The organism is Neptuniibacter sp. UBA6509 (genome assembly GCA_002435145.1).
Classification (GTDB): domain Bacteria; phylum Pseudomonadota; class Gammaproteobacteria; order Pseudomonadales; family Balneatricaceae; genus Neptuniibacter.
This window is the reverse complement of the sequence record DJLT01000120.1, coordinates 1-57,671: the sequence shown is the minus strand read 5'-3', so window position 1 is coordinate 57,671 and position 57,671 is coordinate 1. Positions and strand designations below refer to the sequence as shown.

Sequence of the window (57,671 nt, the reverse complement as noted above, 5' to 3'; positions counted from 1 at the left end):
GATGTAACATATGGGTATGTGCCGTGATCAATATCAAGCAATGACCCTTGCGCACCTTCAAACATAATATTCTCACCTGATTTTCTCAGGTCATGCAACATCGCCGTCACATCAGCAACCATAGGCGCCAACTGCTCACCCATCGCTAAAGCTTCATCAAGCACTGTTTTATAATCAACAGGCTCAACTTTATAATAATTCTCTAACTGGAAGTTATGGTAAGCAACCACCTCTTCCAATTTAGCAGCGAAACGCTCTTTATCTAGAAGATCAGCCAAACGCAAACCGCGACGCGCCACTTTATCTTCATAAGCAGGACCAATACCGCGACCCGTTGTACCAATTTTTGCATTACCACGAGCAAGCTCACGCGCCTGATCCAACGCAACATGATATGGCAAAATAAGAGGACAAGAAGGACTCAAACGTAAGCGTTCACGAACAGGAACACCCGCTTCCTCCAATCCTTTAATCTCTTTCAACAACGCCTCAGGTGATAGCACTACGCCATTACCAATCATACACACGACATTTTCGCGTAATATACCCGATGGAATCAGGTGCAAAACAGTCTTTTCACCATCAATAACCAACGTATGACCAGCGTTATGCCCACCTTGAAAGCGCGCTACTGCTGAAGCTTGGTCTGTCAGCAGATCAACGATCTTGCCTTTACCTTCATCACCCCATTGGGTACCCAGAACAACTACGTTTTTGCCCATTGCTGCCTACTTGAGATTACTTAATAAATTTATTACAAGTTACAGGTCGGAAACGACCCATTCACCATTACACCGCACCAATTGAGCGGTGCACTTTTCTGCCGGCTCAACACCGGATAACGCATAAACCACGCTAACACCATCCGAGCGCAGCTGCTTAACCTTAGTCAAAAGCGCTGCATCATCCTCCGATGGAGCTAAAACTTTACCCACACTGGCAGTGTTTTCAGAAGAAAGCCCTACCAATATGTTTAAATCTGCACTAAAACCAGTCGCAGGACGCGCGCGCCCAAAATCGCGACCTATTTCATCATAACGACCACCCTTGGCTATTGCTTGACCAAATGATGGCGTGTAAGCCGCAAATACCACTCCGGTATGGTAGTTATATCCACGCAACTCACTCAGATCGAAATACTGATCCAATTCAGGAAATCTTAAGGCAATTGAATTAGTTAACGTCTGCAAATAATCAATCGCATCCATCACCTGCTGAGGAGCCTCGGCAAACAAAGCACGGGCCCTATCCAGAACTTCCACTCCGCCATTAAGACGAGGTAATTCACGAAGGCACTGACCAATAGCAGCATCAACATCCAAGCTAGAAATAAATAACTCTAACTCAGGCAAAGCCTTACGACTTAAAATATCTAAATACTGATCTTTCTGCTCAACAGTTAATTCTGCAACCTGCATCAAACCGGTGAAAACACCCACATGCCCAAGATCAATACTAAACTCTTGATCAACACCTACCGCCTGCATGGTTTCAACCATCAAGGAGATGACTTCCACATCACTTTCAACGCCAGAATGACCAAATAACTCAGCACCAACCTGCAAAGGGTTACGTGAAGCTAAAGGCTGAGCTGGCAATGCATGCACAACAGGGCCCGCATAACATAAACGCGTTACACCCTCTTCTCGAAGACGATGCGCATCAATACGAGCAACCTGCGGCGTAATATCAGCACGAATACCAATCATATGCCCACTTAATTGATCAGTAGCTTTGACCGTATTCAACTCCAAATCACTACCAACGCCCGTAAGCAGGGATTCAAGATGCTCAAACAACGGAGGCATTACTAACTCGTAACCCCAGCGATCATACAGATCCAGTAGACGCCTACGTAAAATTTCAACGCGACGGGCTTGCGAAGGAAGAAGCTCTTGTACACCTTCCGGTAGCAGCCAACGATCTGCCAATGCCATGTTGTACTCCGTATCTATCAAAAAATAACACCGAAAACACATTCGGTACTACAAAAACTATTAATGTACCGTATACAAAAACACGAGCCCTAACAGCATACTGCAAAGACCCATAACGCGTAACGAACGGTCACTTATAAGTGCCAACTGCTGAACCAAACTACGCCAGCGTTGCGGATAAAGAAATGGAATAATCCCCTCCAAAATCAGCATCAGGCAAAAACCAACCATCAACCCATTTAGCAGTTCCGAGGACATAACCTCTCCCATCTTTCTCAATCACTTCGCACAAAAAAGCCGGGCTTTAACCCGGCTGCTATATTCTAACACGGAATCAGGAGAATACTCTCCCCTGATCCGTTTTTTTGTACATTTTTACGACAATAATATTACTTTGCTGCCGGCTGTCCCATGTACTTGAAGAAATCACTATCTGGTTTCAAAACAAGTACATCACCATTCTTACCAAAGGACTCACGATAAGCCTGCAAACTACGGTAGAAAGAGTAAAATTCTGGGTTACCAGAATACGCTTGTGCATAGTTATTAGCAGCAATCGCATCACCTTCACCACGTAGCTCTTCCGACTCACGATAAGCGTTTGCAGCAATAACTGTCTTCTGGCGATCCGCATCTGCACGAATACCTTCAGCTAGTTCTTTACCGCGAGAACGAATATCGCGTGCCTCAAGCTCACGCTCAGAACGCATACGACCATAAACAGATTCAGATACCTCTTGCGGAAGATCTATACGCTTAACACGTACATCTACCACTTCAACACCTAATTCTTGAATCGCAATTGCACTCAAGCTATTTGTCAGCTCACGCATTAACTCTTCACGCTCACCGGAAACAACCTCAGTTACAGTACGCTCACCAAACTGGTTACGTAAGCCTGTATCAACACGGTCCGACAGTAGCTGCGCAGCTTTGAATTCATCACCCGATGTCGCCGTATAGAATTTCTGCACATCAGAAACACGCCATTTAACAAAAGAGTCAACGGTAAGTCGTTTCTTTTCCGATGTCAGATAAGACTGCGGACGCGCATCCAAAGTCAGGATACGAGAATCAAACTTACGCACTTTATTCACAAAAGGAATTTTGAAGTGCAAGCCTGGAGCAACGTCCGCTTCTGCAACCTCACCAAACTTAAGCAAAACAGCTCGCTCAGTTTCTTTAACAATATAAAGTGAACTTTGACCGATCAACACAAGAACGGCAATAACGATCAACGCTACCATAGATTTAGATTGCATTATCGACCCCCACTACGCGTATTCTGTCTTTGACGAAGCTGATCAACTACTTGATCTGTCACTTCTCTCAAACTTTGACTATCCAAACGAACCGGACCGTTTACATCACCTGTAACGGGGCGATTCTGCATTAGCTTATCAAGCGGAAGGTACATCATATTATTACCGCCTTCGACATCAACTAACACTTTAGGGTTTTCAGAAAGAACCTGCTCCATAGTGTCTAAATATAGACGCTCACGCGTAACCTCAGGAGCCTTTTCATACTCTGTTAACAATGCTGTAAAACGTTTCGCATCACCTTCAGACTGAGCAATAACCTGCTCTTTGTATGCACTAGCTTCTTCCAATACACGCTGAGCCTGACCACGCGCTTCAGGAATCACACCGTTAGAATAAGATTCAGCTTCGTTTTTAACTCGCTGCTCATCCTCACGCGCCTTGATTACATCATCAAACGCATCCTGAACCTGGTTAGGCGCCTTAGTCTCTTTAATGTTCACTTTAGAGATCTGCAAGCCCGTACTGTAATTGGTCATATAGCTCTGCAAGCGCGTCTGAACTTGATCAGATAATGCTTCACGACCTTGAGTCAGAATATCATGCATGTTTGTCGCACCAACCACATGGCGTAGTGCCGACTCAGCTGCATGAGACAAACTTGCTTCAGGATCACGAACTGTTAGAACAAAATCTTTCGTATCGGAAATAACGTACTGAACCGTCATATTCACATCTACGATATTCTCATCTTTAGTCAGCATTAATGCACTATGATCACGGGTACGAACTCGCGTCACATTGACAGGAACGACCACATCAATAAGCGGCGGGTTCCACTGCAAACCCGGACCTACAGTTTCACTGTATTTACCTAAGCGTAGAACAACACCACGCTCCTGCTGATCGACGGTATAGATTCCCATACCCGCCCAGACAACTGCAGCAATAAGAATGACTATCCAAAAGAACCCGGCACCCGAAGAGGCACCCGAACCACCATCATCACCGCCAGAACCACCAGCGCGCTTACCAGAACCTCCAAATATACCATTCAGCTTATCCTGCAGTTTGCGCAGCGCCTCATCTAAATCAGGAGGCCCCTGATCGCCGCCATTATTTCCCCCGCGGTTATTATTACCACCCCAAGGATCCTTATTGTCACCATTACCACCAGGCTCATTCCAAGCCATACGCTACTCCGTATCAAACAACTAAATTAGGTAAATTAAAACACAGCATTTAAAAAACATTTACTCGTCTGTTATTACACTTATGCTCATTAAACACGATTTATTTAATAACAAAGCAAAACAACAAGCGAGCTCAATAAGGGCATACCTCTCTCGGAAAACAACGTTCCTGAGACATTCCTAATCGACTTAAAATCTGCAACATATCTTTTTTCTGTATACGCACTTCCAGAATAATAGATCCTTGCTCATCTATTTTCTCTGAAACTACAGCACCATTTTCATACAAACGCGCTCTAAACTGCCCTTCAGCAGGTAATAATGCCACATCATCATGAAAAACATCATCTGCGAGCAGCTCATTAACTGCCTGAAAGAGAAGCTCATGGCCTTCACCCGTAACGGCTGATAGCCATACTCTTACAGGCTTTCCATCCTCATCACGATCAATACGCGCTTTACGCCCATCAATCAGGTCTATCTTATTGTAGACCTCAAGCACAGGAACGTCTTCCGCTCCGATTTCACTTAAGACATGCTCAACCTCAGCAATATGATCATGACGATCATCATCATGACCATCAATTACATGCAATAGCAGTGTCGCTTCAATTGTTTCCTGCAAAGTTGCTCGAAAGGCTTCTACCAACTTATGCGGCAAATGACGAATAAAACCAACAGTATCAGCGAGAATTGCCGGACCTACATCTTCCACCTCAACACGACGCAAGGTCGGATCAAGCGTTGCGAACAACTGATCAGCAGCATAAACCTCAGACGTTGTTAAATAATTAAACAACGTTGATTTACCCGCATTGGTATAACCCACCAATGAAAGCGTTGGCACTTCAGCACGCATCCTAGACCTACGCCCTTGATCACGCTGCTTACGCACTTTTTCCAAACGCTTATTGATAGATTTCATGCGCGCACGCAATAAACGTCTATCCGTCTCTAACTGTGTTTCACCTGGACCACGCAGACCGATACCACCTTTCTGCCTTTCAAGATGGGTCCAACCACGCACTAAACGTGTGGACATATGATCTAGCTGCGCCAACTCAACCTGCAATTTACCCTCATGGGTTCGTGCACGCTGGGCAAAAATATCAAGTATCAATCCTGTACGATCCAGAACCCTACTTTGAATTTCGAGCTCAATATTACGCTCTTGCGCTGGACTCAATGCATGATTAAAAATCACCACTTGTGCATTATGGTGATCCACCAGCATTTTGAGCTCATCAATCTTACCTTGACCAATAAAGAATTTAGGATTGGGGTGCGCAAGTGACCCAGTAAGAAAAACAACTGGATCAGCTCCCGCAGACAACGCTAACTCTTCAAGCTCTTTTGGACTTTCTTGATCGGCCTCAACAGCCAGATTCATGTGTACTAGAATGGCCCTTTCGCCACTCTTCGGTCGTTCAAAGAACAATTACTTTTAGTCCTCAGCTTTTGCTTCATCAGCAGGAGGCAGTTTTACAGGGCGCGCAGGCACAACTGTAGAAATTGCATGTTTATATACCATCTGACTTACGGTATTTTTCAACAAGATCACAAATTGATCGAAAGACTCGATCTGACCCTGTAACTTAATTCCATTAACCAAAAATATAGACACTGGAATACGCTCTTTACGTAGCGCATTCAGATAAGGGTCTTGTAACGATTGCCCTTTTGACATTTGCAAACTCCTTCCCGAGTAATATTTTATATTTTGTCGTTATAATATGTCTGGCGGCGTGTATTTCGCCTCACTACAGCTACAAAACACCCTACAATGCAGCTTTTTTGCAGTCCAGCATGACATTATATAATGCCACAATCGATTAATTTCAAGGCATTAGATAATAGTTTTGGGTCATGAGTGTCCATCCAGGTAAGATTTTCCCACCCTCGAAGCCACGTAACCTGCCTTTTTGCGAGCTGACGCGTGGCTACAATCCCCTTAAATCTCATCGTTTCATAATCCCAAGTTTCTGAGAAATACTCCCATACTTGGCGATAACCGACACAGCGTACAGAGGGCATTTGCAGCGTTAAATCCCCCCGATCCCATAATTGACGAACCTCATCAACAAAACCTTGTTCCAGCATAATATCAAACCGCATTTCTATGCGTTCATGCAATTCGGAACGTTCTTTTGGCATCACTGCCATTGGAATAATAGGAAAATCTGGCTTTTGTGCTTCTTGCTCCGCCCACAATTCAGTCATGGTTCGCCCAGAGACTTCAAAAACCTCAAGCGCACGCTGCAATCTTTGTGAATCGTTTGGATTTAAACGTTCAGCTGATACAGGGTCCACCTCTTGCAAACGCTGATGTATAGCAGGCCAACCTTGCGCCTCTGCCGAAGCAAGAATACGCTCGCGGACAGCCGGGTCTGCTTTTGGTAAAGATGCCAACCCATTTTTTAGAGCATGGAAATACATCATCGTTCCACCAGTTAATAGTGGAATTTTCCCCGCAGCACGAATCTCCTCAATTTGAGCCAATGCATCACGCCTGAATTCTGCCGCCGAATAAGCTTGATCAGGATCGCATAGATCAATCAAACGATGTGGATAACGTAGCAATGTTTCAGCATCAGGCTTAGCGGTTCCGATATCCATACCACGATAGATCATGGCTGAATCCACACTGACTATCTCACATGGCAAATTATCATACAGCTGCATAGCGAGATCAGTTTTACCTGATGCGGTTGGCCCCATTAGAAAGACTACTGGTAAATTACTCAAAATACCCTCTACTGACCACGCATAAATAATTTATCAAGATCTGTCATTGTCATCTGGCTCCATGTTGGCCGCCCATGATTACATTGCCCACTTCGCTCAGTACTCTCCATATCACGCAGTAATGCGTTCATCTCAGGTAGCGTAAGCTGACGATTAGCCCGCACGGCACCGTGACATGCCATCGTACCCAATAACTCATTGATGTGTTGTTCGATACGCTTACTTTCTCCATAAACCAACATATCAGCCAAAACATCACGAATAAGCTGCTCAACATTACCTTTAGCTAAAGAGACTGGTACTTGGCGCACAACAAGCGTTTCCTCGCCCATTCTTGCTAGCTCAAACCCTAATCTCTTGAATGTACTCGCATGCTCTTCCGAGCAATCCGCTTCACGCTCACTGACAGCCAAACTGAGAGGCACCAACAATGGCTGGGAGCGAACAACATCCTCTTCAAATGACTGTTTCATCCGCTCGTAAACGATTCGTTCATGCGCAGCATGCATATCAACCACAATCAGCCCCTGCTCATTCTCAGCCAATATATAAACACCATGTAACTGAGCAATCGCATAGCCCATCGGAGGACAATGTTCACTACTCTCAGCAGGCAATGCAGATGACTCTTCAGATGGGTGCAAAGCAGCATAACCACTTATCTGCTCAGCAACCTGATTCACGGGCGGATTGTTAGATGAATAAGGTTGACTATACCCTCCGCTATAAGATGGAGAGGCCCCCGAAGACTGACGAAGCGGCATTCTACTTTGCTCGAAAGTCTGAGCTGGCGAAGACATAGGAGGCTGAAGTGCGCTTCCCATTGTTTCGACTGTTGTAGGTTCATCACCCGCAGTTATTTGATCTTGCGGGCGCATATCAGCAATCAAACGATGCAGCGATCTAAAGAGAAAATCATGCACTAAACGACTTTCACGAAAACGGACCTCGTGCTTAGTTGGATGCACGTTGACATCAACCAGCGCTGGATCTAGCTCCAAATAGAGTACATAAGCAGGAAAGCGCCCATGATAAAGCACATCAGAATAAGCCTGACGAACCGCATGAGTAACCACTTTATCTTTAATCATCCGGCCATTTACAAAGAAATACTGCAAATCCGCCTGACTTCTTGAAAACGTTGGCAAACCGACCCAGCCCCACATACGTAAGCCTGATGCTTCCGCTGCAACATCCACCTTCAAAGCATTGTCAATAAACGCGGAGCCACAGATACTCGCAACACGACGCTCCTGCTCTAGCTCGCTATCCGCTTGACGGAGCTGATGTATAACCTTTGCGTTATGACGCAGCTGAAAAGCCACATCAAAACGACTTAACGCCAATCGTTTCACCACTTCATCAAGATGACGAAATTCAGTTTTTTCTGTTTTAAGAAACTTTCGTCGCGCAGGGGTGTTAAAAAATAGATCCTTAACCTCGACAGTTGTTCCCTCTGGATGGGCTGCAGGCTCCAGTATAGCGTCCATGTCGCGTCCTTCAGTCTGGACTTGCCAAGCATTGTCCTGATCTCTCTGTCTGGAAGTTAAAGACAAGCGAGAGACCGAACTGATACTCGCTAACGCCTCCCCTCGAAATCCCAAACTACCTACAGCCTCAAGATCTTCAAGCGCTCTAATTTTAGAAGTGGCATGGCGACTCAGCGCTAATGACAGATCGTCCTTATCAATCCCAGAACCATTATCACGAATCCGCATGAGTTTAACGCCACCCTGCTCGACCTCAACATCAATTTTATTCGCCCCTGCATCTAAACTATTTTCAAGGATCTCCTTAATAACAGATGCGGGCCTTTCAACAACCTCACCCGCCGCAATCTGGTTCGCCAATCGCGGTGATAGCAAGTGTATACGTGACATTATAAATCCTTAACTCGCGGGAATTTGCAAAACTTGACCAATGGTTATCCGATCACCTTGCAGACGATTAACCTTTCTTAAAGAGGTTAACGAAACACCATTTTTAGACGCTATAACGGAAAGAGTATCACCACGTACAACTTTGTAGCTACGATTATTCTTCGCTTTACGCTGAGCCACGTAAGTTAACGCAGGAGGCTTGCGCTCAAAGTGTTGAGTCACCCCTTTATAGACTGCATCAGCCATCTTTTTCTGATAACTACGTGTTTTTAATTTTGCAGCCTCACCGGGATTAGAGATAAAACCGGTCTCTACGAGAATCGAAGGGATATCTGGCGACTTTAAAACAACAAACCCGGCCTGCTCCACATGGCTTTTATGCATACGCGCAAAGCGTTTAATATTGCCATGAATACCTTTAGCAATAGATCGGCTATCTTCACGGCTTGCCGTCATCGACATATCCAGCAACACACTGGCTAAAACATTGTCCTTATCATCCAGACTTACACTGCCCACACCACCAATGAGGTCAGCACTATTCTCTTTGCGAGCCAACCAGCGTCCCATCTCACTACTGGCTCCGCGAGAAGAGAGCACCCAAACCGAAGCGCCTCGAGCACGGTGATCCTTAAAGGCATCCGCATGAATAGAAACAAACAGATCGGCATTATGCTTACGCGCTGCACTCGTACGCCCACGTAAACTGACGTAATAATCGCCGGTACGGGTTAACTTACCTTTATAGCCCGGAGTCTGATCTAGGCGGCGCTTTAGCTCTTTAGCAATAGCAAGCACTACATCTTTTTCACGAACCCGACCACTACCTATGGCACCCGGATCATCACCCCCATGCCCCGCATCTATAGCAACAATAATATCTCGCCCTGCAACAGCCTTTGGCTTAGACGTTTTTTTAGCCTTAGCTAAAGATTCTTTTTCATAAAGATCCAGTACTAAACGGTGGCCATATTTTTGATTCGGTTTTAATTCAAAACTTTTAGGCCTAACCGCATGTTTTAAATCCAAAACAAGACGTAACGTTTTACCATTTTTACCTGAGCGCACCCTTTCCACAGGGCTTTTGCCTAAATCCAACAAACTCAAATCAGCATTTAACTTGGCATTTTCAACATCCATAACGATACGTTCAGGATTATTTAACGTAAAAACCTTATGCGCCGAAGGACCTGAAAGGTCAAAAACCAAACGAGCATGATCAGGCGCGATCCACATACGTACTTTATTAACATCTGCTGCCTGTAATAATGAGCAGCTAGAGAATAAAACTACGCAAAACAACCAACGCACTACCTGTTGTAACTTCGCTATTCGCATAAAGCTTTAAAACACCTCTTCACAAATTAAATACTTAAAGCCTCAATCGAGACCCTAACATTCAACTGCTGAACTCACTATTCAGACTTAGTAGCTTATCGGCCATTTTCTGACCTAATTCAGTCTGAGCCACCCAACTTAGTTTTCGACCATAACCCTGCAACTCTATTTGCAGAAGCATATCAGCAACAGGAAGCATCCCCCTGCCCTTATCTGGCCATTCAACTAAACAAAGGGCATCCGCATCGAAATAATCGCGAATCCCTAAATACTCTAACTCTTCAGGATCAGACAACCGATACAGATCGAAATGATAAATACATTTACCTTCAACCTCATAAGGCTCCACCAGCGTATAGGTTGGACTCTTAACCGAACCTTGATGACCACAGCCTCGAAGGATGCCACGACTTAACGTTGTTTTACCCATCCCCAAGTCACCCAGTAGAAAAATAACGCCGCGTCCTTGTACCGCTTGGGCAATTTTATGCCCAAAACGCACCATCGAATCCTCATCAGGTAAAACAACTTGGTAATCTTTACTCATATTTACTATTTATCACTTTCGAAAGAGTTGAAAAAAGATCTGATGCACGCATCCCTATCTCGCCTTGAGTACATGCAACACGATCTGCCGCATTAGCATGGACGTAAACGCCAATACAGGCAGCATCTTCAGGCGTCGCCCCTTGAGCTAAAAAGGCTCCACAAATACCCGATAAAACATCCCCCATACCGCCAACAGCCATGCCAGGATTGCCAGCATGACATAAATGCGTCAAACCACCCGAAGAAATTAACGACCCTGCCCCTTTCAACACGACAGTGCCTCCACAAACCGCCTGTAACCGTTTTAAAGCGCCAAAACGATCAAATTCAAGCTCTGCTACCGTCTCACTTAAAATACGAGCGGCTTCCCCCGGGTGCGGAGTCAAAAGCCATTTTTCACGCTGCTTCTCATCAAATTCAGAAAACAGATCGTCTTTTACAAGAATATTCAATGCATCTGCATCTAAAACTATCGGCTTTTCAGCCACTAAAGCAGCCCACACCATCTGTTCCGACCACGCATTTTGCCCAAGCCCCGGCCCCAATACAATCACATCAGCGTTATTTAACAGAGGCTGTAACTGTTTAACAGAATCTACCGCTTTGACCATAACCTCTGGGCAACGACATAATGCGGCTGAAACATGCTCACTACGTGTAGCAAGAGAGACCAAACCCGCCCCACTTCTCATAGCAGCTTCCGCTGCCAGCAGGGCTGCACCTCCCATACCATGATCACCACCAATAACGAGTACGTGCCCAAACAACCCCTTGTGAGATCGCCGTGACCTCACTGGTAAAACCCTTTTCAGATCTGCATCGGTTATCTGCAGACATTCAATGGGACATGTCTCATACACCTGACCAGGCACTTTCAAATCATCGAATAACAACTGACCACATAGATCAACAGCGTCCCCTGTTAATAATCCACGCTTCAAACCTATAAAACTAACGGTGATATCGGCTTTAATGGCAACCCCCAAAACACGCCCCGTATCGGCACAAAGTCCTGAAGGTATATCAACAGAAAATACGACTGTTTCAGCGCGATTAACTTGCACTATCGCCTCTTCAAATAATCCGCGCACATCGCCTGATAACCCTGTCCCTAATAACGCATCAACGATGAGCTCTCCACGAAAAAGGATGCCCTCTTCGTATAATTGATACTCAATATCCAATACCTGCAACTGCTGCCAGGCCTCTAAAGCTTCGCCCTTTAAACTCCCTTCAAAGTTTGAATCGCCGATACAGACTAATTGGACGTCTAACCCCTTTTGTATAGCTAAAGCGGCAATCACAAAACCATCACCGCCATTATTGCCTGCCCCACAAAGCACAGTTATCGATTTCACTTTAGGATAACGTTCCAGCATTTCGGCAAAAACTGCGTGCCCTGCGCGTTGCATCAAGCGAATACCTGGAATTCCAAATTGATTAATTGCAGTACTATCTAACGCACGAGTTTGCTCAGCTGTGTATAATGAGGCAGGAAGAACGGCTCGATTAACGGACATTAGTTTGGCCCACTTTTAGCAGTGTAATTTGTATCATTATGAGGAATCTTCCCCCAAAAGGGCAAGCCTGATTATATGCCAAACCTTTCACCTCAAGCTTTGTCACAACTAGCCATCAACATAAAAAAATGGGCGCTAGAATTAGGCTTCCAGCAGTGCGGCATTACAGATTGCGATTTAAGTATAGAAAAAGAGCATTACGAACAGTGGATCCAAGCGGGCTACCACGGTGAGATGAACTACCTCAACAACCACTTAGATAAGCGTTTTTCCGCTGGAAGCCTACTACCTGGCACAGAACGCATAATCTGTGTACGTATGGACTATCTCCCCCCAGAAACTAGCGCTGCAGACACCCTTGATGATGGCGAAAATGCTTATATCTCTAGATACACATTAGGCCGGGATTATCATAAGCTCATTCGAAAACGTCTCACACTGCTGGGAAAAAGAATCAACGAAGAGGTCGGTGAAACCGTATTTAGGGCTTTTGTAGATAGCGCACCTATTTTAGAACGCCCCCTAGCGGAAAAAGCGGGCATAGGTTGGCGAGGCAAACATACGCTTGTTATAAATAAGGAAGCGGGATCTTTATTCTTTTTAGGCGAGCTACTGATAGACCTCCCCTTACCTATAGACAAACCCGCTGACGAAAATCATTGCGGAAAATGCACTGCGTGTATTGACGTATGTCCCACACAAGCGTTCCCCCAGCCTAATGTACTTAATGCAACTCGATGCATTTCCTACCTAACTATAGAATTAAAAGGCTCTATCCCGTTGGAGCTTAGACCTAAAATGGGTAATCGTATTTTCGGCTGTGATGACTGCCAATTGATCTGTCCCTGGAATAAATTTGCTGACTTTACTCAAGAAACAGATTTCCACCCACGTCAAAAGCTTGATCGCAGCGAACTAATTACGCTTTTTAACTGGGATGAAGCTACTTTTCTAAAGAAGACAGAAGGTTCAGCTATTCGCCGTACAGGTCATATCGGCTGGTTACGAAACATTGCGATCGCACTCGGGAATAGTAAAGGAGGCACTGAAGTCATCAACGCCTTAAGAGAAAAACTGAACCATGATTCTGAAATCGTACAAGAGCATGCGCTATGGGCGATAAAACAATTAACAGCGAAGGAAGAACGTAGAATAGCTGAGGACATATTACCTATTCACATACATCCTCGCAGGGCAAAAATCCGGTTCTAGGATTTCAGAAAGATTCTGCCAATTGACTATCAAACTATTTAAAGTTTAATAAAGTGCTCACGATAATATTTAAGCTCATCGATTGAATCACGAATATCGTCCATCGCCAGATGCGAACCTTTTTTCACAACACCTGCTGCGACTTCAGGCTTCCAACGCTTAGCTAGCTCCTTTAAAGAACTTACATCTAAGTTACGATAATGGAAAAAACGTTCTAGTTCCGGCATATATTTATCTAAAAAGCGTCGATCTTGACCGATACTGTTTCCACACATAGGCGATACGCCAGGTTCAACATACTGTTTCAGAAACTCTATCGTTTCTTGCTCAGCTTGAGCATCTGTAATGCTACTTTCTTTAACACGCTGCGTAAGGCCTGATTTACCATGCTGATTTGTGCACCACTCATCCATACCATCAAGTAATTCATCACTTTGATGAATAGCCAACATTGGGCCTTCCGCCAAAATATTTAGATCAGAATCTGTCACGATGGTCGCTATTTCAATAATAACGTCCTTTTTAGGCTCCAAACCGGTCATTTCCAGATCAATCCAGACTAAATTACCTTTATTTTTCACTAAAAACCTCCAAAGTTAACGCAGGCACTACACTTTCCCTTAGAATACCCTACCTTGGACCGCTTAACAGGTTCTTTTACTCTATGGGTTTGATAAAAATGGGGATAACGAGTGCTTCCGCCTTTTAAGTATAAACAACAGAAAGAGCAGCACTGAAAAACTATGGCGAAACGTAAATTAACCCGCCGCCAAAGCTGGCGCATTCAAAAGATTCAAGATGAACGTGCCGCTCGTGCATCCAAAAAAGATACTGCAATTGATCAGCAATTAGATAGCAGTGACTTAGGTCCTGAACAACATGGTTTGATCATCTCCCATTTTGGTCGCACTGTAGACGTAGAAGCAACTGAAGGACCTCAACAAGGCACAATTCTCCGCTGCCATATGCGGACCAATCTAGGGCAACTCGTCACAGGTGATCGAGTCATCTGGCGCGAAGGTAAAGAAACAGGCGTTGTAGTTGCAAAACTAGAGCGAAAAAGCGAGTTACTTCGACCGAACCCTTATGGCGAGATGAAACCCGTCGCTGCAAATATAGACTTCATCGTTATCACCGTTGCAGTTGAGCCAACACCCCACGCAAATCTCATCGATAGATACCTAGTAGCTGCTGAACTTAGCGATATTGAACCTGTAATACTGCTGAATAAAACAGACCTGCTAAACGCTGAGAACCGTGAAAAAACCGAAGCAATGCTACAACGCTATCGAGATATTGATTATCAGGTTCTTTTAGCATCAAGCTCTGAAGAAGAAGGTCTTACACAACTGAAAGACAGCCTTGACCAAAGAATAAGCGTGTTTGTAGGCCAATCAGGGGTAGGAAAATCCTCTTTGATTAACACCTTACTCCCCGGTATAGACCTCAAAGTTGGAGAACTTTCAGCACAAACTAAAAAAGGGCGTCACACAACAACCACCGCTCGCCTATTTCACTTCCCTGATGGCGGTGATCTTATCGATTCTCCTGGAATCAGAGAGTTTGGTTTGTGGCATATTGAACCCGATGACGTTATAAATGGTTTTAGAGAACTACAACCTCTTGCAGGCATGTGTAGATTCAGAGACTGTAACCATGAAAAAGAACCGGGCTGTGCGCTGAAAAACGCCGTTGAAGATGGCAAAATTAGCGAACATCGCTGGAAAAGCTATAAACATATTTTATGCTCCATTGAAGAACAGAACAGTTAACAACAGTCCATAAAAAAGATAACAAGGACGGAATACAGATGTCAGAATCCCCATACGGTGTAGCGTCTTGGGTAGAATACCTAAAAGATCGGCCTTTACCGGTAAGAAACAGCGTACTTCGTCGCTTACAGCGTCAGCTGCGGAATGACAAAGTAACGCTGCAGGAGCTGAACAGAACAATAAAATCTGACCCCGTCTTATGTCTACACATGGTCCGAAAAGCTTCGGCTTTACACAACAAGGTCAACTCAAAAGTCACCAGCATTGATCACGCCATAAATTCATTGGGACTTGATAATATTGAAGCGGTACAAAAAGAAACCAAATCGCTGAAACTCAACCCCTCCAGCGTAGCTCAGAAGATGTACTTCCGTTACGTTGCCGTAAGCCACCACGCAGCGACACAAGCACAATCATGGATCACCCGACGTAAAGCACCATTTGGCGAAGAAACATACTTAGCCACCCTTTTCTATGGTGTTGGCCACTGGCTTCTTTGGCAACATGCTGCATTCCATATGAGTGAGATCCAAATAAAGTTACGCGAGGAACGCACCGATGTTGTACTAGCAGAAACTGATATCTTAGGCTGTACTGTACAAGAAATTTCTCACGGATTAATCGAACACTGGGGGATTTCAGAACTCGCGATGACCAGCCTGGAGCATGAAACATCTCCAGATAAAAAAACTCTTTCACAACTGCATCAGCGCGCTTTAGGGGACCCTCGTTTAACAGACGAGGACCTCCGTGATATCAATCACTTAGTTCAAGAAAAGTTCTTCCCCGTTAAACTTGCCAACTGGATCGCTTTAACTGCTAACTTGGGCTGGAATCAAACAAAAACCATGAAAATCATTGATATTATCAATGATTACCTGAAAAGCGAAATAGCTGAAACAATTACCAATTTACATATCAACTGTGCTAAATCGTCACAGGCTTATCATGTAGCCGGCACTATGGCACCCGCAGCAGAGATGATTTTATTGCCCTCAGACAGAGCAATTAGCTACAAATTATCACCGAAAGAAGCCCAATTACTTTCGTCAAAAATGCCTAGTGTTAAGAAACCTAAACCGGTGGTAGAGCCAGCTGCAGACGCTTCTACAGAAACTAAGGCACCTAAAGAAACCAAGCTACCTAAAGAAACTAAGCCTACAAAAACAATAGAGCAAAAAAGTGGAACAAAACCACTTAAAGGCAATCCATTAGCAGCAGCGAACGATCAGAAAACCAGTCAAAAGCAGCCTAATTTTCTAGATAAAGAAGCTTACGATCTTATAGCTGAACGACTTCTCAAAGGACATGAACAATATACTCAACCTAAGCATATACTTCAGGCTCTGATTCAAGGGGTGAACCGGGGTTTAGGCTTCGATCGAGTCTCCATGTTTTTAGTCAGTAACAAAACTCATCAACTAAAAACAGCTTTTTCAGTCGGGTTCACCGAAGAACACCCTATCATCAAGTTCCAATACGATTTAAACATTCCAAGCTTATTTAAAAAGCTACAAGAAAAACCGGGATGCATATGGGTAAAACCTGAAAATAAAGCTCAGTTACTCCCTATGCTGCCAGAGGCGTATCATAGCTGGGGAAATCCTAACGGCTTTTTATTGATGTCAATATTTTTTGGCAACACCCCCATTGCTATCATTCATGCTGATTACGGCGAGTCTGGACCTGAAATTACAGATTTCCATCACGAGCGTTTTAGATATTTATCATCTGCAGCGACCTTAGGCCTGAAAAAGATGAAAAAATAGAGTTCTTGCTCTTCAGGCTACAAAACTCTATCTGTGAACCAATCAAACGCGGTCTTGCAGAGATCATTCAAGTTAGTATTATCTTGCCCCACGACTATACCGGAGTTTTCCATGACACTACCTTTACTTATTGAGGCGAGCGAACTAAATCAACACATCAATGACCCTAAGTTGTTGATCATCGATTTATCAAGTGAAGAGAATTATCAAAAGGGCCACATTCCTGGGGCAATACACTTAGCACCGTCTGCGCTTTTATTAGGCCAGCCCCCTATCCCCAACAAGCTCCCTTCAGAAGAACAACTACAAAAGCTCTGCTCAGAAATCGGATTAACTGAAGATAAGCATGTGGTGGTTTATGATGACCAAAAAGGCCCTTGGGCAGGTCGCTTAATCTGGACACTCAACATAATTGGCCACCACAACTGCTCTTTTCTAAACGGCCAATTACAAAGCTGGGTAGAAGCTAACTTCCCTTTAGAGAAAACAATTAATAAAGCCGTCAACGCCCACTACCCTATAGACCTTAATACTCAGTTAGTCGCTGACGTAGAATTCATTACAGCACACTTAAAAGATCCCAATGTACAAATTTGGGATGCACGTAGCCAGGCAGAATACACCGGTGAAAAAGTCATTAATGCCAATAAAGGCGGACACATCCCAAGTGCCCAGCACATGGAGTGGACGGATTGCCTAATCGCCGATGATAACCCGCGCATTAAACCAGCTGATGAATTATTATCTCTTTTAACAGAGAAAGGTATAACACCGGATAAAACAATCATTACCCATTGCCAGACACATCGACGTTCAGGCTTAACCTACTTAGTTGCCAGATATCTCGGATTTACAGATATTCGCTGCTATGACGGTTCATGGTTTGAATGGGGCAACTTAGCTGATACACCTGTGGAGAAATAATGAAGAACCTTAAAAATACGCTGTTTATTTTTTTTCAGCATATTGTCCCTCAACACCTTTTATCTAGATTAGTCGGCAAAATTGCTGATTGTGAAACGCCATGGGTAAAAAATAGTTTCATCAAATGGTTTAACAAAAACTATCAGATCAACATGTCAGAAGCCCAAGAAGAGGTACCGACAAACTATCCAAGTTTTAACGCCTTTTTTACTCGCGCTTTAAAAGACAATGCCCGTCCTATCGATCAAACCCAAGGTACACTTGTAAGCCCTGCGGATGGTGCTATTAGCCAACTAGGCAAAATTCAACACGGCCGCATATTCCAAGCGAAAGGTCGTGGTTATAGCCTGTCGACCCTTTTAGGTGGCGATCAAGATAAAGCGCAAGATTTTATTGATGGTGAATTTGCCACTATCTACCTTTCTCCTCGTGATTATCATCGTGTGCATATGCCTGTTACCGGCACATTAACTCATACCATTTACATTCCTGGAGAGCTTTTCTCTGTCAACCAAACAACGGCAGAAGAGGTTGATCAACTATTTGCTCGCAATGAACGATTAGTTGCTTTTTTTGATACAGAACATGGCCCAATGGCAATGGTACTTGTCGGCGCAATGATCGTTGCGGGTATTGAAACCGTCTGGTCTGGACAAGAAGCTCCTTTTTTAAGAAAACCAATCAAAAAGAGCTTTGAAAAACAGGAGCAGGAGCCGATCGTTATTGAAAAAGGGGCAGAGATGGGCCGTTTTAAACTTGGCTCAACCGTTATCCTTCTATTTGGAAAAGATGCGATTAATTGGCAGGATTCATTAGATGCCTGCAGCCCAGTTAAGCTAGGTGAAGCAATCGCAGCCAAAAACAGTATCGAAATGCCCACACCCTAAATAACCATAATGTTTATCTGCTGTCCTTAAGTATCTTTTGACGTACACTGACAGCAGTTCACTATTGCCGTAACCCCAAGATAGGCATCAAAGGTAGAATAAACACAATGAGCAACCTGATCACATTTTTAGAAGAAAACAATATCCCACTCAGCGATGATAAGAAGCAGTCTCTCAATAACAGTGGTAAAACGACTCAGGTTATTCCTCTTATTCACCAACGCATTCTCTCGATTAAAGGCCCTGATACCGCTAAGTTTCTTCAAGGACAACTGAGCTGTGATACCGATGAAGCATTCGCCCGTGGCAGCTCATTAGGCTCACACTGCAATATCAAAGGACATATGCTAAGCCTTTTCCGTTTACTCAAAACATCAGAGGAGAGCGTTTGGCTGCGTATGAGCCATGATATTTTTGAAACGGCAGCGGCTAATTTAAAGAAATATATGGTTTTCTCCAAAGCAGAGGCGACAGAAGTCAGTGATAGCATCTCTGGAGTCGGCTTATTAGGGCCTGGCGCTCAAGCACTAGTAGAGAAAATTTTTGGTCACAGCCCAAGCGAAGATAATGGGACCATTTCACTTAATAATGGGATAGTCGTTCGCGTGCCTGGCAACCGTTATGAGATCTGGATGGAAAACAGCGCGTTAGTTCAACTACTCAAAGAACTACCGATTGAAAGCGGTATTGGTGCGACTAATGATTGGATACTCAGTGAGATCGATGCAGGATTAGCAGATTTACGTTCTGAAACTCAAGAAGCATTTATTCCACAAATGACTAATTTTCAAGCCGTTGGTGGAATCAGTTTTACTAAAGGCTGTTATACAGGGCAAGAGATCGTAACGCGTTTGCAACATCGCGGGCAGTTAAAAAAACCGATGTATATTGCAGAGGTCTCAACCACTGAAAAACCCTTACCTGGACAGTTGATTAGTGCTCCGAACAACCCCAAGGCAGGACAAGTTGTACTTGCGGCAGCCTGTGGGGAGAACAGATACCGCCTACTCGCGGTTATAAACAAAAAACTAGCTGAAGAAAATACGCTGGACCTATCAGGACAAACTCTTGAGCTAAAAGAACTACCTTATGAACTAGACCCAAAACTATTTCTACCAAAGTAGTAAACAAATATCGACCAGCTGTTGACCTTGCACTGAAATAGCGCGACACTCCCTTGAGCAGTTAATACAACGCCAAGGGAGAGGCGAATTAATGAGCGGTACCGGTCACAGCAGCCCAATTGCACCATTACTACTAACCAGCATAACCGCTACACTGAGCGCTGTGCTACTCCTCTACATCCATACCACCTCCACCAATACCATTCAAAAATACACCCCTTGGGTTGATGCTGCGACAGAAATCAAACTGGAAACAACCTTCGCCCATTTGTGGCTAGAAGCGATCTTATCCGGTAATAGTGATAAATCGGCAGACGATGTAAACCAACATTTAGAGCAAGCAAAGTGGTTTGCGATTGCTATTTTAGATGGTGATAGAAACGAAGAAGGAATTTTTCTTCCTCTAGAAGAGGGGCTACTGAGAACGCAAGTCAATCAGCTACTTTACTCAATTCAGAATTTCCATAAAGCAATCGATATTCGCTTAAAGCTACCTACAACACCTGCAGAGCCTAACGAACAATACGATCAACTATTTTTTGAAGTCATTCAAGGGGCTAATGAATTAAAACAAGCGCTAAAGCGACATATTAAAAACAAGAATAACTCTCAGAACTCCCTCTTAGCTATGCTCTTTATTGCTATTTGCCTTATGACTATCATCTCAGGTTATTCAATTTGGCGCTTTACCGATAACCGCGCCCGATATTTAGCCAAACTATCATTAGCAAACAAGCAAATTTCTGAAAACAACACCAAACTCAAAGCCCTCGCCCATACTGACCAGCTTACCGGCCTCCCTAACAGAAAGATGCTTGAATCAATCACACAGAAAGCCCTCAGCAAAGTACAGCGTAACGGCACCGTCCTCTCTTTAACTTTTATTGATCTAGATTTTTTTAAACCTATTAATGATCAATACGGTCATAATACGGGCGACAAAGTCCTTATTAATTTTGCCAATGCGATCAGCATGCAGTTACGAGATGGCGATACATTATGCCGTTTAGCTGGTGACGAGTTTATCCTATTAATCGAAGCCGAAACGGAACAGCAGCTCAACGACTCACTGAATACAATTATCACCCGCATTGAGAACAGACTTAGTCAGCCCATCATCAACACACCTGATGAAATCCACGTAAGATGCAGTGCCGGCACTGCGATTGCGTCAAAAGATGCGATAGAGTTTGAAACGCTACTCCACTGCGCCGACCTTGCTATGTATGACAGTAAAAAGAGCGGACGCGGGCAACATTGCTATTACCAAGGCGAGAGCATCTACCAAACTGAACTTTCATTTAACGCGACTAAGCTAGCTCAGGAAGTTGCCATTGAATGATAGGCCGACCACGCTCTGACAAGTACTGATTCGCCTGACTAAAATGCTGGCAACCGAAGAAACCTCTATATGAGGATAAGGGTGATGGATGAGGTGCAGTTAATACTAAATGTCGCTCTCTATTAATTGATTTACCTTTCTTTTGCGCATAACCGCCCCACAACATGAACACCACATTTTCACAACGTTCATTTACAACGCGAATAACTTGATCAGTGAACAACTCCCATCCCCTGCCTTGATGAGAACCCGCCTCACTCTGTTCAACAGTGAGTACGCTATTTAAAAGTAGAACACCTTGCTCAGCCCACGCCTCAAGGTAACCATGAGACACAGGTTCAATATCTAGATCTGTTTTTAATTCTTTATAAATGTTAACTAGAGAGGGCGGCGGTTTAATGCCAGGCAGCACAGAAAAACATAAACCATGCGCTTGGTCCGGCTGATGATAAGGATCTTGTCCCAAGATAACGACTTTAACATTATTAAGAGGAGTTGCTTCTAATGCAGAGAACCACTGCTCGCAGGGAGGGTAAACAGTTTTTTTAAAACGTTCCTGCTCTTGTAAAAAATCCATCAATGCTTGCATATAAGGCTGCTCAAACTGCTCTGATAACTCAGCATGCCAACTAGGTGCATTCTCTAACATCATAAACCACCACAATCCTTTATCTCACCTGGTTTAAGCGCAATAGACTCCATCACAACCCGCCCATGCCAAATAGAGTAATACCTTAATTTACCAGGTGCATGAGAAACCACACCCGATATAGCAATCACTATAAAATAGATCACAGCATTGGGTTCATTGAACCACCAAAGCATAGTTGATAGCAGTATAAGTTTTACACCTATCGCAGTACCGCGTAGTTGAATCAACCAGATACCATCGGCGTATACCTCAAGCGCAGTCATTACCAATCCACTCAGGACTGTTAGATAGAGGAAGTGCACCCAAGCCTCAGGCGGCTGACTATATAGATACGCACCAGCCAAACCACAGATACCAATCAGATGCAAAGTACGGCTAATAATACTAATCCAACGCCGGCCGGGCATTGCCCGCTTTTCATTAGGAAACAACCAGTTCATCATCGCTTGATATCCCTGAACGCTATAAATAATCCAACTTCGTCTACTCTCTCATACCCTGCGCGCACAAAAAAGCCCTCTTCAGAGGGCCTTTAAGATTATCACGCTATCGCCCAATTTAGTTACGAGGACGCATCGCTGGGAATAGAATTACATCTCTAATCGAAGGAGAATCGGTAAATAACATCACTAAGCGATCAATACCGATACCTTCACCCGCTGTTGGCGGCAAACCATATTCCAACGCATTGATGTAATCACCATCGTAATGCATCGCTTCATCATCACCCGCATCCTTCTCTGCAACTTGATCACGGAAGCGCTGCGCTTGGTCTTCAGAGTCATTTAACTCCGAGAAGCCATTTGCAAGTTCACGACCCGCAACAAAGAACTCAAAACGATCGGTGACAAAAGGGTTATCATCGCTACGACGCGCTAACGGAGAAACCTCTGTAGGGTATTCAGTGATAAACGTAGGCTGCTGTAGACGATGCTCAACCGTTTTCTCAAAGATCTCAATCTGAACCTTACCTAGGCCCCAGCTGTCTTTAACATCAATATCTAAACGTTCAGCAATTTGACGTGCTGCATGATCATCAGCCAACGCCTCAGCCGTAATATCTTCATTAAAATGCAAGATAGAATCAAAAACACTTAAACGCTCAAATGGCTTAGCCATGTCGTATTCAAATGTTTCTAGCACTTCGCCTTCATCATTACGTACCGTATTAACGATAGTTGTTGTGCCTAATACATCCTGCGCTACCGTACGCAGCATATCTTCAGTTAGATCCATCAGGTCACGATAATCTGCATATGCCTGATAGAACTCAATCATTGTGAATTCAGGGTTATGACGTGTAGAAAGACCTTCGTTACGGAAGTTACGGTTGATTTCGAATACACGCTCAAAACCACCTACAACCAAACGCTTCAAGTACAACTCAGGCGCGATACGTAGATACATATCACGATCAAGTGCATTATGATGTGTAACGAACGGGCGTGCTGTAGCACCGCCAGGAATGACTTGTAACATCGGTGTTTCGGCTTCAATAAAGCGGCGTTCAGTCAGGAAGTTACGAATACCCGATACAATTTTAGAACGTACTTCAAATACGCGACGTGAATCTTGGTTAGTAATCAGATCAACATAACGCTGGCGGTAACGGATCTCAGTATCCTGCAAACCTTTGTGCTTATCAGGCAGCGGACGAAGGTTCTTAGTGAGTAACTGGTACTCACCCATATCCACATACAAGTCGCCTTTACCTGATTTGTGAAGTACACCGGTTACACCAATGATATCGCCTAGATCTAAACGTTTTGCAAACTTGCGCGCTTCTTTATTTACATAAAACTGCACACGGCCTGTCATATCTTGAACAACACCAAAAGCACCACGGTTAAGCATAACTCGACCGGCAATGCTTACCGTAATCGCAGCTTCTTCTAGCTCTTCCTTTGTCTTATCGCCGTACTGATCCTGAAGATCCTGCGCGTAAGAGTCACGGCGAAAGCTATTCGGATAGGCATTACCCTCTTCACGAAGCGCGTTTAGTTTTTCACGGCGCTCAGCGATCAGGCGATTATCATCTTGCTTCGGAGTATTATCAGACATCGGTAGGGTAAACCTTTAAATTCGTTAACTAATACGTCTTACTCAATCATCTGCGTAAGACAAGGCCATCATGACTGTTGTTAAAATCAGCGATGATATTTGCCTTTATTCACTTCAACCTGTTTTACAGACCCGCTTTTAAGCTTGCCTCAATAAACAGATCTAAATCTCCGTCGAGTACTTTATCGCAGTTAGAGCTCTGCACATTCGTACGTAGATCTTTAATACGTTGATCATCTAGCACATAAGAGCGGATCTGACTTCCCCAGCCGATATCAGCTTTGGAATCTTCCAGCTCTTGTGCTGCTTCGCTACGCTTCATCATTTCCAGCTCATAGAGCTTTGCACGTAGCTGCTTCATACAAGTATCTTTGTTCTGATGCTGAGAACGCTGACTCTGGCTCTGAACGACAACCCCTGAAGGCTCATGGGTAATACGTACAGCAGACTCAGTTCTGTTTACGTGCTGACCACCCGCACCAGAAGCGCGATATACATCGACACGAAGATCCGCTGGATTGATATCGATCTCTACATTGTCATCGATCTCAGGTGAAACGAAAACAGAAGAGAAAGATGTATGGCGACGACCACCTGAATCAAAAGGCGATTTTCGCACTAACCGGTGAACACCTGTTTCTGTTCGCAACCAACCAAAAGCATATTCACCTTGGAAACGAATAGTCGCAGACTTAATACCTGCCACATCACCTGCTGAACATTCTAGCAGTTCAGTCTTGAAGCCTTTATCTTCACCCCAGCGAAGATACATGCGCAACATCATTTCAGCCCAATCTTGAGCTTCCGTTCCGCCAGAACCCGATTGAATATCAAGGAATGCATTATTAGGATCAGCTTCACCAGAAAACATACGACGAAACTCGAGCAACTGAAGGCGCTCCATCATAGCAGCCACATCATTCTCTACTTCAACTACAGTGTCTTCGTCATCTTCCTCAACAGCCATATCTAAGAGATCACGCGTATCTTCTACACCGGTTGTTAGCTCATCAATCGTTTCAACGACTAGCTCTAATGCCGCACGCTCTTTACCTAATTGCTGAGCGTTTTCAGGATTATCCCATATAGCTGGATCCTCAAGCTCACGCGTTACCTCTTCAAGGCGTTCTTTTTTACCTTCATAATCAAGAAATCCGCGCAGATCATTACAACGATCATTGATATCTTTTAAGGCATTGAGAATTGGGTTAATTTCCATGATAAAAAATCGCAGCTAGCCGTTTAAAAAAGGGCGCTATTTTACCGATATTATAGCTATAACACTACCTATTTCAGCGCAAACCACTCTTTAATTGCGTTTAATCGGTAAATCACTCATATCCTACTGGCACTCAACTTCTACTTAGATTTAAAATAACTTTATTCAAAGTATCAGGTATTGGAATATGATTTATAAAAGCCTACTTTCAATCATACTGATTCTATTCTCTCCTGCTCTCTTTGCTTTTAGCAGTAGCACATCTATATCGCCAACTAACTTTACCGGCTCAATATACGGGATACTTGCTCTACTGATCTTTATTATTGGTTACTTTTTCGTACTTGCAGAAGAGATTATTCATCTTAGAAAATCAAAACCAATTATGGTCGCCGCCGGTTTCATCTGGTTATTAACAGGCATCGCATACACATTAAGCGGTGACAACATCACGGCAGGATTATCAGCACGTCATTATATTCTTGAATATGCAGAGCTTTTCCTATTTTTACTCGCAGCGATGACATTTATCACCACTATGGAAGAACGCCTCGTCTTTGCTGCACTGCGCTCATGGTTGATTGTTCAGCGTTATTCACTTCAAAAAATCTACTGGATAACAGGGCTAATTGCTTTTGTTCTTTCACCTATAGCAGATAATTTATCAACAGCGCTACTTATGGGTGCAGTTGTTCTGGCTGTGGGTAACTCATATCACAAATTCGTTACAGTTGGCTGTATTAACATTGTCATTGCAGCCAATGCAGGTGGCGTTTTCAGCCCCTTTGGGGATATTACAACTCTGATGGTTTGGCAAAAAGGCGTCGTCCAATTTGAAGAGTTCTTTCAGCTATTCATACCTGCGCTTATCACCTGGCTAATCCCCGCCTTGATCATGTGCAAAGTCGTAGAAAAAGGGCCTCCTTCCGGCGAAACAGAAAAACTGGGGATGAAAAAAGGCGCTGTCACTATTATCTTTATATTTTTATTCACCCTTGCACTATCAATTTTGTCACACAGCATTCTGAATCTACCTCCTGTGTTGGGGATGATGACAGGACTAGGCATTCTAAAACTGTTTGGCTTTTACATCAGCAAACATGAACCTATCACACAAGATCAGGGACACATCCGTCATCATCAGGCAGAAAACATGGCAACCCACGCTCAATGCAAAGGGGACCATACGGATGTGATTCGCCGATTTAACATATTTAAAGTGGTAGAAAGGTCTTCATGGGATACATTAATGTTTTTTTATGGCGTCGTTCTTTGCGTGGGAGGACTGGCAACACTGGGCTATTTAACGTTACTGTCCAACTTCTTGTATCAAGGATTAGGGGCGACAACAGCTAACATATTAGTCGGGGTCGCGTCCGCTTTAATTGATAATATCCCTGTTATGTTCGCAGTATTAAGTATGGAACCGGATATGAATCTACAACAATGGCTGCTTGTCACATTAACCGCGGGCGTTGGAGGGTCACTACTATCCGTTGGATCAGCTGCGGGGATTGCTTTAATGGGACAGGCCCAAGGGGTGTATACCTTTATGAGCCATCTAAAGTGGAGCTGGGCAATTTTACTCGGTTATTGTGCAGGTATAATTGCCCATATGTATATCGGTAATATGCTTTAAATTAGTAACTCTTCATCTAGCTCTTAATCTAACTCAAATTCAGCAACCACTTGCTGACACCATTGGGTAACCCGCTCATTTGTTTCACCTTGCTGGCAATCTTCATCAATCGCTAATCCAACAAAATTCTGGCCATCATCAGTCAACGCTTTAGAAGCCTCGAAGTCATAGCCCTCAACAGACCAATAACCTACCATTTCAGCTCCCTGCTCTTTCATTCGTTTATGCAATAAACCCATGGCATCTAAGAACCATTCGCCATAACCGATCTGGTCCCCTAAGCCAAAAACCGCACACGTTTTACCTGCAAGCTGTGACTCTTCAACAATGGTCCACAGATCAGCCCAATCCTCTTGCAGCTCTCCATAGTCCCAGGTAGGAATACCTAAAATCAGATGTTCATACTCATGCAGTGTATCTAAACCATCTGCAGCGATATCAATTCGGTGAACTTTATCAAAACCTATTTTTTCCGCTATTAAGTCTGCAACAGATTCAGTATTTCCTGTTGTTGAACCATAAAACAGACCGATCTTTGAACTCATGAATAGACCTATACTCTAAAAACAAAAAAAGCAGCCTAAGCTGCTTTTGGCAATTTAAGAAAAATTACTTATTAAAAGCATCAAAAGTTGAGTGCGCCACATCTTCAATTTCAGACCGAGCATCCTGTAAAGCTTTTAAGTTGTGCTCGCTGGCATTGTTTATTGTATCTTCCAGCTCTTTAGCATAAGTACGCTGTAGATCAATTAAATCGCTCGGAGACTGACATTTCTGCATCTCTTTGGTTTGCTGGATAGTGGCTTCAATACATGACTTAGTACAGGCCATTTGCTGACGTGTCAGTTCCTCCAGCATTTTCGTCTGAATATTAACAAGCTCTTTAAAAGGCCCCATGGAATCTGTAATCTTTTTATTCATGTCTTGAAACATATTCACCACCTTCTCCATATATAAACAAGAGAACAAAAAAAGTTGCGCCACATACTATGTCATATTGTGCGCAGGATTTATTCACAACATCCCTTATAATAAAGCACTCTAAGGCACGAATGGCAAAGCTTATCTTGCCTTCATAATACCAAATATCAATAATCAGGAACCAGTTATTAAGCTAAGCGTTCCTTTAACGTTCAAAGTAAGCAGATTAAAGTACTTAATGCGCTGCTTCTCAAGGAATATAAAATGCGTTTATTACATACAATGCTCCGCGTCACAGAATTGCAAAAATCGATCGACTTTTACACAAATACTTTAGGTATGGAATTGCTGCGCAGCAAAGATTATCCAGAAGGCCGTTTCACACTCGCGTTTCTTGGCTATGGCGATGAAGCGGAACATACCGCCCTTGAATTAACTCACAATTGGGATGTAGACAGTTACGAGCTAGGCAATGCCTATGGGCATATAGCCATAGAAGTTGATGATGTTTACAAAGCTTGCGAAGCTATAAAAAGCAAAGGCGGCGAAATAGTTCGCGAAGCGGGGCCGATGAAACACAGCACGACGATTTTGGCTTTTGCCAAAGATCCAGACGGCTATATGATTGAGCTGCTATGTAGTAAGCGCGCGGATTAACAACAAGCACCACACTTTTATTAATAGCTGACAGCGGATAGTTATGCAGCAAGACTCACCGAAAATCCTTATTGTAGAAGATGAACCCAGCATCGCAGATAACATCGTCTTTGCTCTTCAACTCGATGGATTTCATAGTGAACACCAGCTTCTCGCAACCTCCGCATTAGCATCCCTACAGAGCACGACATTTGATCTCGTTATTATTGATGTCGGCTTACCTGACATTAATGGTTTTGAACTATGTAAGCAGATACGTAATTTTTCAAATATCCCGATCATCTTTCTCACCGCCAGAGCGGATGAAATTGATCGCATTTTAGGTTTAGAGTTGGGTGCAGATGACTACGTCACTAAACCCTTTAGCCCTAGAGAGCTCAGCACTCGTGTAAAAGCTATCTTACGTAGAGTGTCACGTAAGGAATCACGTACAGATCCGTCACATTCAAATAACGATACATCTCAATATGGATTTACCATTGATAAGGAAAAAGCCTCTATAACTTATCTTTCTCAAAAGCTTGAATTAACTCGAATAGAGTATTTCCTGCTGAGTAAATTAATCGAAAACCCTCAGCACGTTTTCTCTAGAGAGCAGTTAATGCAAGCCGCATGGGACAACCCTGAACATAGCTTAGAGCGAGCTGTAGATACTCACATCAAAGGCTTGCGCGCAAAATTAAAGCAGGTCTCTAATAACTTCCAGCCAATAAAAACCCATCGTGGTTTAGGCTATAGCCTAGAGCTTTCGGAATGAAGGTAACAACCCTATGAAATTCGGCTTGAAACTATTTTTAAGCTACTTTGCCATTTTAGGGTTGGGTATCTACCTCTTTATAAATTCAATGCTCCTCGAAGTTAAACCCGGACTTCGCCAATCCATGGAAACCGCCCTGATCGATAGCGCCAACTTACTCGCAGAATTGATCGCGCCGATAGCTCCCTCCACCCCCATTCGTATCGATTTATTAAAACCCGCCGTTAATCACACCCTTGCTCGGCCCATAGACGCAACTATATGGTCGCATAAGCAAACAGGAACAGAGCTACGCATCTATGTCACCAATACAGAAGGCAAGGTTATTTATGACTCCGAAAACCGCGATCTTGGCGCTGATTATTCAAAATGGAATGATGTATACCTCACACTAAAAGGAAAATATGGCGCTCGTAGCACGCAAGAGAACCTAAATGACCGTTTCAGCTCAGTCATGTATATCGGCGCACCGATTTTTGCACATCAGAGCAACGGGCAACGCTCATTAGTCGGCGTACTCTCCATAGGCAAGCCCAATATTAGCGTAGAGCCATTCTGGCAGGCAGCTCAAGACAACATCAGATCTAAAGGGCTCTGGCTCCTGCTTGCTTCAGCTTTGGCTGGTGCTTTACTAGCAACCTGGCTAAGCCTAAATATCCATCGGCTTGTGGAGTATGCACAGAAAACCAGTCGGGGGGAATCAAGTGATCGACCCCGAATAAATGACCCCGATTTAGCCAAACTAGCCCAAGCAATGGAAGAGATGCGCTCGGCATTAGACGGCAAAGAGTATATTGAAGACTATACGCTGACATTAACTCATGAAATGAAAAGCCCACTCACCGCACTAAAAGGCGCCGCAGAACTGATTGGGTTGGCAAAAGACAATGAAATGCGTGATCAGCTCGCAACGAATATAAGCCAGCAAACTGAACGTCTGCAAGCGTTAGTAGATCAAGTCCTTGCTCTCGCTCGCTTGGAAAACTTAGGACAACTTAGCCAACCAAAACATATTAACTTGAAAAAGCTTATTCAAGAGGAGTGCGAACAACTTAAGGTTCGCTTATCGCAAAAAGAGATTCAGCTAAAATTAGAACTTACTGAAGTGAGCCCTATTTTAGGAGACTCGTTACTCCTCAGCCAAGCGATCCGTAACCTAATAGAAAATGCTCTTGATTTTAGTCCCTGCGCAAGCACGATTTTCATTCGTCTTACAGAACAAGACCACACAATTGAACTCGTTATAGAAGACCAAGGCAGTGGCATTCCTGATTACGCTAAAGATAAAATATGGCAACGCTTTTACTCACTACCACGCCCTCAAAACGGCCAAAAAAGTACAGGATTAGGACTTAGTTTTGTCCAACAGATCGCTCAACTTCACAATGCGCAAATCAGCCTTATTAATAATAAGACTCTAGGTACACAAGCAAAGCTTAGTTTCACGAGCAATGCTCACCACCGTTAAAGTTAAATGGCACGACAGAAGATGCCACGTAAAAAACCACTTCTGTATTAAGCACTTCATCCACAAAACAACTGTTCAAAAAATGCTAAGTTTATTGTTTTTACACATGGGCTTTTTTACGCATGCTTTGGCGGCTTACAAGTAACGTATAAACACCACTAGACACAATCACTCCTGCTCCTATCCAAGTCCATATATCGGGTATTTCACCGAAGATCACGAACCCTAATGCAAACGAAAACAATAAACGTGTGTAACGAAAAGGGGTCACGACTGAAACATCACCGGTTCGCATAGCGATAGTCAGCGCATTGTATGCAATCACACCAAATGCAACAGCACCCAAAACAGATAACATTGCCTTGAATTGGAGATCGACAGCTTCCGCCTGAACAACATGTAGCACAAGACCCGTCGGTATCAGAACAAAAAAACCATACACACCTAAATGTGCATTACTCAAAGAAGTAGACGCCCCTCGTGTCGCCAGATCACGACCTGCAAACCCCAAAGTACTGAGCAAAGCAAAAAGGGAAGCAGGATTAAAGCTATCAAGTCCGGGTCTGATAATCATCAGCACGCCACAGAAACCAAGCGCGATCGCTATCCAGCGTGAAGTACTCACATGCTCTCTAAAAATAAGGGCCGCCCCCACCACCACAACCAAGGGGGTCGCCTGTAAAATAGCGGAAGCACTCGATAGTGGGGTAAGCGTAATCGCCAATGCAAAGCACAAACGCCCTATAATTTCACATGCCGCTCGGGTCAATATAGGCCCTGAAACAACTTCAGGGCGCAATACCTTCTCTCCCTTGCTCCAGGTCATCAGCATAAACACAAACATTCCACCAAAACCGAATAACGCCAATACCACCCCTAACGAGATAGTTTCAGCCGCAGCTTTAATAAACATATCTTCGATCGCGAAAGCAGCCATCGCCAATAACATAAAGGTACTGCCTCTTAGATTATCAGCACTTGAACCCGTCAAACCTGTGCCTACCACCCTTTTTGCCATTTCAGACTTTGGAGAAACGTTGTTGGAACGGTGTTCTAGGCATCTGTACATCACCCTGATAGTTCTTAGCCTTGTCACCCTCCCTAGCTTGAATCATTTTTTCGGCTTGTCTTAGTGCATTAAGATCTGCAAAAGAGAGAGCGTCAAAACCACAACGACTTAAATAATCCATTTGATCAGGCAAGATCTCACCTGTGGCCCTAAGCTCACCTTTAAAATTAAATGTTTCGCGTAACAATGATCCGGTTGAAAATCCGGTTCCATCCATAAAGCTCGCGAAAAAGATTACAATCAAGGGCGCTTCTGTGATCGCGGACCTCACTTGATTAAGATCTATTTCACTGGATAACAGCAAACCTGGCTTTTCATGAAACAGCGTAAAATGGGGATAAAACTCCATCCAAACCGCTAAAGGTAAAATATATTTCTTGCACTCTAGCGGTATAAAGTCCGTTTCATTATCGCTAATCAAATACCAATCATCGTTTACTACTTGGCCATTCTTAATAATCTGTTGCATAAACCTGCTCCTTAAAAGCTGCTTTACCTAAACGCTCATAAGTGGAAGAAAATGTCTCAGTCTCGTCTGAGCGTTGCTCAACATACAACTGGATAATTTTTTCAACGGCGGGCGCGACTTTATCCAACGGTAGAGAGGGCCCCAGAACTTTGCCGATAGCTGACTCGTACCCGGTTTTACCGCCTAAGGTAATCTGATAGAACTCTTCACCCTTTTTATCGATGCCTAAAATACCGATATTCGCTATATGATGATGAGCACACGCATTAATGCAGCCAGATATCCTTAAAGACAAATCACCTAATGCATACAATTTATTCAAGTCACTAAAACGCTGCTGAATCGCCTCATTAACGGGCAGGGAACGGGCATTAGCCAAACCGCAAAAGTCGCCACCCGGACAACACACCGTATCAGCTAAAGTACTGACTGTGGGCGTCACTAAACCTTGAGCTTCACTATCCAACCAAAGACTATATAAATCATTTGCTTGAACATCCGCGAGAACAATATTTTGTTGCTGCGTGGTACGCACTTCGCCAAATGAATAGCGATCAGCCAGATCCGCAATATGATGAAGTTGCTCGGTGGTAATATCACCCGGCGCTTGCCCTTCATGTTTCAAAGATAGAGTAACAATTCGATAGCCTGACACTTTGTGACGCTTAACGTTGCGATCCAACCAATTCTGATAGGCTTCAGGATGCGGCCCTGCCTGCTCATGACGTTCAGGTAAAATCTGATAACTCGGCGCTGTAAAAAAAGAACTCGCGTACTTAAACTCTTCTTCCGTTAATTGCGGGTCGGTCTCACAATTACGTTCAAACTCTTTTTCAACTTGGCGAGAAAACTCTTGCGTACCTAAAGCACCCACTAAGATTTTAATCCGCGCTTTGTATTTATTGTCTCTTCGGCCGTACTGGTTATAGACACGTAAAATTGATTTCAGATAACCCAGCAGATATTTTTGCGGTAAAAACTCTCTAATCAGGCTGGCCAACATAGGTGTGCGACCTAAACCGCCCCCTCCCCAAATCTCAAAACCATATTCCCCTGCCGCTGAACGTACAGCTTTAATACCAATATCATGTAAACGGATAGAAGCTCTATCTTCCTCTGCACCAATAACTGCAATTTTGAATTTACGCGGCAAGAAAGCAAACTCTGGATGCAAAGAGGACCATTGACGAATAATTTCGCAGTAAGGCCGAGGATCAATCAACTCATCTACAGCCACCCCCGCTATAGGGTCCGATGTCGTATTACGAATACAGTTGCCACTCGTCTGAATAGCATGCATCTCAACACTGGCAAGGTCCGCCAAAATTTCAGGCACATCTTTAAACTCAACCCAATTGAACTGAACATTCTGCCGAGTGGTAATATGACAATAATCCCTATCATACTTGTGACAGATACCAGCCAGCCTCCTAACCTGCTTAGATGAGAGCATGCCATATGGCACCGCCACCCTTAACATCGGCGCATGCTTTTGTACGTACAAACCGTTTTGTAAGCGCAAAGGTAAAAACGCTTCTTCACTCAACTCCCCGTTTAAAAAGCGGGTCATTTGATCTTTAAATTGAAAAACACGGTTATGAACAACGTCTCGGTCTAAATCATCGTAGTGATACATGCTGGCAACAATCTCGTATTAACAAGGTTAAAAACAACCGGTGTAGCTTAATCCGAAACAGCAAGTAGGCACAGGCACAGCAAAAATAAAATAAATAGGAACAGTCAAAATCCACACACAAAACACACGCTTCACACATCAGGCTCCCACATCGCTTCTTTAAGCTAATGCTAAGTGATTCATTATTGGAGAGGCATTATGTCTAAGCGTATTACACTAAAGCTGATCATTATTGGCATTCTTGGTTTGTTACTCTGGATCCCCCTTTTACTTGAACAAGGGGTTATCTACGAACGCATGAGTTATCGCTCTCAGGTTGTAAATGACATTGCCAGTAAATGGACCGGGCAGCAGACAATTTCAGGACCGATTGCCATTATTCCGTGGCACATTAAATATCAAGAACAGCAATGGAGTGAAAAGGAAAAAACATATAAAACCGTTAATCGTAAATTGAGTGGCAAGCACCTACTACTGCCAACAAAGTTAACCAGCCATGCGGATATCAAAAACGATACCCGTAGCCGAGGCATCTACCAGATCCCGGTTTACAGCGGCAACCTAAATATCGAAGCTGAATTTTCTAACGCGAAGCTACTGAAACACAAAGCCCAGTTAGAAAAGAAATATAAAGGTCAGATGCTTTGGGGCCAAGCACGCATGACAGTTCTTATCTCCGACACACGGGGGATCGTTTCTGAACCAGATGCTCAATGGGGAGAATCAAAACTCAGTTTCACCTCCGGAAGTCACTTAAAAGCAAATATGCAGGGTATTAACGCAGAGGTTCCTTCCTTTCTAGCAAGTAAGTTATCCACAACCTCAATGTCTTTAAGCATGCAGATAAAAGGGATGGAAACCTTACTGATTACGCCTACAGGCGACAACAGCCGCATCAATATGAAATCAGACTGGCCACACCCTAGTTTTACTGGCCGCCATCTACCCACCAACTATGACATTTCAGAAACAGGTTTTACTGCTCAGTGGGACACCTCACCTTTTTCTGGAGATTTAAACACTGTCCTTCAAAGCTGCCAAGAGAACCGTAACTGCAATCTCAGCAGCTATGCTGTTGGTACAGAGTTTATTGATCCTGTAGATATGTATTCCCAAGCGGAACGCGCCATAAAGTATGGCCTTTTATTCATTGCCGTAACGTTTATGCTTTTCTTCCTCTTTGAAGTACTTAAGAAACTACAGATACATCCGATTCAGTATGGCATGGTCGGTATGGCTCTCGCTCTGTTCTACTTACTACTGATATCCCTAAGCGAGCATATCCCTTTTGCTTGGGCGTATATCGTTGCAACAACCGCTTGTTGCGGCCTTTTGGGGATTTATTTAAGCGCCGTCTTAAAAAGCAGCCAGCGAGGTGGGAGTTTTGCAGCAGGAATTACCGTGTTATATGGCTTACTCTATATGATTATTTCATCAGAGGATTTTGCCTTACTCATGGGATCCGTGCTGATTTTCTCAATACTTGCAATAGGTATGTTATCCACACGCAAAGTTAACTGGTACCAGATAAGTTCAACTAACGAGAAACAAGCAGAGAAGAGAGACTTAGATTTAAAAACGGATGAAACTGGAGAAGCTAGAATTCCTAAGTGAGGCTATAACAAGCACCGCGAATAAGCTTCACTACAGCGAAAACTCACAATCATTTGAACCGTGAGCTAGAAGCTTATTCGCTAAATTACTCCCCCCATTTTCGATTACGGCCAGCATCTTTAGCCATATATAAATTATCATCTGCACGTTTTAAAACCGCATCGACATTTAAATCTGACCTTTTTGCAATTGCTAATCCAATGCTTAGCGTTATAAAAATTTCATTTGTTTGAATAGTAAATGGCTTCTCAGAGATCAATTTAAGTATCCGATCAGCAATGCCGTTTAATTCCACCATTGTCACCTCAGGCAGTAAGACGACAAACTCCTCTCCACCATAGCGACCCAGCTGGGAATAGATACGAAGCTCTCCTTGCAGGCGATGCGCTATCCGCTTTAGTAGCTCATCTCCTATCTGGTGGCCGTAATCATCATTAACTCTTTTAAAGTGATCTAAATCGAGCATCATTAAACCAAAACCCTTTTGGTCGGATCCAGCTCGACTAAAGCGCTCCCATTCTGATTCCATTTGGCGCGTAATCTCGCCTCGATTGAAAACGTTTGTAACCGGGTCAATCGTAGCAAACTGCTCAAATTGCTTCTGCTGAACGAGCATTTTCCTAGCTGAACTTTTTATAAAATAAAATGCACCTAATAAAAGCACAATCAAAAGAAGCCCAAAACCGACTGTAAAAGAGACAACCCCCTCTTTTACCTCTGCCCTAAATCGAGTCATATCCTGATAGATTTCAAAAACACCTATCACTTTATTATCGAATCCGTACATCGGAACATAACTTTCAACCACATCGACATCGAAACGAGTTTCATCAGCCAAGTCAGCAATTTTATCTTTTGTCTGAATAGAAGAACTACTTCCACCCGCTAACGCTTTATCAAGGTTTTCATTTCCCGCAGAAGAGCTACCAAGTAATGAGATGTCGGTGCTATATACAACGATCCCAGAAAGCGAAAACATCTTTATTTTCACAATGCTATACGGCTTCACAAAAGCACGTAAATCAGAATCTAGGCTGGACAACCCTTCAGGTTCTTGAATCGGACTGTTTAAAACATTTAATAAAGCCGTATACCGAGCATCCACTATAGCTGAAGTCAAATTGGCCGCATTAGATTCAGCTAGCCGGATTACATAACGCTCATATAATTTATACGAAGCAAAACTACTAAGGATTAAGAGCAACACTAATACAGAAATAGCCACAAGAAAAAAACGTCGAAGATACGAATCATGCGACGTTAATAGGCTTTTTAAACACATATAAGATATCGTCCTTAATAAAACTACAAATGGAAGTTTAATCCCTAAACGTAACGCAAAAGCGGCATTACCCCCAATTAACACTATTGTTAATTAAGGCCTATAGTATAAATGATAGTATATCGGTTAAGATATAGAACGTTTTTTCAAAAACTGAGGGAACTCGTGCGCAGGTATTGGCTTACTTTTTAGAAAGCCTTGATAATGATTACACTCTTTACTCGCCAAAAATTCTAACTGCTCTTTGGTTTCAACGCCCTCTGCTAAAACAGATAACCCCAAACTATGCCCCATCGCAACAATAGTTGATGCAATGACCATGTCATCTTTATCAGAAGGAATATCATCTACAAAAGACTTATCAATTTTTAATACATCAATAGGGAATTTTTTCAGGTAAGCCAGTGAAGAATACCCCGTACCAAAATCATCTATTGCGATACGGATTCCCAACGAACGTAAATCGTTCAAGATATCTATCGACTCTTGCTCTCTCTCTATCAAAGCGCTTTCAGTAATTTCAATCTCTAATAGTTCAGGAGGCAATGACGTTTGGTGTAAAACACGCCCGATCTCTTCCTTTATGTCCGAATGCCTTAACTGCACCGGTGATAAGTTAATCGCTATGGATATTGGCTCATAACCTTGCTCAATCCATGAAGTGAGCTGTTTACAGCTTTCCTGAAGCACAAAGCTACCAACTTTTGCAATCAGACCTGTATGCTCAGCCAACGGAATAAACTGATCAGGTGAAATTACCCCCCTCTCAGGATCTATCCATCGAACCAAAGCTTCCGCTCCCACGACTTGGCCTGTATTTATATCTATCTGAGGCTGATAATAAACCGCCATCTCTTCGTGGGCTAAACCATAAACTAATCTAGCCTCGAGCTCTAACCGGTGACGCGCATCTCGTGTCAGCGCTTCTGTAAAATACTGAAAGCGGCCACGTCCTTCCTCTTTAGCACGATACAAAGCAGCATCCGCGTGCTGAAGTAAGGCTTCAGCATCTTCGCTTTGAGTAGGAAAAATACTAATACCGATGGAAGCACCGATAGAAACGTCACAACCGTTACTCAAATTCCAAGTTCTAGAGAGCGAATCGATGATGTCATCAGCGACACGACCCGCGTCTTCACTATGGCTGATATGCTCTAACAAAATAGCAAATTCATCGCCCCCCATACGGCAAACCATATCAGCAGACCTTAGACGCCCTTCTAAAGTTTGGGAAACCTGCTTAAGTAACTCATCGCCTGCTGCATGACCAAAACTATCATTAATGTCTTTAAATCGATCAAGATCTAATAACAGTAGCGCCAGCATATTATCTTGACGCTTTGCCCCACCTAAAGCACCTTCTAGACGTGCTTGTAACATCAAACGATTGGGTAAACCGGTAAGCATGTCGTGATGAGCTAAATAAGAGAGTTTCTCTTCAGACTCTTTGAGGCGTGAAATATCGGCAAAAACTCCGACATAATGGGTAATTCGACCAGCGCTATCCAATACCCGACTAATACTCAGAAGCTCGGGGTAAGTCGTGCCATCTTTTCTTCGATTCCAGATCTCACCTTGCCAGCTTCCAGTTTTGTTAATTGATTGCCACATATGGGCATAGAACTGTTTATCATGAAGGCCCGAATTTAGAATATTCGAAGATTTACCTAAAACCTCGTCCTCCTTATAGCCTGTCAATTGACTAAAAGCGGCATTAACCATCTGGATCCTACATTGAGGATCAGTGATCATTACGCCTTCACTTGTATTATCAAAAACCACTGCAGATTGACGTAAATAGTCATCATCTTTTATCCGCTGAGTAACATCACGCAGGAAAACAAAAAGTTGACCGCCATGACCTGGCCAATAGGTGACATTGACCTCGACATCAAAGATTTTGCCATTCTTATGTCGGTGCTTAGTTAGAAAAGTTTCTCGCCCCTTAGCAACCATCCGCTGAATTCGGTTCTGAGTGGTTTCGGTCGTTTCAATCGCATCCAAATCCCCTATATGCATCGCCATTAATTCTTCACGGCTATAACCAGACATCTGCACATAGGACTCATTGACATCAACCAACTTGCCTAAAGTGTCCACAATCCAAAAACCATCTAACGCGGTCGTAATCACACTAAAATAAGTTTCAGCGCTTTCCTTTAACGCAGCTACAGCTTGTTTCTGAGCCGTAATATCCTCCAAAATGGCCATAAACCCTTGCTCGGTAGTCATTCCGGAAAAGCGAACTGTTTTAATATTGCCCTGTTTACAGCAAACCTTATGCTCATTAGCTTCGATCAAACCATAGGTTTCTTTCGCATCCTCAAACACATTACTCCAGTACGCCATCGCACGCCCTCTATGTTCAGGAGTAGGATACGCAAGTGTAAACCAACACTCGATATGGGGCAGATCTTTCGCAGAATAACCAAACACCTCTGTAAACTGATTATTCAAACTAATAAGCTGTCCATCATGATCGACATAGGCCATCGCTAAAGGAGATTCCATAAAGAGGCAACGAAAACGTTGCTCGCTCTCTTTAAGGCGATGATTAGCCTCAACTCGTTCGGTCAGATCTCGGGCCACCGAAACTACATATTCCTTAGTACCAAATGTAACTAGACGAGCTTTCACTTCGGTTGGGTACACAGAAGCATCACTACGACGGTGTGCGGTTTCAATCAGAACCTCACCCTTTTCTCTTAGCATCGGTATATGCTGTTCGACCCACTGATCAATACTCGTCATGGTCAGAGAAAAATCGGTCACTCGTTTTTCAAGCAGTTCAGACATCGACATTCTAAGATTTCTGGCGGCTTGATCATTCGCATCCAAGATGCGTCCGTCATCAGCATCAATGATGAAAATAGCATCACTGATCTGCTCGACTAAACTCTGATAAAAGGCCTTTTGCTCAATATCTCTTAAAAGGGCTTCGGTATGGCGTAAATCTTTATTCTTTCGCTCCAACGTTTCTTGGAGGTACTCGATATAGGAGCCCTGTAATGCCTTAGCAATATCATGTCGGGTCAGGATTCCTGATAATCTGCCATGACAATCAACGACAACTAACCGCCTAATCCGGTTTCGTTCCATTAAACGACTTGCTAGCTGCAAAGGCATTTCGCCTCCCACCGTGTGCAGCGGGCTGGTCATCTGCTCAGAAACACTTAAATCACTCACAGATGCATCTTGGCTAGCTAATTTGACCATATCTCGTTCGGTCAAAATTCCAACAGGCTTTTTATCTTTTGTTAAAACAACGCAGCTGATGCGCTGAGTGTTCATTAAACTAAGAACTTCTTGAAACGACACTGAACAATCACGCGTATGGACATGCTGTGTCATTGAGCCTTCAACCTTTTTCAGCTCAACAAGATATTCCATCCCCATGTGATGTAAGAAATCACCTTCACTAACAAGACCGATTAGCGTCCCATCATCATCAACCACAACCAAGTGCCTTACACGATGCTCACTCATTAACTGATACGCAGCGCCATAACCTAAATTTGGAGACACTGTCAGTACTGGCTGACTCATCACATCGCTTAATAGCAGACTAGAAACTTTCTTTCTCTCGACCATCAATTTAATGGCATCTTGCTCAGTAAAAATACCAACCGGTTTGTTTGCTTCGTCAATGACTACAACACTGCTGATTGAACGAGATTGCATACCCAACAGCACGATTGACAGCAGTGCCGTAGGAGCAAACGTAATAACTTCATGAGACAGAATTGTCTTAAGGGGGACAGAATCTATTTCAATCTCGTTCAGGTTCATAGAATACAACTTTTAATAGTCAAATATAGAGCATAGTCGATTATATATATCCTATAACCAACAAACATTGATATGGTCCATCAATCCCCTCAACCATAGTGTTTTCTATAAGTTAAAGCACCCGATTTCGCTCTTTGAAATATTTCCCTTTTCAAAAAACCGAACGATAAAACATATAAACTAATCTTTTCTTGCAAAAAGTTGATGAACTCATTAAAGATTAGCATTGCCTAATATAAATACATATAATACGCCGAAAACAGAAAGTTATTGAGTATTCCGACTAAGGTATCAACAATTTTCATTCAATATGGTTATAATTGTCGACCTCTCTCGACCCCTAACTAAAATTTACGTGGGCAACAATCGATGAAGAAACAGATTCTTTTAGCAGCAAGCTTAATACTAAGCATCAGTGCAACTGAACTTATGGCATCAGATCTAGGCAAAGGCACTCTAGCTTTTGACAAAAAAGACTACGCCACTGCATTTGAAGAGCTAAATACCCTCGCTAAAGAAGGCAACCCTGAAGCCTTAAATATGGTCGGCCAGATGTATGAAAATGGCTGGGGCGTTGACCAAGATAAGAAGAAAGCACTACGTTACTACAAACGAGGCGCTTCAAAGGGGCACATGGGAAGTGTTAATAGCCTACGTGCAATTAAGCATATAGAGTATGTTAAAGAGCTGGAAACTGTCCGTCCCGCAGCAGAAGCTGGCGATTCAGTAGCACAAAATAGATTGGGAACAATGGCTGAGTTTGGATACGGCATGCCGCGTAGCCCTGATCAAGCCATTCAATGGTACCTAAAAGCTGCTGACCAAGGACTTGTTGCTGCTCAACATAATATCGGTCGTAGCTATAATTTTGGTACGGGCGTCGATCAAGACTTCGCCGAAGCAGAACGCTGGTATCGAAAAGCTGCTCAACAAGGCCATACGGATGCGATGTTTTTCTTGGGCACGCTATATTCAAACAGCCACGGTTCTCAAACTGATCAAAATACAAATATCTTAGCTTATGCGTGGATGCACAACGCAGCAGAGTTAGGTAACCGTACAGCGGTCGAAATAGAGAAGCGCTTAGTCATGAAGTTAAATGACAGCGAACTCGCAGAAGCCAAAGAGCTCGCAATGGAATACCGTAAAGAATATATCGGCGAGTAATACTCAGCGACTGTTAGATAATAAGGCGATCAATAGATCGCCTTTTTCATGTCTAGCACTAAGTAAACCCAATTTTTTTCATTAAAAAAAGCTTTCTATTGGTGATATAATAACCACTTATTTTTTCAAGAAACTTTATAAATTTACTAGACCCATTTGACGCTATACGACGACGTTGCCTATGAATAGCGTGAAAACGCCCCCTAAAGAAGTAAAGTTGATTTCTTCCATTAAGAATAAATCCACGATCACTCTAATTGCCGCCAGCCTCTTCACCTATAGCCTTTTTTGGCTATATACATATGAATCGAGCAAGCATATGTGGCTCATGCTAGTCGGAGGGCTACTTGGGCTGACACTTTTCCATGCCTCATTTGGTTTCACTACTGCTTGGCGAAATTTCATCATCAATCGCCGTGGCCAAGGGCTCAGAGCACAGATGCTGATGCTCGCTGTCGCGGTCTGTTTATTCTTCCCAGCACTCGGCGCAGGCGAACTCTTCGGTGAAGAAGTTCGTGGCTACACACGCCCACTAGGATTTTCCGTCATCATTGGTGCTTTTATCTTTGGTATTGGTATGCAATTAGGTAACGGATGCGCTTCAGGTAATCTATACCACGCAGGCGGTGGGCAATTTCGCGCAATTCCCAGCATCATCGGCTTCATCGCTGGAGGGTTATGGGCAACTGCCGATTACGAATGGTGGATGCAACTGCCTCAGTTAGCTCCCGTTTCTTTAATTGATACAGCCGGCATCACCAGCGCCATTATTATTAACCTATTAATCTTTTCTCTGATAGCAGCTTTTACCATATGGCTAGAGAAACGAACACATGGCGCTATTGAAAGTGAGTCCACCTTTAATAATTTAAGTAATTGGCGACGCTATCTTCAAGGCCCGTGGCCATTTATATGGGGAGCGGTTGCATTAGCAATACTCAACTTTGTGACGCTTGCTCTCACAGGACGACCTTGGGCTGTTGCCGTCGCTTACCCCCTATGGGGCGCTAAACTCGCGATGTTACTCGAAATAGAACTTGAGCTCGATTTCTGGACCTATTGGCTACAACCAGGACGCGAAACCGCTTTAGGTGAGGCGCTGACCAGCGATGTTAATTCTGTAATGAATGCCGGCGTACTTCTGGGTGCATTTTTAGCCGCCTCACTAGCAGGTAAATTCTCCTTTGAATGGCGTTTACCTTTACTTCACTGGGTCGCAGCAATTCTAGGCGGATTAATGCTTGGCTATGGCGCCACCATAGCATTTGGCTGTAATATCGGTGCCTATTTTGGTGGCATTGCCTCTGGCAGCTTACACGGTTGGCTTTGGTTAATATCCGCATTCGCAGGAAGTTACCTTGGAAGTTACTTAAGACCTCTGTTTAAGTTAGATGCAAATACATCAACACGCAGTGCGTGCTGATAAATTCTAGACATCAGATGCCTAAGCCTTAAACTAGCTCACTTTAACGGCACCAACCCGTTTGTTGATAACAACTCAACTTTATTCAAGAATTAAACACAGTAGATTTTTATGACTCGACCTTTTAAAGAAACCTATTCAGATGTAAAAACAGCCAGCCCAATGAAACGTTTAGGGGCTTTCATCTACGATATGTTACTGATAATCTCGCTACTCATGGTCGCTACAGGGATTGTGACAACCGCTTTTAATGCAGGTGAAGCGGTCGAAGGACCTCTATTTCAATCGTTCCTATTTATATTGACCTACCTATTCCTTTCCTTTTTTTGGATGCGCAACGGCCAAACATTAGGCATGCTAGCTTGGCGTCTAAGAGTACAAACAACAGAAGGGAATCGTCTTAATTTCAGCCAATGCTTACTACGCTACATAGTAGGCATATTTTCCATCGGAGCCGCAGGAGCAGGTTTTTTATGGATGTTTATCAATAAACAGAAAATGACATGGCATGATCTAGCATCAGGTACTCATGTGGTTGAGCTGCCCAAGAACGCTAAGGTTTTGGAATAAGGCACGCCATTAAATTAGGGAACCTGCGAACAAGTCCCTGACTTTCTCAGTGGGCACTACGGGGCATATTCGCATTTTTCTTAGATTGTGGTGACAATAATTGCATTTTTCCAATAGCTTTTAACACTTACCATGCAACCATAACCATTAAGCGCTGCCTGTTTATATTTGAGCATCCGATTAAATTCGTTCAATGATCGTTTTAGCCACCCTTTTGCAAGAATGGATGATCCAGATACTAAATTCACAATGAGCTCTTTCATACTTCCATTACACCGGGAAATTTCATTAAGCATTTCCTCCACCGCCAATACAGTGCGCTCATTAAACGATGATATATTTCTCTGTATAGACGTATCACGACCTATTGTGAACTCAATAATTTCATACAGATCGCGTTTTTCTTTTTCAGTCAGCATTATGTCTTAATCCTTTAAGAATAGTTTCCATTCTACTGTCACTGACAGCATTAAAATCAATCACAAGCACTTGAGAAGGCTCAATTTTATTGACAACAAAAGCCACAGACTGGTTATCACCTTTGGCTAGAAATATGTATACCTCATTGAATTCTTTCTTTTCGATATGAAAGCCCCCTAAACGATATTTATATACATTATAAGAAGCAATAAACTTTTTCTTCGATCGTTCAGATACTGAATGGGGAGCCTTTACCCCCAATATAAACTCTGGGTACAACAACAGATCAAAGCTAGTATCTAAACCTTCAAGATCACGGGTTATAATTCCAAATGACACATACGCCTCATCATCAAATTTCAAAATAATATCTGATGCTTTGGCAATTTTAGTATTCTGAAAAAAGCTAACAGGCAAATCTAAGTGATAACTAGAACTGAAAACCAGCTGCAAATTTGAAGTCTTTTCACCTAACGACCCACACCCTGAAAGCATTAAGACTAAAAAAAAAGGAAATAAAATACTAAACAGTCTTTTTTTCATTACACATCCTTGTAATTATATAAATAAACTTAGTCCAAAAATTAGAAAACAGTTTTCATATATAAGCAAACACGCCTTAAAGAGCATATATAGAATCAGGAACTCATTACTTCGCCCGATTAAGCAACCAGAAGCCAAGCGCGGTACAGATAACAATAGGGGTCATCACAGCGATAAAAGGGGAAAACCCAAACACTGCGCTTGTTGGCCCTAAAATATCCTGAGTAAGCTTAAATGTAAGTCCGACAATAATGCCCGTAATCAAACGTTGACCTAGAGTCACGCTTCGTAAAGGGCCAAAAATAAAAGATACAGCCACCAGTACCAAGGCGAAGACAGCAGCGGGAAGTAGAAGCTTTGTCCAAAATGCCACCCTGTATTGAGAAGATGCAAGACCTTGCTCTTCCAAATAAGAGCTATAAGACGCTAACCCTGACATCGATAAGTTTGCAGGCTTAACCATAACAACTTTTAGCAACTCCGGTGTTAAACCACTACTCCAAGTTTCCTTTTTAAGTAAATCTGTCGATAATCCAGCTAACTCTGGGCTAGAAACATCACTAGACTTAGGGAAACGGGTTTCTCTAATGTTTTTAAGCTGCCACATTTGTCCATCATAATGTCCCGTTTTAGCATAGCTAGCACGTGCTAATGTCATATCATCATTAAATTCATAACGCGTTACGCCACGAACTGTTCCATCAGGAATCACCGCATTGATCTGTAAAAAGGTCATCTCATCACGATGCCAAACACGACTCGCGTCACTAATAATACTGTTACCCGTCTGCATCACCTGCCGATGACTCTGGGCACTCTGTTCAGAATGAGGAACGACAAACTCCCCTAGACTTAATGCCATCACGATGATCACAAGTACTGGTTTCATAACGGCTACAATAATTCCGAATGTAGAGATGCCCGCCGCACGCATCACCGTCAGTTCTGAACTTGAGGCCAGAATACCTAAACCTAATAGACATCCAATTAGACTAGATAATGGGATAAACTCATACAAACGACGAGGGCCCGTTAAGGCAACATACTTCAGCGCCTCACTAAACGTATAAGCCCCTTCAACATCCTTCATCTCCTCGACCAATGCAAACAGCATGTCTAACCCAGCGACGACTAAAAGCACGATAAAAAAACCGCCTAGAACATGCCGAGCAACGTAAAGATCAAGTATCTTCATGAACGTTTTTTCCAAAGTAAACGTAAAGTAGGTACTGGTATTTGGTTATAAAGGCGACTCCAAAAACCGCCCAATAAAATCATATTTAGGGCCAAAATAATAAAACCAATATGAACCATCCAAATAGCAAAGGCACTTTTATCACCTTCGCTAACATCGCTTGTCACACTACTCAAAATAGAGATATACATGAGATAGATTAAAATCGAAGGAACTAAACGTGCGAAACGCCCCTGTCGTGGATTCACTCGACTTAAAGGTACCGCTAACAACATAACAACCATAGCTAATACAGGCAAAGACAAACGCCAATTCAACTGTGCTTGATGACTAGGTTCTTTAGATTGCCATAGCTCAGATGTTGGCAACGCCTCAACGTTGTCATAGCGTATTTCTCTGTTTTTACGTTCAATTTCTGTTCCGTAATTATCAAACCCTAACTCAACATAATCCCCTAAACCTGGATTACCCTCATAACGATAACCATCGGCTAAAACAAGAAAGCGCTGATCACGCTCAACATCCGTTAATGTATTACCACTTTGCGCCAGCGTAATTTGTACACGTTTAGTGCTTTTATTACGATCGGCCATAAAGATCATGCCTAATTGGCCATCTTTACCCACTGAATCCGTATATATGACCCGACTACTAGACTCTTGGCTTTGAAAACGCCCCGGAACCAGACTTTCGAGCTCACTACGATTTTCCTGCTGATCAAAAATCTTATTGGTTTCAGATGCACCAAAAGGTGATACAACGGTTGATAAACCACCCACAACCAATGCAACTAATAACGCGGGCCCGGTCGAATACGCAATAAGACGTCGACGACTCATACCGCAGGCCTCAAGTACAGTCATCTCACTTTCAAGATACAAACGCCCATAACCCAGCAAAAAGCCGAGAAATAAACCTAAAGGAAGGATTAATTCAAGAAAGCCAGGAAGGCGATAGAGCATGATAGAGAACAAAACACTTGCGTCTAACTCCCCAACCGCGGCCTTAGATAGATACTTAACAAAACGCCCACTCATAATAATGACAAGTAGAACAGAGCTCACAGCGAGCATACTCAACAGCACTTCACGTGCTAAATAACGAAAAACGATCACTCTATGTCCTTGCGATAACTGTTACCGACACAAAAATGGTTTATATTATGCGGCATAAACATTAAACAAAGCGGATTGTTATAAACCAGCTGGGCCCTTATATATGAAAACGAATACTAAAACTTATTTAGTATCGGGTCACTCAGCTATATAGTATCCAGCATTATCCTTTAATCCGCAGACAATGTCTTGTTCAGACGCTAACGCGACTCAAGTTGGAGCCAACATGGATTTTGAAATTGTAAACGGTGATATCGCATCACTAGAAACAGAATGCCTTATCATCGCAGTAGAAGCAGATACAACGTTATCCCCTGCCGCTAAATTAGCCGATGAAGCCAGCTCTGGTTATATCACTGATATCCTTCAAGGTGGCGACATCAGTGGTAAAAATGCAGAAACATTACTTTTACATAAAGTACCGGGGTTAGCTGCAAAACGTGTTCTTCTTCTTGGCTTTGGTAAAGAAGACGAACGAAATAACCGTAATTTGCGTAAAACGGTAACTGCTGCAATGGGTATCATCAAAAGCACAGCCGTTAAAAATGCGGTTTTTGCTGTTGATTGCGTACTGTCTGATGACCCTGATCAATACCGTCAACTTCGTCACTTAGTTGAATGGAGCGGTGCTGAACTTTACAAATATGACGAAACCAAAAGTAAAAAGGCAGACCCTCTTAAATTAGAACAGATCTCTCTGCTTATTAGTGAAGAAAACTCAGACCTAGCGGAAACAGCCCTACTAGATGGCACAGCCATTGTTAACGGCATGAGCTTAGCTCGTGACCTAGGCAACCTGCCCGGAAACATCTGTACACCGACTTATCTTGCTGACCAAGCACTTGAACTGGACGACGAATTTGACGCGCTAACAGCAACGATTGTTGACGAAGATGAGATGAAAGAGTTAGGCATGCACTGCCTACTATCTGTCGGTGTCGGCAGTGTTGAACCTTCAAAGCTTATTGTTATGGAATACAAAGGCGGACCTGAAGGTGAAAAACCACATGTACTTGTCGGCAAAGGTATCACATTTGATACAGGCGGCATCTCCCTTAAAGGAGGCGCTGGTATGGACGAGATGAAATACGACATGTGTGGCGCTGCCAGTGTATTCGGTGCTATGACATCCATCAGCGAAATGGCGTTACCTATCAATGTAGTCGGTATTGTTGCAGCGGCAGAGAATATGCCAAGTGGTAACGCGACAAAGCCTGGCGATATAGTAACAACCATGTCTGGTCAGACTGTCGAGATCCTTAACACTGATGCCGAAGGCCGCTTAGTTCTTTGTGACGCCCTAACTTATGCTGGTCGTTTTGAACCTGCATCAGTGGTTGATATCGCAACATTAACCGGCGCTTGTATTATCGCACTAGGTCACCACGCTACAGGCGTATTGACTAAACATGATGATCTCGCAAAGGAATTGATTGAAGCAGGTAATCAAGCATCAGATAAAGCTTGGCAGCTACCTCTTTGGGATGAATTCCAAGAGCAGCTAGATTCAAACTTTGCAGATATCGCTAACATTGGCGGCCGTCCTGGCGGCACAATTACAGCAGCCTGCTTCCTTTCACGCTTCACTACTGAATACCGTTGGGCGCACTTAGATATCGCGGGTGTTGCATGGCACAGTGGTGGCAAAGCGAAAGGCGCTACCGGTCGCTGTGTTCCTCTATTGACTCAGTACCTGCTTAACCAAGCAGCTGACGAAGAGTAAGTAAGTAATCACATGACCAGTAAAGCTGATTTTTACGTTCTGCCTTCAAGCGATCCAGATGCTCGGGCTCGCTTCCTTTGCCGCCTTGTTGAAAAGATTCGTGCTCTAGGGCATGAGATATTCATACAAGCTAGCAATGAAACTGAAGCTCAACGTATAGATCAGCTTCTCTGGGAATATCGTCCAGAGTCATTTATTCCACATAGTTTGACAAACGAAACAGATAACGCCGGGGTGAAGATTGGCTGGGACAGTCAGCGACCTCAGCATCAAGATGTTTACGTTAATCTTGATTTAGGTATTCCAGAAGATGCTCTAAAATACGATCGCATTCTGGAAATTGTCATCCAGAGCGAGGACATACTTACTGCCACTCGCAGTAACTATAAGATCTATCAAAAAAACAGTGTCAAAATTGATATGCATGATATGAGAAAGAAATAAATTTCTTACAGGCTTTTATTCTGCCCCCCCCCCGCTCCTCGCCTTTTAGCGCTCCCCCCTCACGATTGATCAATCATCAGCAGAAAAGGCTTATTTATCACTTAGAAGCTAACCTCTTACAGATCTCAAAATAATAGCTCCGCTTACAGAGTGTACTTCCTATACCGCACGGTCTAGGTTTGGGCGTAAAAATATACGCTGAAAAATCAGACATTTCTCGCCATTCCCTCGCCACCAGCCAGCTTTAACCTGTATAATGCCGGGTTTATTTGTGCTTCCCAATACATTCAGGGAAGCCCCAATTGACTGATTTTCGGAAGCACTAGAGCGCCATGGAAACTACTTACCAGCCGCAAGAGATCGAAAAATCCTGGTACAAAACCTGGGAAGACAACAACTACTTCGCCCCTTCAGGCGAAGGTGACTCCTACTGCATAATGATTCCGCCGCCAAACGTCACTGGCAGCTTACACATGGGTCACGCTTTCCAGCATACAATCATGGATGCCCTAACACGCTATAAGCGTATGCAGGGTAAAAACACACTATGGCAGGTGGGTACAGACCACGCAGGTATCGCAACACAGATGGTTGTCGAGCGTAAGTTGGCGGCAGAAAGCCAGCAAACACGCCATGACCTAGGCCGTGATGCGTTTATCGAAAAAATCTGGGAATGGAAAGAGGAATCCGGTGGTACCATCACTAACCAGATGCGCCGCTTAGGTAACTCCGTAGATTGGCCAAGTGAACGTTTCACAATGGACTCCGGCTTCTACCATGCGGTGCAAGAAGTTTTCATCCGTCTGTATGACGAAGGTTTGGTTTACCGTGGTAAACGCCTCGTAAACTGGGATCCAAAACTTCACACCGCGATCTCTGATCTAGAAGTAGAGAACAAAGATACCAAAGGTAAAATGTGGTACCTACGTTACCCATTAGCTGATGGCGCTAAAACAGCATCAGGTGAAGAGTTCCTTGTTGTTGGTACGACTCGTCCAGAAACCATGTTAGGTGATACCGGCGTTGCGGTTAACCCGGATGATGAGCGCTATAACGATCTGATCGGCAAAGAGATTATTCTTCCATTAGTTGGCCGCCGCATCCCTATCGTAGGTGATGAACATGCTGATATGGAAAAAGGTACCGGTTGTGTAAAAATCACGCCTGCACATGACTTCAACGATAATGAAGTTGGCAAACGCTGCAACCTACCCATGATCAACATCCTAACCTTTAATGCGGATATTCGTGATGAAGGTGAAGGCTTTAACACTGATGGCACACCTAACAACGATCTTGAAACAACAATCCCGGAAAAATACCGTGGTATGGAACGTTTCGCTGCGCGTCGTCAGATCGTAGCTGACTTCGAGGAAGCCGGCTTACTGGTTAAAATCGAAGAGAACGACATGACTGTACCTTACGGTGACCGTGGTGGTGTTGTTATCGAGCCGATGCTAACAGACCAATGGTTTGCCGATGCTAAGACACTGGCAAAACCAGCGGTAGATGCCGTTGCTAACGGCGACATTAAATTTGTCCCGCAGCAGTATGAGAACATGTACAACGCTTGGATGAATGATATCCAAGACTGGTGTATTTCGCGTCAGCTATGGTGGGGCCACCGTATTCCAGCGTTCTATGACAACGAAGGCAATGTTTATGTTGCTAACGACAAAGAGAGCGCTCGCAAAAAATACAACCTAGACCCTGAACTTGAACTACGCCAAGACGATGACGTATTGGATACTTGGTTCAGTTCTGCACTATGGACATTCGGAACACTAGGCTGGCCTGAAAACACTCAGCGCCTACAGACATTCCATCCAACGGATGTACTGGTTACCGGTTTCGACATTATTTTCTTCTGGGTAGCTCGCATGATCATGATGACCATGCACTTCATGAAAGATGAAGATGGCAAACCACAAGTACCGTTCAAAACCGTTTACGTTACCGGCCTAATCCGTGACGAAAATGGCGACAAAATGTCTAAGTCCAAAGGTAACGTACTTGACCCATTGGATATGATCGACGGCATCGAGCTGGATACACTGTTAGAAAAGCGTACCGGTAATATGATGCAGCCTCAACAGGCGGCTAAAATCGGCAAGCGTACCGAGAAAGAGTTCCCAGAAGGCATTCAAGCCCACGGTACCGACGCCCTTCGTTTCACCCTTGCTGCACTGGCCTCTACTGGCCGTGATATCAACTGGGATATGAAGCGTCTAGAAGGCTACCGTAACTTCTGTAACAAAATCTGGAACGCAGCGCGCTACGTTCTAATGAATACAGAAGGCGAAGATTGCGGTCAAAATACAGCAGATAACGCAGCAATGGAGCTATCTCTAGCAGATCGCTGGATCACAAGCCGCCTGCAAGCAGTTGAAACTGAAGTGGTTAAACACTTTGATGAATACCGTTTCGATATGGCGTCCAAAACCCTTTATGACTTCATCTGGAACGAATACTGCGGTTGGTACTTAGAGCTATCCAAGCCTGTATTGTGGGATGAAGACGCTTCTGCAGAAGCTAAGCGTGGCACACGCCACACCTTAGTACGCGTGCTTGAAGTTCTACTTCGCCTTGCTCACCCAATCATGCCGTACATTACGGAAGAGATCTGGCAGCAAGTGAAAGGCTTAGCCGGTAAAGATGGCGATACCATCATGAACCAGCCTTATCCTGTTGCAAGCACCGGTAAACACGATGCCGCAGCGGAAGCCGAGATCGAATGGCTTAAAGGCGTTATCACGGGTGTACGTAACATCCGTGGTGAAATGGGTATATCCCCAGCTAAAGAGATAACCGTAATGCTACAAAACGGCAGCCCTGAAGACTTAACACGCCTAGAAGCGAACCGTACCTTCTTAAGCAAGCTGGCCGCATTGGAAAGCATCACATGGCTGAATGCCGGTGATGAAGCACCGATGTCCGCTACACAGCTTGTTGGCGATATGGAAGTACTCGTGCCAATGGCAGGCCTGATTAACAAAGACGCCGAGTTGGCCCGCCTACAGAAAGAACTAGACAAGCTACAGAAAGATATCGGCCGAGTGAAAGGTAAGCTAAGCAACGAGAAGTTTGTATCTAATGCACCTGAAGCGGTTATCGCTAAAGAGCGCGAAAAGATGGAAACAGCTCAATCTGCTTTTGATAAGCTACAAGAGCAGTACGCTAAGATCGAAGCGCTTTAAGCTTCAGTTTACTAACTGGCAGCAACAGAACAGTAACTAAGAGTAATTCATTAAATTGAACTCTTAAGTTACCAAGCAAAAGGCCTAATTTCGGTACAGCACTGAGATTAGGCCTTTTAGCTTCTGCGAAAGGCCATACCTTGCCCTCTAACCACCTAATTCGATTACGAACCCCTAACCTAAATAGCGTATTAATTTACATATAAAAAAGCCCTCCATAGTTATAAATCTAACTATCAAGGGCCACTTAAAAAGCTTCTTTTTAAAACCTAATCTGTCTCTTTCGACCACTCAGGTCTTTTATTCACACTTGCAGCAAGCCTTAGCGATCCAATAATCGATACTAAAAATCCGGCCTGCACCAGTAAAGAATAAACTAAACAACATGATGAAATAAGTAATCGCAAATTCGATCCCGTTATTAAGAATAACTACAGACCCCTTTTCCGTTAACCAACTATAGTTACCATGCTCATTTAATATGCTTTTGACTGCCCCCAATCGCTCTTGAGCATCCATCACACGCTCGTTAGCCAACCAACTACCGCCATCAGCTATGGCCAACCAGCCGTTGTCCCAATGCACCGCAAACGCAGCCACTAGCATCGTCATCATAAGTGGAATACTTACCCATCGCACAGCTAAACCGACAATCAAAAGCACCCCACCGACAAGTTCAGTTGTCGCCGCTAAACCAGCCAGTAGTTCAGGCATTGGCAAGCCTAACCCCCAATCAGGATTTCCAAACCAAGCCGCGGTATCTTCAAAATGAGAAAGTTTATTCCAACCCGCCTGCATGAATACAGGCGCTAGGTATAAACGCAGTAACAGTGGCGCCAAACCATCTGCGCAACGTGTACTATTTAAAATATCTTGTAGTCGATTAGCCAAATTCATAACTGCATTAGCCATATACGCACCTTTGATTAATATGCCAAATCAAGGAAGCTATCAATAGGCTCCCAGTGCTTGGCATTTTATAATTATATTTTTGTTCCTAAGAGAATCCCTTTAGAGCGCAAATGCTCCATGGTCTGTAAACCACCAGATACAACTTGCTCAACTTGCGGGTGATTCATCTCTTCAGCTATTTGCTCTAAAGCGGCTGATCCTGTTAGCTGCTCATCCTCTGAAAGCAGATACAATAAACGTCCAGTTACGGAGTTCACCTCCATAAAATTAACTTCATCTTCCCTATTACGATAAACGATTAAAAAAGTCGGTGATTCAGAGGGCGTATTCGGTTGAAAATCTGGCCGAATACAATGCACTGGAAACTGATAAGACAACAGCCACGCCAGAGGGGACTGAACTGGATGCCTCTCTAACAAATCACCATTGGCATCTACATTTTGCACAGGCAACTCAATCGTTGAAGCATCTAACGCAAGCTCGACCCATTCATAATGAATAAGCTCTTCAAGAAAAACAGGATCATCATCGCAAGCAACGTATTCATTATTGATATACGCTATAAACTCTTCACCTATCTCTAAAAAATAGGGAGTATGACAACGGTGTGTATCAAAAAAGCCTCGCGCTAAACGTAGCCAATACGCCTGCGAACTAATCTGCTTTAATACGGGAAAGTTCCCAGATAGAAACCCTTCAACGTTGTTAAAAAATAGATCTCTGTAGATCGCCATTCTGCGATCTTCAATATCTGAAGGAGCTGCATTTTTGTCAGGATTTCGGATATGAGCTGCAAACTGATATTGCAGAGTCTGAAAATGAGGCTGTTCAGGCGACGGTTTGTGCATGACTCATCTTCCATTGGTTTTGATAAAAACGAACCTGCTGAACTTCTTCCAACAACTCTGCCATTGGAGGAATGTTAAAGTCACGCTCAAGCAGTGTAGGCAACAAACCAAACTGTTTATAAGTTTGCTGTAAAAGCGACCAAACAGGATCAACAACAGGTGCCCCATGGGTATCAACAATAAGATCTTCAGCTTCAGTGTAGTGTCCCGCTATATGTAGATACATAATGCGATCAGCTGGCATCGACTTAAGAAACTCAACCGCATCGTACTTGTGATTAATACTATTCACATAGATATTATTCACATCAAGCAACAGATCACAGTCAGCCTCTTCGAGCACAGCAAGCAAGAACTCCTGTTCTGACATTTCTGATCCTGGAGCCCCATAAAAGGAGACATTCTCCATCGCGATTTTTTGCTCGAGCACATCTTGCACTTGGCGAATACGCTGCGAAACATAAGTCACAGCCTCTTCAGTGAAAGGTATCGGCATCAAATCATAGAGATGCCCATCATCTGAACAGTAGCTCAAATGCTCAGAATAACCACGAATGTTATGCTCTTTCATAAACGCTTTAAGTCGCGTAAGAAACTCCATATCTAAAGGTGTTGGACCACCAATAGAAAGCGATAAGCCATGAGCCATAAAAGGGTGTTGCTCTGTATACTGACGAAACGCTTTACCAAAACGACCGCCTAGCCCCATCCAGTTTTCAGGCGCTATCTCCAAAAAATCGAATGCATCGGGCTCAACTTCTTTTAACGTTTCCGACATACAACGTCGAAATCCAAAACCAGCACCTTCTACAGGATAACTATCTCTGCTCATCTGCCACCTCAAACCTTAAAGATCAAAAGGCCCCGCATAGCAGGGCCCCTGTAAGCTCTACAAAGCTAAATGCGTATTAGCTTTTACCGCCACACTTGCCTTCGCCACATTTACCTTCAGACTTCTTAGCTTTGTCGCCGCCGCACTTACCTTCACCACATTTACCTTCAGCCTTCTTAGCTTTGTCGCCGCCGCACTTACCTTCGCCACATTTGCCTTCAGACTTCTTAGCTTTGTCGCCGCCGCACTTACCTTCACCACATTTACCTTCAGACTTCTCAGCTTTGTCACCGCCGCACTTACCTTCACCGCATTTACCTTCATTCATAGCGACTTGCTGGCTATAACCTGAAGAAAGATCTGTTGCGGCAAAAGGGTTTTCAGCAGCAGAAGCAACTGGCGCAGTCGCCATACCAGCAATAAACGCCGCGCCAACAGCAGCAACCATAGGTTTAACAGTAGAATTATTAGCCATTTTAGATACACCCCAAATTAGATATTATTATCATCTTGCTTATAGTTAAAAAATCTCAGAGCCTGTCACTAGCTCTTGCGATTGTGACTGACACTTTCTCAGAAAGTTTCATTTAATCTAAAATATTATGTTTCCTTAAAAACCATAATAAATAGTTATTTAATAGAACACATTAATAGTGTTTTGTTCCCTATAACTTTGGTTTAAATTATTCATATACTTGAACCTTTATATGAAGCACGCTCTAATTATCAAAAAAGAACCTCTTTTTTTATTTCCATAGACATATTACATAGCGCATATATTTTTATATTTAGGATGTCTTACGATGATCACCCAAGAACAGATCAATTTTGACCAACAACATATTTGGCACCCTTACTCTTCAATGATTAACCCGCCCCCTATGTATCCAGTAGAATCTGCTTCAGGGGTAAGAATAAACCTTTCAGATGGTACAGAGCTTATTGACGGAATGGCCTCATGGTGGTCTGTTATTCATGGTTATAACCATCCGGAACTCAATAAGGCAGCCCATGAACAAATTGATAAGATGTCTCATGTTATGTTTGGCGGCCTTACTCACGCTCCCGCAATAGAACTAAGTAAAAAACTCGTTCAGATGACGCCCACAACTTTGGACAAAGTGTTTCTTGCTGATTCAGGGTCTGTCGCCGTTGAAGTTGCGATAAAAATGGCCATTCAATACTTCCATGCTTTAGGGCTCCCGCAAAAACATAAACTTTTAACAATCAAAAATGGCTATCACGGTGATACCTTTGGAGCCATGGCGGTCTGCGATCCTGTTAACGGTATGCATGAAATCTTTAGCGGCATACTCCCTAAGCACTTCTTTGCGCCTGCACCAGAAACAAAATTCGGTGCTGAATGGCAAATTGCAGACATTCAACCCCTAAAGGATCTGCTCGATCAAAATCATGACCATATCGCTGCCCTGATACTTGAACCTATCGTTCAAGGTGCCGGCGGGATGCGCTTCTATTCTGCAGATTATCTTCGTGAAGCCCGCTTATTATGCGATCAATACAATGTCCTCCTCATAGCCGATGAAATAGCCACAGGCCTTGGCCGAAGCGGAAAACTATTTGCTTGTGAACACGCAGGCATCACGCCCGATATCCTTTGTGTAGGCAAAGCGATCACTGGGGGATATATGAGCTTAGCCGCCACATTAACCACCACCAAAATTGGCGAAACTATTTCAGCAGGAGGGGCTGGCTGCTTTATGCATGGACCTACTTTTATGGGTAATCCTCTAGCCTGCGCCGTTGCCAATAAAAGTTTAGAGCTTTTATTGGAAGGCAGTTGGAAAAATAACGTCCAACGGATTGAAACAGGCCTAAAGGAAGGGCTCTCAGAAGCAAAGACACTCGATAACGTTGCCGATGTAAGGTGCCTAGGCGCTATCGGTGTTATTGAGATGAAAGAAGCGGTAGACACTACCCGCATCCAGAAACTATTTATTAAAAGGGGGCTATGGCTACGACCATTTGGAAAACTAGTTTATGTCATGCCACCCTATATTATGCAAAACGAAGACTTAAACTTGCTAACCAGCGGCATGGTTGATGCCATTGCTAATTACAATTAATAGGACTCATTCATGGCTAGAATAAAAATTGATATGCCTGACAATTATATTTTTTCCACTGAGCTACCTGTCCGCATCAGCGATATTAATTATGGTGGCCATTTAAGCAATGACGCTATACTCGCCATCATCCACGAAGCAAGGGTTCGCTTTTTAAGCCATTATCATTACGGTGAGCTCGATATTGAGGGGCTAGGACTTATCCTGACAGATTCTGCCATTGTGTATAAAGCTGAAGGCTTTCATGGTGATCAACTTCAAATAGATATCGCGCTAAATGACCTAACGATGTACGGGTGCGATATTTACTATCTTATATCCAATAAAAAAACAGCCGTTGAAATTGCACATGCTAAAACAGGTGTTGTTTTCTTTGATTACAAAGAACGTCAGATCCGAGCCGTACCCGAGCCATTTAAAAACAAGGTATTTAAAGACGTATAACTAAAAAGGCCGCTTAAAATAGCGGCCTTTTTAAATTAAAAAAACATTAATCATCCATACCGGC

52 protein-coding genes (1 of these 52 running past the window's edge) are annotated in these 57,671 nt (G+C 43.5%); 20 read left to right on the top strand and 32 right to left on the bottom strand.

The window, feature by feature from the left end; all coding sequences use genetic code 11:
- The 12 genes from B4K11_RS16040 to B4K11_RS15985 all read right to left on the bottom strand — a co-directional run.
- On the bottom strand, window positions 1-722 hold the 5' portion of the coding sequence (locus B4K11_RS16040; protein WP_292950805.1) for an adenylosuccinate synthase. 574 nt of this gene lie to the left of the window's left edge; 722 of the gene's 1,296 nt are visible here — the first part of the coding sequence; the start codon lies at window positions 720-722; the stop codon falls past the left edge of the window.
- Window positions 723-761: 39 nt separating this feature from the next.
- Window positions 762-1,937 (bottom strand): ATP phosphoribosyltransferase regulatory subunit, encoded by a 1,176-nt coding sequence (locus B4K11_RS16035; protein WP_292950803.1) that lies wholly within the window; start codon window positions 1,935-1,937, stop codon window positions 762-764.
- 60 nt (window positions 1,938-1,997) lie between these two features.
- The gene (locus B4K11_RS16030) at window positions 1,998-2,195 is read right to left on the bottom strand and encodes a DUF2065 domain-containing protein (protein ID WP_292950801.1); all 198 of its coding nucleotides are present in this window, start codon (window positions 2,193-2,195) and stop codon (window positions 1,998-2,000) included.
- A gap of 131 nt (window positions 2,196-2,326) precedes the next feature.
- Window positions 2,327-3,199, bottom strand: a complete 873-nt coding sequence (hflC, locus tag B4K11_RS16025; RefSeq protein WP_292950799.1) for a protease modulator HflC — start codon at window positions 3,197-3,199, stop codon at window positions 2,327-2,329.
- Window positions 3,199-4,392: an FtsH protease activity modulator HflK gene (hflK, locus tag B4K11_RS16020; RefSeq protein ID WP_292950797.1), complete on the bottom strand. Its 1,194-nt coding sequence runs from the start codon at window positions 4,390-4,392 to the stop codon at window positions 3,199-3,201. Before hflK ends, hflC begins: the two co-directional genes overlap by 1 nt.
- Window positions 4,393-4,525: 133 nt before the next feature.
- Window positions 4,526-5,830: a ribosome rescue GTPase HflX gene (gene hflX / locus B4K11_RS16015; protein WP_292950795.1), complete on the bottom strand. Its 1,305-nt coding sequence runs from the start codon at window positions 5,828-5,830 to the stop codon at window positions 4,526-4,528.
- Window positions 5,831-5,836: 6 nt separating this feature from the next.
- On the bottom strand, window positions 5,837-6,079 hold the full coding sequence (gene hfq / locus B4K11_RS16010; protein WP_292950793.1) for an RNA chaperone Hfq: 243 nt from the start codon (window positions 6,077-6,079) through the stop codon (window positions 5,837-5,839).
- Between the two features lie 125 nt (window positions 6,080-6,204).
- The gene (miaA, locus tag B4K11_RS16005; protein ID WP_292950838.1) at window positions 6,205-7,110 is read right to left on the bottom strand and encodes a tRNA (adenosine(37)-N6)-dimethylallyltransferase MiaA; all 906 of its coding nucleotides are present in this window, start codon (window positions 7,108-7,110) and stop codon (window positions 6,205-6,207) included.
- A gap of 35 nt (window positions 7,111-7,145) precedes the next feature.
- On the bottom strand, window positions 7,146-9,017 hold the full coding sequence (gene mutL, locus B4K11_RS16000; RefSeq protein ID WP_292950791.1) for a DNA mismatch repair endonuclease MutL: 1,872 nt from the start codon (window positions 9,015-9,017) through the stop codon (window positions 7,146-7,148).
- Window positions 9,018-9,026: 9 nt separating this feature from the next.
- Window positions 9,027-10,355 (bottom strand): N-acetylmuramoyl-L-alanine amidase, encoded by a 1,329-nt coding sequence (locus tag B4K11_RS15995; protein WP_292950789.1) that lies wholly within the window; start codon window positions 10,353-10,355, stop codon window positions 9,027-9,029.
- Window positions 10,356-10,416: 61 nt separating this feature from the next.
- Window positions 10,417-10,902 (bottom strand): tRNA (adenosine(37)-N6)-threonylcarbamoyltransferase complex ATPase subunit type 1 TsaE, encoded by a 486-nt coding sequence (gene tsaE, locus B4K11_RS15990; RefSeq protein ID WP_292950787.1) that lies wholly within the window; start codon window positions 10,900-10,902, stop codon window positions 10,417-10,419.
- Window positions 10,895-12,424: an NAD(P)H-hydrate dehydratase gene (locus B4K11_RS15985; protein ID WP_292950785.1), complete on the bottom strand. Its 1,530-nt coding sequence runs from the start codon at window positions 12,422-12,424 to the stop codon at window positions 10,895-10,897. Before B4K11_RS15985 ends, tsaE begins: the two co-directional genes overlap by 8 nt.
- 75 nt (window positions 12,425-12,499) lie before the next feature.
- On the opposite strand from B4K11_RS15985, the gene queG reads away from it, so the two are divergent.
- Window positions 12,500-13,636: a tRNA epoxyqueuosine(34) reductase QueG gene (gene queG, locus B4K11_RS15980; RefSeq protein ID WP_292950783.1), complete on the top strand. Its 1,137-nt coding sequence runs from the start codon at window positions 12,500-12,502 to the stop codon at window positions 13,634-13,636.
- Window positions 13,637-13,674: 38 nt separating this feature from the next.
- Here the strand turns inward: queG and orn are convergent, their stop codons facing one another.
- Window positions 13,675-14,217: an oligoribonuclease gene (gene orn / locus B4K11_RS15975; RefSeq protein ID WP_292950781.1), complete on the bottom strand. Its 543-nt coding sequence runs from the start codon at window positions 14,215-14,217 to the stop codon at window positions 13,675-13,677.
- Window positions 14,218-14,379: 162 nt separating this feature from the next.
- Between orn and rsgA the strand changes: the two genes are divergently transcribed.
- The 6 genes from rsgA to B4K11_RS15945 all read left to right on the top strand — a co-directional run bounded on the left by rsgA (window position 14,380) and on the right by B4K11_RS15945 (window position 21,454).
- On the top strand, window positions 14,380-15,408 hold the full coding sequence (gene rsgA / locus B4K11_RS15970; protein WP_292950780.1) for a small ribosomal subunit biogenesis GTPase RsgA: 1,029 nt from the start codon (window positions 14,380-14,382) through the stop codon (window positions 15,406-15,408).
- A 38-nt stretch (window positions 15,409-15,446) separates the two neighbouring features.
- Complete coding sequence (locus B4K11_RS15965; RefSeq protein WP_292950778.1) at window positions 15,447-17,177, top strand: HDOD domain-containing protein; 1,731 nt, start codon at window positions 15,447-15,449, stop codon at window positions 17,175-17,177.
- A 111-nt stretch (window positions 17,178-17,288) separates the two neighbouring features.
- Entirely contained in the window at window positions 17,289-18,101 is an 813-nt protein-coding gene (locus B4K11_RS15960; RefSeq protein ID WP_292950776.1) for a sulfurtransferase, read from the top strand.
- Window positions 18,101-18,988, top strand: coding sequence for an archaetidylserine decarboxylase (gene asd / locus B4K11_RS15955; RefSeq protein WP_292950774.1), 888 nt, complete (start codon window positions 18,101-18,103; stop codon window positions 18,986-18,988). The genes B4K11_RS15960 and asd overlap by 1 nt, the downstream gene beginning before the upstream one ends.
- Window positions 18,989-19,095: 107 nt before the next feature.
- Complete coding sequence (locus B4K11_RS15950) at window positions 19,096-20,112, top strand: YgfZ/GcvT domain-containing protein (RefSeq protein ID WP_292950772.1); 1,017 nt, start codon at window positions 19,096-19,098, stop codon at window positions 20,110-20,112.
- Window positions 20,113-20,203: 91 nt separating this feature from the next.
- Entirely contained in the window at window positions 20,204-21,454 is a 1,251-nt protein-coding gene (locus tag B4K11_RS15945) for a GGDEF domain-containing protein (protein ID WP_292950770.1), read from the top strand.
- On the opposite strand, the gene ung is transcribed toward B4K11_RS15945, so the two are convergent.
- The 4 genes from ung to prfB all read right to left on the bottom strand — a co-directional run bounded on the left by ung (window position 21,423) and on the right by prfB (window position 25,386).
- Complete coding sequence (ung, locus tag B4K11_RS15940; protein ID WP_292950768.1) at window positions 21,423-22,106, bottom strand: uracil-DNA glycosylase; 684 nt, start codon at window positions 22,104-22,106, stop codon at window positions 21,423-21,425. The genes B4K11_RS15945 and ung overlap by 32 nt on opposite strands.
- On the bottom strand, window positions 22,103-22,549 hold the full coding sequence (locus B4K11_RS15935; RefSeq protein ID WP_292950766.1) for a hypothetical protein: 447 nt from the start codon (window positions 22,547-22,549) through the stop codon (window positions 22,103-22,105). Before B4K11_RS15935 ends, ung begins: the two co-directional genes overlap by 4 nt.
- Before the next feature lie 115 nt (window positions 22,550-22,664).
- Complete coding sequence (lysS, locus tag B4K11_RS15930; protein ID WP_292950764.1) at window positions 22,665-24,167, bottom strand: lysine--tRNA ligase; 1,503 nt, start codon at window positions 24,165-24,167, stop codon at window positions 22,665-22,667.
- A 124-nt stretch (window positions 24,168-24,291) separates the two neighbouring features.
- On the bottom strand, window positions 24,292-25,386 hold the full coding sequence (prfB, locus tag B4K11_RS15925; protein WP_292950762.1) for a peptide chain release factor 2: 1,095 nt from the start codon (window positions 25,384-25,386) through the stop codon (window positions 24,292-24,294).
- Window positions 25,387-25,573: 187 nt separating this feature from the next.
- On the opposite strand from prfB, the gene nhaD reads away from it, so the two are divergent.
- Entirely contained in the window at window positions 25,574-27,025 is a 1,452-nt protein-coding gene (gene nhaD, locus B4K11_RS15920; protein ID WP_292950760.1) for a sodium:proton antiporter NhaD, read from the top strand.
- Between the two features lie 23 nt (window positions 27,026-27,048).
- Here the strand turns inward: nhaD and fldB are convergent, their stop codons facing one another.
- Together fldB and B4K11_RS15910 are read right to left on the bottom strand one after the other, a co-directional pair.
- Window positions 27,049-27,570 carry a flavodoxin FldB gene (gene fldB / locus B4K11_RS15915; protein ID WP_292950758.1) on the bottom strand — a complete coding sequence of 174 codons (522 nt, stop codon included), beginning with the start codon at window positions 27,568-27,570 and terminating at the stop codon, window positions 27,049-27,051.
- Between the two features lie 64 nt (window positions 27,571-27,634).
- Window positions 27,635-27,958: a phasin family protein gene (locus B4K11_RS15910; RefSeq protein ID WP_292950837.1), complete on the bottom strand. Its 324-nt coding sequence runs from the start codon at window positions 27,956-27,958 to the stop codon at window positions 27,635-27,637.
- A gap of 252 nt (window positions 27,959-28,210) precedes the next feature.
- On the opposite strand from B4K11_RS15910, the gene gloA reads away from it, so the two are divergent.
- The 3 genes from gloA to creC are packed head-to-tail and all read left to right on the top strand — an operon-like array spanning window position 28,211 to window position 30,828.
- A complete protein-coding gene (gene gloA / locus B4K11_RS15905; protein ID WP_292950756.1) occupies window positions 28,211-28,603 on the top strand; it encodes a lactoylglutathione lyase in 393 nt (130 codons plus the stop codon).
- Window positions 28,604-28,646: 43 nt separating this feature from the next.
- The gene (gene creB / locus B4K11_RS15900; RefSeq protein WP_292950754.1) at window positions 28,647-29,360 is read left to right on the top strand and encodes a two-component system response regulator CreB; all 714 of its coding nucleotides are present in this window, start codon (window positions 28,647-28,649) and stop codon (window positions 29,358-29,360) included.
- A gap of 13 nt (window positions 29,361-29,373) precedes the next feature.
- Entirely contained in the window at window positions 29,374-30,828 is a 1,455-nt protein-coding gene (gene creC / locus B4K11_RS15895; protein WP_292950752.1) for a two-component system sensor histidine kinase CreC, read from the top strand.
- A gap of 100 nt (window positions 30,829-30,928) precedes the next feature.
- Here creC and B4K11_RS15890 read toward each other — a convergent pair whose 3' ends face one another.
- Genes B4K11_RS15890 through B4K11_RS15880 form a run of 3 tightly spaced genes read right to left on the bottom strand, consistent with a single transcriptional unit; the run spans window position 30,929 to window position 34,002 of the window.
- Window positions 30,929-31,846 carry a DMT family transporter gene (locus B4K11_RS15890; RefSeq protein WP_292950750.1) on the bottom strand — a complete coding sequence of 306 codons (918 nt, stop codon included), beginning with the start codon at window positions 31,844-31,846 and terminating at the stop codon, window positions 30,929-30,931.
- Window position 31,847: 1 nt separating this feature from the next.
- Window positions 31,848-32,366 (bottom strand): DUF934 domain-containing protein, encoded by a 519-nt coding sequence (locus tag B4K11_RS15885; RefSeq protein ID WP_292950748.1) that lies wholly within the window; start codon window positions 32,364-32,366, stop codon window positions 31,848-31,850.
- A complete protein-coding gene (locus tag B4K11_RS15880; protein WP_292950746.1) occupies window positions 32,350-34,002 on the bottom strand; it encodes a nitrite/sulfite reductase in 1,653 nt (550 codons plus the stop codon). The genes B4K11_RS15885 and B4K11_RS15880 overlap by 17 nt, the downstream gene beginning before the upstream one ends.
- Window positions 34,003-34,200: 198 nt before the next feature.
- On the opposite strand from B4K11_RS15880, the gene creD reads away from it, so the two are divergent.
- On the top strand, window positions 34,201-35,616 hold the full coding sequence (gene creD / locus B4K11_RS15875) for a cell envelope integrity protein CreD (RefSeq protein WP_292950744.1): 1,416 nt from the start codon (window positions 34,201-34,203) through the stop codon (window positions 35,614-35,616).
- An 85-nt stretch (window positions 35,617-35,701) separates the two neighbouring features.
- Here the strand turns inward: creD and B4K11_RS15870 are convergent, their stop codons facing one another.
- Together B4K11_RS15870 and B4K11_RS15865 are read right to left on the bottom strand one after the other, a co-directional pair.
- On the bottom strand, window positions 35,702-36,898 hold the full coding sequence (locus tag B4K11_RS15870) for a GGDEF domain-containing protein (protein WP_292950742.1): 1,197 nt from the start codon (window positions 36,896-36,898) through the stop codon (window positions 35,702-35,704).
- A 126-nt stretch (window positions 36,899-37,024) separates the two neighbouring features.
- The gene (locus tag B4K11_RS15865) at window positions 37,025-40,687 is read right to left on the bottom strand and encodes an EAL domain-containing protein (RefSeq protein ID WP_292950741.1); all 3,663 of its coding nucleotides are present in this window, start codon (window positions 40,685-40,687) and stop codon (window positions 37,025-37,027) included.
- A gap of 369 nt (window positions 40,688-41,056) precedes the next feature.
- Between B4K11_RS15865 and B4K11_RS15860 the strand changes: the two genes are divergently transcribed.
- The 3 genes from B4K11_RS15860 to B4K11_RS15850 all read left to right on the top strand — a co-directional run bounded on the left by B4K11_RS15860 (window position 41,057) and on the right by B4K11_RS15850 (window position 43,847).
- A complete protein-coding gene (locus tag B4K11_RS15860) occupies window positions 41,057-41,854 on the top strand; it encodes a tetratricopeptide repeat protein (RefSeq protein ID WP_292950740.1) in 798 nt (265 codons plus the stop codon).
- Window positions 41,855-42,035: 181 nt separating this feature from the next.
- A complete protein-coding gene (locus B4K11_RS15855) occupies window positions 42,036-43,277 on the top strand; it encodes a YeeE/YedE family protein (protein WP_292950739.1) in 1,242 nt (413 codons plus the stop codon).
- A gap of 111 nt (window positions 43,278-43,388) precedes the next feature.
- Window positions 43,389-43,847, top strand: a complete 459-nt coding sequence (locus tag B4K11_RS15850) for an RDD family protein (RefSeq protein WP_292950737.1) — start codon at window positions 43,389-43,391, stop codon at window positions 43,845-43,847.
- Window positions 43,848-43,927: 80 nt separating this feature from the next.
- Here the strand turns inward: B4K11_RS15850 and B4K11_RS15845 are convergent, their stop codons facing one another.
- The 4 genes from B4K11_RS15845 to lptF form a co-directional block, all read right to left on the bottom strand.
- The gene (locus B4K11_RS15845; protein ID WP_292950735.1) at window positions 43,928-44,266 is read right to left on the bottom strand and encodes a hypothetical protein; all 339 of its coding nucleotides are present in this window, start codon (window positions 44,264-44,266) and stop codon (window positions 43,928-43,930) included.
- Entirely contained in the window at window positions 44,256-44,810 is a 555-nt protein-coding gene (locus B4K11_RS15840; RefSeq protein ID WP_292950733.1) for a hypothetical protein, read from the bottom strand. Before B4K11_RS15840 ends, B4K11_RS15845 begins: the two co-directional genes overlap by 11 nt.
- A 106-nt stretch (window positions 44,811-44,916) precedes the next feature.
- Window positions 44,917-46,005: an LPS export ABC transporter permease LptG gene (gene lptG, locus B4K11_RS15835; RefSeq protein ID WP_292950731.1), complete on the bottom strand. Its 1,089-nt coding sequence runs from the start codon at window positions 46,003-46,005 to the stop codon at window positions 44,917-44,919.
- Window positions 46,002-47,120, bottom strand: a complete 1,119-nt coding sequence (gene lptF / locus B4K11_RS15830) for an LPS export ABC transporter permease LptF (RefSeq protein WP_292950729.1) — start codon at window positions 47,118-47,120, stop codon at window positions 46,002-46,004. The genes lptG and lptF overlap by 4 nt, the downstream gene beginning before the upstream one ends.
- 226 nt (window positions 47,121-47,346) lie before the next feature.
- Between lptF and B4K11_RS15825 the strand changes: the two genes are divergently transcribed.
- The 3 genes from B4K11_RS15825 (at window position 47,347) to B4K11_RS15815 (ending at window position 52,484) form a co-directional block, all read left to right on the top strand.
- Entirely contained in the window at window positions 47,347-48,843 is a 1,497-nt protein-coding gene (locus B4K11_RS15825; RefSeq protein WP_292950727.1) for a leucyl aminopeptidase, read from the top strand.
- A 12-nt stretch (window positions 48,844-48,855) separates the two neighbouring features.
- Window positions 48,856-49,287, top strand: a complete 432-nt coding sequence (locus B4K11_RS15820; RefSeq protein WP_292950725.1) for a DNA polymerase III subunit chi — start codon at window positions 48,856-48,858, stop codon at window positions 49,285-49,287.
- A 332-nt stretch (window positions 49,288-49,619) separates the two neighbouring features.
- On the top strand, window positions 49,620-52,484 hold the full coding sequence (locus B4K11_RS15815) for a valine--tRNA ligase (protein ID WP_292950723.1): 2,865 nt from the start codon (window positions 49,620-49,622) through the stop codon (window positions 52,482-52,484).
- Between the two features lie 300 nt (window positions 52,485-52,784).
- On the opposite strand, the gene B4K11_RS15810 is transcribed toward B4K11_RS15815, so the two are convergent.
- From B4K11_RS15810 to B4K11_RS15795, 4 genes are all read right to left on the bottom strand, one after another.
- Window positions 52,785-53,381 (bottom strand): DoxX family protein, encoded by a 597-nt coding sequence (locus tag B4K11_RS15810; RefSeq protein WP_292950836.1) that lies wholly within the window; start codon window positions 53,379-53,381, stop codon window positions 52,785-52,787.
- An 86-nt stretch (window positions 53,382-53,467) separates the two neighbouring features.
- Window positions 53,468-54,244 carry a DNA-binding domain-containing protein gene (locus B4K11_RS15805; protein WP_292950721.1) on the bottom strand — a complete coding sequence of 259 codons (777 nt, stop codon included), beginning with the start codon at window positions 54,242-54,244 and terminating at the stop codon, window positions 53,468-53,470.
- Window positions 54,225-55,076, bottom strand: coding sequence for a DUF692 domain-containing protein (locus tag B4K11_RS15800; protein ID WP_292950719.1), 852 nt, complete (start codon window positions 55,074-55,076; stop codon window positions 54,225-54,227). Before B4K11_RS15800 ends, B4K11_RS15805 begins: the two co-directional genes overlap by 20 nt.
- Before the next feature lie 76 nt (window positions 55,077-55,152).
- Window positions 55,153-55,551, bottom strand: coding sequence for a hypothetical protein (locus B4K11_RS15795; protein ID WP_292950717.1), 399 nt, complete (start codon window positions 55,549-55,551; stop codon window positions 55,153-55,155).
- Between the two features lie 328 nt (window positions 55,552-55,879).
- Between B4K11_RS15795 and bioA the strand changes: the two genes are divergently transcribed.
- A complete protein-coding gene (bioA, locus tag B4K11_RS15790; RefSeq protein ID WP_292950715.1) occupies window positions 55,880-57,163 on the top strand; it encodes an adenosylmethionine--8-amino-7-oxononanoate transaminase in 1,284 nt (427 codons plus the stop codon).
- A gap of 12 nt (window positions 57,164-57,175) precedes the next feature.
- The gene (locus tag B4K11_RS15785; protein ID WP_292950713.1) at window positions 57,176-57,607 is read left to right on the top strand and encodes an acyl-CoA thioesterase; all 432 of its coding nucleotides are present in this window, start codon (window positions 57,176-57,178) and stop codon (window positions 57,605-57,607) included.
- The last annotated feature ends 64 nt before the right edge of the window (window positions 57,608-57,671 follow it).

What these genes read in the sequence shown, in the direction of transcription:
- bioA (WP_292950715.1), top strand. Translation starts at nt 55,880, where the DNA reads ATGATCACCCAAGAACAGATCAATTTTGACCAACAACATATTTGGCAC.
- B4K11_RS15795 (WP_292950717.1), bottom strand. Translation starts at nt 55,551, where the DNA reads ATGGCTAATAATTCTACTGTTAAACCTATGGTTGCTGCTGTTGGCGCG.
- miaA (WP_292950838.1), bottom strand. Translation starts at nt 7,110, where the DNA reads ATGGGGCCAACCGCATCAGGTAAAACTGATCTCGCTATGCAGCTGTAT.
- fldB (WP_292950758.1), bottom strand. Translation starts at nt 27,570, where the DNA reads ATGAGTTCAAAGATCGGTCTGTTTTATGGTTCAACAACAGGAAATACT.
- B4K11_RS15950 (WP_292950772.1), top strand. Translation starts at nt 19,096, where the DNA reads ATGAGCAACCTGATCACATTTTTAGAAGAAAACAATATCCCACTCAGC.
- B4K11_RS15945 (WP_292950770.1), top strand. Translation starts at nt 20,204, where the DNA reads ATGAGCGGTACCGGTCACAGCAGCCCAATTGCACCATTACTACTAACC.
- B4K11_RS16035 (WP_292950803.1), bottom strand. Translation starts at nt 1,937, where the DNA reads ATGGCATTGGCAGATCGTTGGCTGCTACCGGAAGGTGTACAAGAGCTT.
- B4K11_RS15785 (WP_292950713.1), top strand. Translation starts at nt 57,176, where the DNA reads ATGGCTAGAATAAAAATTGATATGCCTGACAATTATATTTTTTCCACT.
- hfq (WP_292950793.1), bottom strand. Translation starts at nt 6,079, where the DNA reads ATGTCAAAAGGGCAATCGTTACAAGACCCTTATCTGAATGCGCTACGT.
- B4K11_RS15985 (WP_292950785.1), bottom strand. Translation starts at nt 12,424, where the DNA reads ATGTCCGTTAATCGAGCCGTTCTTCCTGCCTCATTATACACAGCTGAG.
- B4K11_RS15860 (WP_292950740.1), top strand. Translation starts at nt 41,057, where the DNA reads ATGAAGAAACAGATTCTTTTAGCAGCAAGCTTAATACTAAGCATCAGT.
- B4K11_RS15845 (WP_292950735.1), bottom strand. Translation starts at nt 44,266, where the DNA reads ATGCTGACTGAAAAAGAAAAACGCGATCTGTATGAAATTATTGAGTTC.
- B4K11_RS15825 (WP_292950727.1), top strand. Translation starts at nt 47,347, where the DNA reads ATGGATTTTGAAATTGTAAACGGTGATATCGCATCACTAGAAACAGAA.
- B4K11_RS15870 (WP_292950742.1), bottom strand. Translation starts at nt 36,898, where the DNA reads ATGTGTTTAAAAAGCCTATTAACGTCGCATGATTCGTATCTTCGACGT.
- ung (WP_292950768.1), bottom strand. Translation starts at nt 22,106, where the DNA reads ATGATGTTAGAGAATGCACCTAGTTGGCATGCTGAGTTATCAGAGCAG.
- creD (WP_292950744.1), top strand. Translation starts at nt 34,201, where the DNA reads ATGTCTAAGCGTATTACACTAAAGCTGATCATTATTGGCATTCTTGGT.
- hflC (WP_292950799.1), bottom strand. Translation starts at nt 3,199, where the DNA reads ATGCAATCTAAATCTATGGTAGCGTTGATCGTTATTGCCGTTCTTGTG.
- B4K11_RS15850 (WP_292950737.1), top strand. Translation starts at nt 43,389, where the DNA reads ATGACTCGACCTTTTAAAGAAACCTATTCAGATGTAAAAACAGCCAGC.
- rsgA (WP_292950780.1), top strand. Translation starts at nt 14,380, where the DNA reads ATGGCGAAACGTAAATTAACCCGCCGCCAAAGCTGGCGCATTCAAAAG.
- B4K11_RS15910 (WP_292950837.1), bottom strand. Translation starts at nt 27,958, where the DNA reads ATGTTTCAAGACATGAATAAAAAGATTACAGATTCCATGGGGCCTTTT.
- B4K11_RS15880 (WP_292950746.1), bottom strand. Translation starts at nt 34,002, where the DNA reads ATGTATCACTACGATGATTTAGACCGAGACGTTGTTCATAACCGTGTT.
- B4K11_RS15820 (WP_292950725.1), top strand. Translation starts at nt 48,856, where the DNA reads ATGACCAGTAAAGCTGATTTTTACGTTCTGCCTTCAAGCGATCCAGAT.
- B4K11_RS15805 (WP_292950721.1), bottom strand. Translation starts at nt 54,244, where the DNA reads ATGCACAAACCGTCGCCTGAACAGCCTCATTTTCAGACTCTGCAATAT.
- B4K11_RS15960 (WP_292950776.1), top strand. Translation starts at nt 17,289, where the DNA reads ATGACACTACCTTTACTTATTGAGGCGAGCGAACTAAATCAACACATC.
- nhaD (WP_292950760.1), top strand. Translation starts at nt 25,574, where the DNA reads ATGATTTATAAAAGCCTACTTTCAATCATACTGATTCTATTCTCTCCT.
- lysS (WP_292950764.1), bottom strand. Translation starts at nt 24,167, where the DNA reads ATGTCTGATAATACTCCGAAGCAAGATGATAATCGCCTGATCGCTGAG.
- lptG (WP_292950731.1), bottom strand. Translation starts at nt 46,005, where the DNA reads ATGAAGATACTTGATCTTTACGTTGCTCGGCATGTTCTAGGCGGTTTT.
- tsaE (WP_292950787.1), bottom strand. Translation starts at nt 10,902, where the DNA reads ATGAGTAAAGATTACCAAGTTGTTTTACCTGATGAGGATTCGATGGTG.
- B4K11_RS15840 (WP_292950733.1), bottom strand. Translation starts at nt 44,810, where the DNA reads ATGAAAAAAAGACTGTTTAGTATTTTATTTCCTTTTTTTTTAGTCTTA.
- B4K11_RS15885 (WP_292950748.1), bottom strand. Translation starts at nt 32,366, where the DNA reads ATGCAACAGATTATTAAGAATGGCCAAGTAGTAAACGATGATTGGTAT.
- gloA (WP_292950756.1), top strand. Translation starts at nt 28,211, where the DNA reads ATGCGTTTATTACATACAATGCTCCGCGTCACAGAATTGCAAAAATCG.
- B4K11_RS16030 (WP_292950801.1), bottom strand. Translation starts at nt 2,195, where the DNA reads ATGTCCTCGGAACTGCTAAATGGGTTGATGGTTGGTTTTTGCCTGATG.
- B4K11_RS15855 (WP_292950739.1), top strand. Translation starts at nt 42,036, where the DNA reads ATGAATAGCGTGAAAACGCCCCCTAAAGAAGTAAAGTTGATTTCTTCC.
- asd (WP_292950774.1), top strand. Translation starts at nt 18,101, where the DNA reads ATGAAGAACCTTAAAAATACGCTGTTTATTTTTTTTCAGCATATTGTC.
- B4K11_RS15800 (WP_292950719.1), bottom strand. Translation starts at nt 55,076, where the DNA reads ATGAGCAGAGATAGTTATCCTGTAGAAGGTGCTGGTTTTGGATTTCGA.
- queG (WP_292950783.1), top strand. Translation starts at nt 12,500, where the DNA reads ATGCCAAACCTTTCACCTCAAGCTTTGTCACAACTAGCCATCAACATA.
- B4K11_RS15810 (WP_292950836.1), bottom strand. Translation starts at nt 53,381, where the DNA reads ATGAATTTGGCTAATCGACTACAAGATATTTTAAATAGTACACGTTGC.
- prfB (WP_292950762.1), bottom strand. Translation starts at nt 25,386, where the DNA reads ATGGAAATTAACCCAATTCTCAATGCCTTAAAAGATATCAATGATCGT.
- hflK (WP_292950797.1), bottom strand. Translation starts at nt 4,392, where the DNA reads ATGGCTTGGAATGAGCCTGGTGGTAATGGTGACAATAAGGATCCTTGG.
- B4K11_RS15995 (WP_292950789.1), bottom strand. Translation starts at nt 10,355, where the DNA reads ATGCGAATAGCGAAGTTACAACAGGTAGTGCGTTGGTTGTTTTGCGTA.
- mutL (WP_292950791.1), bottom strand. Translation starts at nt 9,017, where the DNA reads ATGTCACGTATACACTTGCTATCACCGCGATTGGCGAACCAGATTGCG.
- creC (WP_292950752.1), top strand. Translation starts at nt 29,374, where the DNA reads ATGAAATTCGGCTTGAAACTATTTTTAAGCTACTTTGCCATTTTAGGG.
- creB (WP_292950754.1), top strand. Translation starts at nt 28,647, where the DNA reads ATGCAGCAAGACTCACCGAAAATCCTTATTGTAGAAGATGAACCCAGC.
- B4K11_RS15815 (WP_292950723.1), top strand. Translation starts at nt 49,620, where the DNA reads ATGGAAACTACTTACCAGCCGCAAGAGATCGAAAAATCCTGGTACAAA.
- B4K11_RS15865 (WP_292950741.1), bottom strand. Translation starts at nt 40,687, where the DNA reads ATGAACCTGAACGAGATTGAAATAGATTCTGTCCCCCTTAAGACAATT.
- B4K11_RS15965 (WP_292950778.1), top strand. Translation starts at nt 15,447, where the DNA reads ATGTCAGAATCCCCATACGGTGTAGCGTCTTGGGTAGAATACCTAAAA.
- B4K11_RS15935 (WP_292950766.1), bottom strand. Translation starts at nt 22,549, where the DNA reads ATGATGAACTGGTTGTTTCCTAATGAAAAGCGGGCAATGCCCGGCCGG.
- B4K11_RS15890 (WP_292950750.1), bottom strand. Translation starts at nt 31,846, where the DNA reads ATGGCAAAAAGGGTGGTAGGCACAGGTTTGACGGGTTCAAGTGCTGAT.